The following is a 57,403-nucleotide window of genomic DNA, read 5'->3' as shown; positions in this document are numbered from 1 at the left end:
TGCGCTCGACAACCTGTCGAAAACATTTGGTGGCAACCGCGCACTGAGCGATATCTCGCTGACCCTGCTGGCCGGCGAAGTGCACTGTCTCGCTGGCACCAACGGCTGTGGCAAGAGCACCTTAATTAAAGTCATTTCCGGGGTGCACGCCCCGGACAGTGGCAGCCGCATCACCCTCGGCGACGCCCAGAGTTTCCCGCGTCTGACCACCCGTCAGGCGCGCGACTTCGGTATCCAGGTGATTTACCAGGATCTGTCGCTGTTCCCCAATTTGAGCGTGGCGGAGAACATCGCCTTTGAGCATAACCTCAATGGGTTGCTCGGCTGGCACCGTCAGGCCCGGCTGCGTGACACCGCGCGCGGCATTATTGATGAGCTGAAGTTTGACCTTGATCTGAATGAGAAAGTTGCCGCGCTGTCGATTGCCCAGCGCCAGCAGGTGGCGATTTGCCGCGCGCTGGTGGCCGATGCACGACTGGTGATCATGGACGAACCCACCGCGTCGCTGACGCGTACCGAGGTCAATCAGCTGCTGCGTACCGTGCGCTATCTGAAAGACAAAAACATCTGCGTGGTGTTTGTCAGTCACCGGCTGGATGAAGTGCTGGAGATTTCGGATCGCGTGACGGTGATCCGCGACGGCCGCAAGATGGGCTGCTGGCCAGCCAGAGAGATGACGCCGCATCACCTGACCGAACTGATGACCGGCCTGAAGCTCGACTACCAGTTAAAAGCGCCAACGCGCAACGCCGATCGGGCGATTCTCGAGGTGGAGAAGCTGACGCGCGCCGGTCAGTATCATGACGTCAATTTCAAACTCTACGCCGGTGAAGTGCTGGGCCTGTGCGGCCTGCTCGGCTCCGGCCGCACCGAACTGGCGCTGTCGCTGTTTGGCATGACCAAACCGGACAGCGGCAAAATCTGGCTCGACAGCAAGCCGGTGCGTTTTCGCGGGCACGAAGACGCCATCAAAGCCGGCATCGGCTACGTTTCGGAAGATCGTCTGACGCTCGGCCTGGTGCAGCAGCAGTCGGTGGCCGACAACATGGTGCTGCCGATCCTTGATAAGCTGCAAAACCGTTTCCACCTGATCGACGAATACCGCAAGAACAAGCTGATCCTGCAGTGGATTCAGCAGCTCGGCGTGCGCGTGGCCGATCCCAACCTGGCGATCTCTACCCTGTCCGGCGGCAACCAGCAAAAAATCGTGCTGGCGAAATGGGTGCTGACCCAGCCGCGCATTCTGATCCTCGACTCGCCGACCGTCGGCGTGGATGTCGGCGCCAAGGCCAGCATCTATCAGCTGATCCACGAGCTGGCGAAAGAGGGACTGTCGATCATCCTGATTTCCGACGAAGTGCCGGAGGTCTGGTACAACTGCGACCGCATTCTGCACTTCCGCGACGGCACCATCCATGCCGAATACCAACCCGATACCGTGGCGCAGGAACAGCTGGCGGAGGTGATTAATGCCTGATTTCTCTCGTTTACGTCCGCACTCCAGCCAGGGCTGGCTCGCCTGGGTGCTGCTGGCTTTCATGGTGTTCTTCTCGCTGGCCAGCGATCAGTTCCTGACGGTGCAGAACCTGCTGGATCTGGCGGAAAGCTATGCCGTTACCGGCATTTTCGCCCTCGGCCTGTTTGTGGTGCTGGTGACCGGCGGTATCGATATCTCCTTCGCCGCCGTGGCGTCAGTGGTGCAATACCTGATCGCCTCGCTGTTTGTGCAGTTCCAGTTTGATAACGCGCTGCTCAGCATTCTGCTGGCTATCGTCTGCGGCACGCTGTTTGGCGTGATCAACGCCCTGCTGATCACCTCGCTGCGCGTGGTGTCGATCATCATCACCATCAGCATGCAGTCGCTGCTGTTTGGTCTGCTGATGTGGGTTACCGGCGGCAAAAGCCTCTACTCACTGCCGGACTGGTGGATCACCCTGCGCAGCGTGCTGCCGTTTAGCGTACAGGGCAACAGTTTTCAGATTGGCTTACCGCTGGCGATCATGCTGGTGATTGCCGCCCTCACCGCGCTGCTGCTCAACAAAACCAATCTGGGCCGTCAGCTGTATGCGGTGGGCGGCGATGCGGAATCGGCGCGGCGCATTGGCATCCGCGTGGGATTGATTCACGTGTTTGCCTACGGCTGGCTCGGGGCGATGGCGGCGATTGGCGGGCTGGTGCAGGTGTACCGCATGGGTGAAGTAGTGCCGAGCGCGCTGGTCGGCGGTGAGCTGGATGTGCTGGCTGCGACGGTGCTGGGCGGTGCCAGCCTGATGGGCGGCAAAGGCACGGTCAGCGGCACGCTGATGGGCGTATTCCTGATCGCCATCCTGAAAAACGGCCTCAATCTGATCGGCGTCTCCAACTACTTCATGAACATTGTGGTCGGCGGCACGATTATGGTGGCGATTGCCGTCACCCACTACAAAAAACGTAAAGAAACCGACGTCAGTTTCGTCTGACGGGAGGAGCCATCATCATGAAATCTCTCTCTGCGCTGCGGCCGGACGGCACCAACATCGGCCTGATGCTGTTGATTGCGCTGGCGCTGGCCACCTTCAGCGTCATGCTGCCAGGCCGCTTTCTCACCGACTCGACCTTTATGAGCATGGCGTTTCAGCTGCCGGAGCTCGGCCTGTTAACGCTGGCGATGTTTATCGCCATCCTTAGCGGCGGCCTGAACCTCGCCATCATCGCCACCGCTAACCTGACCGCGCTGTTCATCGCCTGGACCCTGATGAGCGCCCTGCCGGCTGATGCCGGTACCGGTCAGCAGCTGCTGTGGCTGTTTATCGCTATCGTCGGCGCGATGGTGATTGCCGCCGTGATTGGCGTGATCACCGGCGTGATGGTAACGCGCATCGGCGCACACCCGATTCTGGTGACGCTGGCCACCATGATGACGCTCAACGGCATCGGCATCTGGCTGACCAAAGGTGCGGCGGTGAGCGGTATGCCGCCGGTGGTGCAGTCGCTCGGCTCAGACACGCTGCTGGGCATGCCGCTGCCGCTGTGGGTATTCCTGGTTGCCGCCGCGCTGCTGGCGCTGTTCCTCGGCAAAACCCGCGCCGGCAAATGCATCTACATGGGCGGCAGCAACATCAACGCCACCTGGTTCAGCGGCATCAATACCCACCGTATGGTGATGCTGGTGTACGTCATCTCCAGTCTGCTGTGCGTGCTGGCCGGTCTGATCATGATGGCGCGCTTTAACTCGGCGCGCATGGGTTACGGCGATGCCTACCTGCTGCTGACCGTGCTGGCCATCATTCTCGGCGGCACCGATCCCAACGGCGGTTTTGGCCGCGTGACCGGCGTGGTGCTGGCGCTGATTGCGCTGCAGGTGCTCTCCACCGGCTTCAACCTGATGAACATCAGCCAGCACGTCAGCCTGGCGATGTGGGGTGCCGTGCTGGTGGTGGTGCTGGCCTTCAAACAACTCAAAGCACGCTTTAACGATCACCGTGCCGTCAGGCTCAGCAAACTGGCCGCGGCGCTTAATCCTCTGACCGAAAAAAAGGAAGTATGATGCGTATTCAAGTCTCCCCGTCGTTGATGTGTATGAATCTGATGGAGATCAAGCACCAGCTGGCCGTGCTGGACTCCCGCGCTGACTTCCTGCATATCGACATCATGGACGGTCACTACGTTAAAAACATCACCCTGTCGCCGTTCTTTATTGAGCAGATCCGCCCGCATACCCAGGTGGCGATCGATGTGCATCTGATGGTGGAAGAGCCGACCGACTTTATTGAAGCGGTGGCCAACGCCGGCGCCGATTACATTTGCCCGCATGCTGAAACCATCAATCGTGATGCGTTCCGCGTTATCAATCTGATTCGCAGCTACGGCAAAAAAGTGGGCGTGGTGCTCAACCCGGCCACGCCGGTCTCCTTTATCCATCATTACATTCATCTGCTGGATAAAATCACCGTGATGACGGTGGATCCTGGCTATGCCGGTCAGCCGTTTATTCCGGAGATGGTGCAGAAGGTGCAGGAGCTGAAGGCGCTGAAACAGGCGCACGGCCACCGCTACCTGATTGAGATTGACGGTTCCTGTAATACGCGCACCTACAACACGCTGGTCGGTGCCGGTGCCGAAGTGCTGATTGTTGGCACCTCCGGCCTGTTTAACATTCACGAAGATCTCGCCACCGCGTGGAACATGATGCGTGAGAGCATTGATGAAGCGCAGGGCCTGGCGCAGGTGTCGGCATGACAACACGCTGGCTCGGTATCGACATTGGCGGCACCGGCACTCGTCTGCAGTTGATGGAGTCAGGCCGCATCTGGAGCAGCTTTCGTAAAGTGCCCACCGCCAGCTGGGCGCAACAGCCCGATGCGCTGGCCGCACTCGGGCAGCTGATTGCGGAAACGCTGGAGCAGCAGCCAGTCAGCGGTGTGATGCTCGGCCTGCCGGGTATTCTCAGCCGCGATCGCCAGCAGGTGATTTCCCTGCCGTTCATTCAGGCGCTCGATCATCAGTCGGTAGCGGCGCTGCTGAGTGAACGACTGGGCGTGCCGGTGGCGATGGATAAAGACGTTAACCATCTGATGCTGTGGGATTTAATGCAGCTGGAGCAGCTGCCGGAAAATGCGGTAGGTCTGTATCCTGGCACCGGCATGGGCAACAGCCTGTGGATCAACGGCCGCTTCTACCATGGTCAGCATGGCGGAGCTGGTGAACTCGGCCACGTGCCGGTGGCCGGTAACGCGCTGCCCTGCCCGTGCGGCAACCACGGCTGCGCGGAAACCGTGACCTCCGGCCACTGGTTGAGCCACTGGGCGCAGGCCAATGCGGCGCAAACGCCGATGTCGGCGCTGTTTACCCATCATGGTTCTGACCCGGCGCTGCAGGCGTTTGTGCAGCGGCTGGCACAGCTGATCGCCACCGAGATGAACATTCTCGATCCGGAGTACCTGATTCTGGGCGGCGGCGTGCTGGCGATGGCAGATTTCCCGCTGGCGCAGCTGCGCAGCCAGATTCAGCAGCATTTACGGCCGCCGGCCACGCGGGATGGTTTGAAAATCATCTTCAGTCAATCCACCGATCACACCGGCTGTCGCGGCGCCTGCCTGGCCGCAGAACGGCTGTTCAGGAGCGCGCAATGAAAGGAAAAGTGTGTGTGTTTGGCTCGTTCAACCTCGACGTGGTCGCGGTGATGAACCGTTTCCCTCTGCCGGGCGAATCGCTCACGGCGCACAACAGCATGATGGGGCCCGGCGGCAAAGGAGCCAACCAGGCCACCGCCGCGCTGCGCGCCGGGGCGCGCGTGCACTATATCGGCAAGGTGGGTAATGACGATTTTGGCACGTTTGCCCGCCGCCATCTGGAGAAGACCGGTTTCGATGCCATTACGCTGTTCACCTGTAAAGAGAAACCCACCGGCAACGCGCTGATTTACGTGGCGGGCGATGATGCCGAGAACATGATATCGGTCTATCCCGGCGCAAATACCACCGTGACCGCGGCCGAAGTGGCGCGCTGTCAGCCCACCGTGGCTGCCGCCGATATTCTGCTGGTGCAGCTGGAGAACAACCTCAGCGCCATTCAGCGCATGATCGACAACGCGCGTGCCGGCGGCACGTTTGTCATTCTGAATCCGGCACCGTGGCAGAAAGTCAGCGATGCGCTGCTGGCTAAGGTGGATCTGTTAACGCCCAACAGCACCGAAGCGATGCAGCTGAGCGGGATAAAAGTGACCGATTTTGCCAGCGCGCAGCGCGCCGCCGAAGTGCTGCACCGTAAGGGCGCGCGTCAGGTGATTATTACGCTTGGCACCGCGGGCGCCCTGCTTTCCAGCGCGGAGCAGCAGCTGCGTATTCCGCTGTTTCCTGCCCAGCCGCTCGACACCACCGGTGCCGGCGACGCCTTCAACGGCGCACTGGCGGCGCGCCTGGCGTCCGGCGATGCGTTACCGCAGGCGGCGCTGTTTGCGGCGGCGTTTGCCTCGCTGTGCGTCGAGCGTTCCGGCGCGGCCAATTCCATGCCCTCCTACGCCGAAGCGCTGGCGCGCCTGCAGGCCCATCCGGAGTGTGAAGTGACGCCGTTAAATGCCCCGGAAATCACGCACATGGCATAGTGGCGCAATGCATTGCGCCCCGGCATCGGCATAGTCGGCATTCGTGCCGGCCCTGTGAATTACCGCCGCGGTTATGCCTGCAACCAGCCCATCAGCTGCGCATAGTGCAGTAACATAATGGTTTTGCCGTCGCGAATGCGCCCCTCTTTCACCATCGCCAGCGCCTGAGGAAACGGCAGCTCGAGTACGGTGATCTCTTCATCTTCCACGCCACCGCCGTCGTTAGCGCGCTGCGCATCGCTGTATTCAGCGGCGAAAAAGTGCAGCAATTCGGTCACGCCGCCCGGCGACATGTAGGCCTCAAACAGCTTTTCGACCTTACCAACCTGATAGCCGGTCTCTTCCACCGCTTCTTTACGGATGCAATCTTCCGGCGTGTCGTTATCCAGCAGCCCGGCGCAGGTTTCAATCAGCTCACCGCTGGTGTTGTCATTAACATAGGTCGCGATGCGGAACTGACGAATCAGCACCACGCTGTTTTTTTCACGGTTGTAGAGCAGGATGGTGGCGCCGTTGCCGCGATCGTAGACTTCACGTTTGTGACGTACCACGTCGCCGTTGCTGCGGGTGAGTTCGTAGGTGTAGTTGCGCAGAATGAAATAATTATCAGACAGCAACTTATCTTTGATGATGTTGATCTTTAACGACATAGCCGCTCCACTGCGTAGCTGAGGGAGCCTGAGATAATAGGCCGAAGCCGCGGGGAAAACTATCTGAATTGTGGAGCAGGTTGCCCGCGATGGCGTGAGGCTGTCAGTTGAGCATTACGCCTCTTCAACGCTCATGGCACGTGTCGTAGCGGCGCAATTCATTGCGCATCCGGGCAGCTGTGCAGTGATTAACTTAGCGCGATAAATCGCGCCGCTACAATGTGTGCAGGATGATGGTGCAGAAATAAAATGCCGCACGAATCGTAGCGGCGCAATTTATTGCGCATCCGGACAGCTGTGCAGTGATTAACTTAGCGCGATAAATCGCGCCACTACAATGTGTGCAGGATGATGGTGCAGAAATAAAAAGCCGCACGAATCGTAGCGGCGCAATTTATTGCGCATCCGGGCAGCTGTGCAGTGATTAACTTAGCGCGATAAATCGCGCCGCTACGATGTGTGCAGGATGATGGTGCAGAAATAAAATGCCGCACGAATCGTAGCGGCGCAATTTATTGCTCATCCGGGCAGCTGTGCAGTGATTAACTGAGCGCGATAAATCGCGCCGCTACAATGTGTGCAGGATGAAGGTGCAGAAATAAAATGCCGCACGAATCGTAGCGGCGCAATTTATTGCGCATCCGGGCAGCTGTGCAGTGATTAACTTAGCGCGATAAATCGCGCCGCTACGATGTTGTGTGGTTTGCGGCTGCCTCAACCGGTCGGCACGAAAACCCTGATACCGCACCGGCAGGCGCGGCCAGGGTCGCGATCAAAAACCGTTTGGCTGGTCTTTCATATCCGGCAGATGGTGGGCAATGCCTTTGTGACAGTCGATACAGGTCTGTCCGTCCTGCACCGCTTTGCTGTGCATTTTGGCGGCGACCGTTTTCTGCGCGGTGAAGTCCATATAATCGAAGTTGTGGCAGTTACGACACTCCTGCGAATTGTTGTTCTTCATCCGGCGCCACTCGTTCTGCGCCAGCTCGATACGCGTCTCTTCAAACTTCTGCGGCGTATCAATCAGGCCAAAGATCTTGGCGTAAACCTCTTTACTCGCCTGGATCTTACGAATCATCTTCGGCCCCCACTCGTGCGGCACGTGACAATCCGGACAGGTGGCGCGCACGCCGCTGCGGTTGTTGTAGTGCACCGTCTGCATATATTCCTGATAGACGTTGTTGCGCATTTCGTGACAGCCAATACAGAACTGCTCGCGGTTAGTCATCTCCATCGCGGTGTTAAAACCACCCCAGAAGATGATGCCGCCAGCAAAGCCAAGAATCAGCAGCGTGCCGAGCGCCAGACGGCTGGGGCGTCGCCACCAGCGCCAGATACGTATAAGTTTCTGTTTCATCGCCACCTCACTGCCCAAAGCCGTCAGCCGGCTTAAAGGTGTTTTCCACCACCGGTTTGGCATCGGTCTGCGGCACGTGACACTGCAGGCAGAAGTAGCGACGCGGCGATACCGTGCTGCTCACCACGCCGTCGCGGTCGGTAAAGTGCGTCGGACTGACGCGCGGCGCGCCGGTGGTCAGATAGCTCTGGGTGCCGTGACACTGCAGGCAGCGGTTCACGTTCTTCGTCACCTGGTAGCCCTCCACGCTGTGCGGGATCACCGGCGGCTGATTAACATAGTTCAGCGGCTTGCGGCTCTGCTCTTTGGGCTGATGAATGGTGCCCTGCTGCGTTGCCGTCACCTCCGGTGACTGATTGAGATCGACGCCGTTATTAGCGTACACCACGCCGCCCAGCATCAGGGCGGCAACGGTTACAAGAGTGATAAAAGGTTTCATTGCATCCTGCCTCAGATTTTCACCAGCTTAACGGCGCATTTTTTGTAATCGGTCTGCTTCGACAGCGGATCGGTGGCGTCCAGCGTGATGTTGTTGGCCAGCACGCCGGCATCAAAGAACGGCATAAATACCAGCCCCTGCGGCGGCTGATTACGCCCGCGCGTTTCCACGGTGGCGAGGGTTTCGCCACGACGCGATACCACGCGCACCTTCTCACCGCGACGGAAACCGCGATCTTTGGCGTCCAGCGGATGGATATACAGCAGCGCCTGCGGCACCGCGCGGTGCAGTTCCGGCACGCGGCGCGTCATGGTGCCGGTGTGCCAGTGCTCCAGCACGCGACCGGTGCAGAACCACAGGTCATATTCGGCATCCGGCGCTTCCGCTGGCGGCTCGTACGGCAGGGCAAAAATGGTGGCTTTGCCGTCCGGCTTACCGTAAAAACGTACCCCCTCACCGGCTTTCACGTAGCTGTCGAAACCTTCACGATAGCGCCAGCGCGTCTCTTTGCCGTCCACTACCGGCCAGCGCAGACCGCGCGCCTCGTGATAGGTATCGAACGGTGCGAGATCGTGACCGTGACCGCGGCCAAAGCTGGCATACTCCTCGAACAGGCCTTTCTGAATATAGAAGCCGAACTCACGCGCTTCATCGTTGAGGCGGTCGTCGGCCACTTCGCTCAGCGGGAACTGATTCACCTGGCCGTTGGCATACAGCACGTCGTACAGGGTTTTCCCTTTCAGCTCAGGCTGCTGAGCAATCAGCGCCTCTGGCCACACGTCCTCAACGCGGAAGCGTTTGGCAAAGGTCACCAGCTGCCACAGATCCGATTTTGCCTCGCCCGGCGCTTTCACCTGCTGATGCCAGAACTGGGTACGGCGCTCGGCGTTGCCGTAGGCGCCCTCTTTCTCTACCCACATCGCCGTCGGCAGAATCAGGTCGGCAGACAGAGCGCTGACGGTCGGATACGGGTCAGATACCACCACAAAGTTGCGGGCATCGCGCCAGCCCGGCATGCGCTCCTGCGTCAGGTTCGGCCCGGCCTGCATGTTGTTGTTACACATCACCCAGTAAGCATTCAGCTTGCCGTCTTTCAGCGCGCGATCCTGCGCCACGGCGTGCAGACCGACTTTGGCTGGCACCGTGCCCTGCGGCAGCTTCCACAGTTTTTCAGCTAAAGCGCGGTGTTTATCATTGTTCACCACCATGTCGGCTGGCAGACGGTGCGCAAACGTGCCCACTTCACGCGCGGTGCCACAGGCCGATGGCTGGCCGGTGAGCGAGAACGGTCCGGTGCCCGGACGGGAAATTTTGCCGGTCAGCAGGTGGATGTTGTAGCACAGGTTGTTCGCCCACACGCCGCGCGTATGCTGGTTGAAGCCCATGGTCCAGTAAGAGACCACCTTCACATTCGGATCGGCGTACAGCTCCGCCAGCGCGATCAGCTGATCCTGCTCTACGCCGCTCATGGCGCTGGCTTTTTCCACCGTATATTCCGCGACAAATTGCGCATACTCATCGAAGCTGATTGGCGTCGACTCGCCGTTGTCCGGATTTTTCGCCGCCGCCTGCAGCGGATTGGTCGGGCGCAAACCGTAGCCGATATCCGTCACGCCTTTACGCAGCGTGACGTGATTCTGCAGGAAGGTTTTATCGACTTTGTTGTTCTGAATAATGTAGTTAGCGATGAAGTTGAGGATCGCCAGATCGCTCTGCGGCGTGAAGACGATGGCGTTATCGGCCAGCTCGAAGCTGCGGTGGCGATAGGTCGACAGCACCGCCACTTTGACGTTGTCATTGCTGAGACGACGCGCGGTCAGGCGTGACCAGAGAATCGGGTGCATCTCGGCCATGTTCGATCCCCACAGCACAAACGCATCGGCCTGCTCGATATCATCGTAGCAGCCCATTGGTTCGTCCATGCCGAAGGTGCGCATAAAGCCCACCACCGCAGACGCCATGCAGTGGCGCGCGTTCGGATCGAGGTTGTTGGTGCGGAAGCCGGCTTTCATCAGCTTTGATGCAGCGTAACCTTCCCATACGGTCCACTGGCCGGAGCCAAACATGCCGACCGATTCCGGGCCGTTGGCTTTCAGCGCCGCCTTAAACTTCGCTTCCATGATGTCGAACGCCTGATCCCAGCTTACCGGGGTAAACTCGCCGTTCTTATCAAATTTGCCGTCGGTCATGCGCAGCAGCGGCTGGGTCAGACGATCTTTGCCGTACATGATCTTCGGCAGGAAGTAGCCTTTGATGCAGTTCAGACCGCGATTAACCTCCGCCTGCGGATCGCCCTGCGAGGCGACCACGCGGCCATTCTGCGTGCCGACCAGCACGCCACAGCCGGTGCCGCAAAACCGGCACGGCGCTTTTTCCCAGCGAATCGGCTCCGCCAGGCTGGTGGCCGCTTTGGTCACGGTCGGAATGGTGAGACCGGCAGCCGTTGCAGCAGCAGCCGCCGCATTGGCCTTCATAAAATCACGACGACTCAGGTTCATGATGCTTCCTTACAGGGTTCTTCAATTTCGTCTTGCTGGTGATAAACCAGCGATACCGCCAGCACATCCGGGATGTTGCGGGTGGCTTCAATGTTGCTCAGCAGCGTGGCGCTGTCGGCCGCGCCCAGCGTTAGCGCCAGCGTGCCGCGTGCGGCATCTTCCGCCGCGATGTCGCTGTCGGCAAAGTTCAGTAGCGCCTGCCGCACCGCCGCGATCGCGGTCGGACGTGCCTGAATCACCAGGCCACATACGTGCCAGCTGTCGTTATTCGTCATGATGCAGTCCTGTGGCTGAGACCGGACACGGCGCGATACAGGCGCCACAGCCGGTGCAGTGTTGCGGAAGGATTTCCGGCTGGCCGATGCCGTTGGGCATCAGGCGAAAACGGATCGCCTGCTGCTCACAACTCTCCTGGCAGCTGCGACAGTTAACGCCGAGAAAAGCGATACAGCGGCTGTCGATGCGGATGCGCCGGCTAAAAGGTTCAGTGTCGCGCGGCTGAAACAGCGGCTGCGGGCAGACGTCGGCACAGGCAGCGCAAAAGGTGCATTCCCCCTGCAGAAAGTCGAGCTGCGGCGCTTCGCCAGCGGCGATGCGGATAATGCCGCTCTCGCAGGCTTCTACGCAGCGTCCACAGCCGTCACAGCCGCTCTCTCCCCGCCACCACGGCAACGCGATACCGCCGGCAGGCATGACGCGCTGCCCGGTAAAGAGTTCACGTCGCGACAGCGCCATCGGCTCACCTCAATGCGGGGATGTAGAGATGGTGCGTAAAATAACCTGAGGTTATGAAGGGCTATATCACCCGAAAGGTGTAATTCCCGATGCGGGATCAAGAGAAGGAGAATTGAAATAAAAACGGGGGCCGACTGGCCCCCGCAGGTGAGCATCGCTGCGATTAACGCGCGTTGTCTTCCGCCAGTTTAGGCGCCGCATCATCCTGATCGTCATGATGATGCTCGTGCTCTTTCATCGCTTCCGCCTGCACGCGCTTACGCACGCCAAACCAGCCGAGCACCAGCAGCACGGCAATCAGCGGAATTGAAGCAATGGTGTAAGTGCCGTTCGGGTAGTCAAACGCCATCAGCACCAGCACGCTCACCAGGAACAGCAGCGTCAGCCACGAGGTAACCGGCGCCCACGGCAGCTTGAAGCTGACATCTTCCGCTTTGCCCTCTTTGATGGCTTTGCGCAGACGCATCTGGCACACCACGATGAACGCCCACGAGGAGATAATCCCCAGCGACGCCACGTTCAGGACGATCTCAAACACCTGCGACGGAACGTAGTAGTTGAGCACTACGCCGATCACGTACACGCCGATGGTCACCAGGATACCGGCGTACGGCACCTGCTGCTTACTCATCTTCGACATGAACTGCGGCGCCGAGCCGCCCATCGACATTGAACGCAGAATACGTCCGGTAGAGTACAGGCCCGAGTTCAGGCTCGACAGCGCCGCGCTCAGCACCACGATATTCATCACGCTGCCAATGTAAGGCACGCCCAGTTTGGAGAAGAAGGTGACGAACGGGCTTTGTCCGGCCTGATAGGCGTTCCACGGCAGCAGCAGTACCAGCAGCACCACGGAGCCCACATAGAACAGGCCGATACGCCAGATCACGCTGTTAATGGCTTTCGGCAGCATGGTTTTCGGGTCTTTACACTCGCCCGCCGCCGTGCCCACCAGCTCAATCGAGGCGAAGGCAAACACCACGCCCTGTACCAGCACCAGCGCCGGCAGCAGACCGTGCGGGAATAGCCCGCCGTTGTCGGTGATCAGGTGGAAGCCGGTGGTGTTGCCGTCCAGCGGTTTACCGCTGCCGAGGAACACCACGCCGACAATCAGGAACACCACGATGGCCAGCACTTTCACCAGCGCGAACCAGAATTCCATCTCGGCGAACCACTTCACGCCGATCATGTTCATGGTGCCGACAATCGCCAGCGCGCCCAGCGCAAATACCCACTGCGGCACATCACCAAACGCGCCCCAGTAATGCATGTAAAGCGCCACCGCGGTGATATCGACGATACCGGTCATCGCCCAGTTAACGAAATACATCCAGCCCGCGACGTAGGACGCTTTTTCCCCGAGGAATTCACGCGCGTACGAAACAAAGCTGCCGCTGGAAGGGCGATGCAACACCAGCTCGCCCAACGCACGGAGAATAAAGAAGGAGAAGATACCGCACACCAGATACACCAGTGCCAGTGCCGGACCGGCCATCTGCAGACGCGCGCCGGCACCGAGGAACAGACCGGTACCGATAGCGCCGCCAATGGCGATCATTTGTACCTGACGGTTACCCATTGCTTTGTGGTAACCCGTGTCGTGAGAGTTAAGCCAGCGCCTTCTCGCAGCACGCTGTTCGGCTGGCGTTTTTTTAGTAGATTTCATAGCTTTCCTGTTTGTCCTGTCCATCAATCACCGCGTAACCAATCGATTGCGCCGGGCAGTGCGAAATGGGGTAAAACCGGCCCCTGAGCGGCGGAACGATGCCGCGCGGCGAGCCGGGAAATTACGGCGATGAATCCTACCCGTTCTGCATGAACGAAGCAAAATATACTGGCTGACTGCACGGGTTGATTTGTAATAATCCGTCGCGACGCACAAAAAAACCGGCCAGTGGGGTGGCCGGTAATCGGTGGCTACAGGAAAAAACTACCAGAGGGGAATAATGAAGGGCATTAACGGTAAATCTCGGCGCTGCCGCTCCACATGCTGGAATCGCCCGGATTCTGCATGCCGATGACGCGATAGTGGCTGGCGCCCATCTCTTCCGCTTTCTGCGACAGCTGACGGGTGGCGTCATCCAGCGAACCGCGCACGCCGCTCACCGAAACGGTGCCGCTGCTTTGCAGGTCCTGGGTTTGTGCCTCGCTCAACGGCGAGGCGGCAAAGGTAGTAAACGATGCGCTGGCAAGCAGTGCAGCAGTCATTACGGCATAACGTGTCTTCATGAGGTGCTCCTGTTGTCGTGCGGGAAAAGGGTTACGCGTCAAAGTATCGGCGAGCCATTGCAAACCAGGCTGCGCGGGCGGTAAAAGCGTTCAATATTTCGCCAGCCAAACGCCGGTAATCCAGGGAAACGTAAACCGCGGTGAGTTTCTCTGGTAAAAGTAACCAGATGTGTCAATTCCGCGCTCGCACACGCGCTGCGGCTGACTTATAATCCCCCGCTCTTACAAGGGTTATTATTGTGATAGTGAAACGTCCCGTTACCCGCACCATTGCCCGCGCGCTCAGCGCGATTGTGCTGCTGTCGCTGTTAACCACTGGCCTGGCGCTGATGACGCTCTCCAGCAGTTTGCGCGATGCTGAAGCGGTGAATGTCGCCGGCTCGCTGCGCATGCAAATCTACCGGCTGGCGTGGGACAGCACGCGCGATCCGCAGCAGCTGGCGCACCATATGCAGCAATATCAGCAGACGCTGGAGTCACCGGCGCTGCAGCATCTGGAGCGTCCGTGGGTGCCGATTGAGGTCAGCAGCCGCTATCGCTATCTGCGCGACAGCTGGCCGGTACTGCAAGAGACGCTGCAGCCGGCGCGGGCGCAGGTGTACCAGCAGCGCGTGGCGGGCTACGTCAGTGAGATTGACCGCTTCGTGCTGGCGGTGCAGCACTATGCCGAGCTGAAAATGCATCTGGTGGCCGCCAGCAGCCTGTTCGGCTTTCTGGCGATTGTCGCGCTGGCGCTGTGGAGCATTGGCTTTATTCGCCGCAACGTGGTGCGTCCGCTCGATTCGCTGGTCACCGCCAGTCAATACGTCGAGCAGGCCAACTTCAGTTTTCCGCCGCTTTCCGTGCATCAGCCCAACGAGCTGGGCGTGCTGGCGCAGGCGTTTACCACCATGGCGGAGCGGCTGCATTCGCACTATCGCCTGCTGGAGTGCGCGGTGCGCAATAAAACCGAAGATTTAACCCAGGCCAACCGCACGCTGTCGCTGCTGTATGAAAGCTCGCAGATTCTCACCGGCAGCCCGCTCAATCCCGAGCTGTTCCAGGGCCTGCTGCGGCTGGTGCAGCGACGGGAAGCGCTGGAGGTGCTGCAAATCGCCAGCGAGGATATCGCCTTCCAGGCCGGCGTGCCCGCCGACGATCTCAGCTGGCAGCGGCTGCCGCTGCAGCAGGAGGAGCAGCGCCTCGGCGAACTGTGCTGGCAAACCCGCCGCGCGCCGCCGGCCGATGAGCTGATGCACAGTCTGGCCAACATGCTGGCGCGTGCACTGTGGATCTGGCAGACGCAGAAGCAGTATCAGCAGATGCTGCTGATTGAAGAGCGCGCCACCATTGCGCGCGAGCTGCACGATTCGCTGGCGCAGTCGCTCTCTTTTCTGCGTATCCAGCTGACGCTGCTGCGGCGTAATGTCGATAGCAGCCAGCCGCAGGCACAGGCGATCATCGCCGATTTTGATCGCGCGCTGGCCGAGGCCTATCAGCAGCTGCGCGAGCTGCTCACCACCTTCCGCCTGAGCATTGAACAGGCCGATTTAGTGCAGGCGATGCAGGCGATGATCGCCCCGCTGCAGGAGCAGTCGCAGGCGGCGATTACCTTTGACTATCAGCCTGGCCTGCAAACGCTGGATGCCCAGCAGCAGGTGCACGTGCTGCAGATTGCGCGCGAGGCGCTGCTCAATGCAATTCGTCACGCGCAGGCGCAGCAGATTCAGATTCGCTATCAGCGTGTCGCTGATGATGAGCACCTGCTGACCATCGAAGATGACGGTTGCGGTATCAACAGCGTGGAAGAGCCGCCGGGCCACTACGGGCTGACCATCATGGCCGAGCGCGCGGCGCGTCTCGCCGGCAGCTTACTGATTACCCCGCAGGCGCAGGGCACCTGCGTCACGCTGCGTTTTCCCGCCCGCCCCGCGCACCGGCTGGCTTAACGCATTACACTTAGCAAATGGATTGAAACTCAGGAGAACCTATGGCTCACCCTTCCCTGTCTATTATGATCGTTGACGATCATCCGCTGATGCGTCGCGGTATCCGCCAGTTGCTGGCGCTGGAACCGCGTCTGGAAGTGGTGGCTGAGGCGAATAACGGTACCGAAGCACTGGCCGAAGCGCGCCGTCTGGCACCGGATGTGATTCTGCTCGATCTGAATATGAAGGGCATGTCCGGGCTGGATACGCTGAAAGCGCTGCGCCACGAGGGCGTCGCGGCACGCATTCTGGTACTGACAGTGTCCGACGCGCGCAGCGATATTTACGCCATGGTGGATGCCGGTGCCGATGGCTATCTGCTTAAAGACAGCGAACCGGAACTGCTGCTGGCGCAGGTAATGCGCGGCGCACAGGGCGAGAACGTGTTCAGCGAGGTGGTGGCAGAATATCTGGCGACCCGCCAGCCCAGCGCTAATCCGTTCAGACAGCTGACCGAGCGCGAGCTGGATGTGTTGCAGGAAGTGGCGCGCGGCTTATCCAACAAAGAGATTGCCGCCACGCTGCATATTTCGGAAGAAACGGTAAAGGTGCACATCCGCAACCTGCTGCGTAAGCTCGACGTCCGTTCCCGCGTTGCGGCAACGGTGCTGTGGCTGGAGAGTCGCAATGTGTGAGTGCGCACATAAAGCTGCTGCGACTTTTACACTTTCTCCATAATTTATCCACGATTCCCTAATTTGCCCCGCGTACAGTAAGCAGCAGCCGGAGTTTTCAGGATCGCCCTTGCACTCCGCCAGCGTGAAGCGCAGCGTGCGACACGCTTTTACTAATAACAAGTACAAAGTACGCAGCTGAGGAGTGTCGGTTTCATGTCGAACTTTTTTATCGACCGCCCCATTTTTGCCTGGGTGCTGGCTATTTTGCTGTGCCTGTGTGGCACGCTGGCCATTATCTCGCTGCCGGTGGAACAGTATCCGGATCTCGCGCCGCCTAACGTGCGCATCACCGCCAACTATCCCGGCGCATCCGCGCAGACGCTGGAAAACACCGTCACCCAGGTTATCGAGCAGAATATGACGGGGATCGATAACCTGATGTACATGTCCTCGAACAGCAGCAACACCGGCCAGGCGCAGATCACCCTCACCTTTACCGCCGGCACTAACCCGGATGAAGCGCGGCAACAGGTACAGAATCAGCTGCAGAGCGCGCTGCGCAAACTGCCGGCGGCGGTGCAGTCGCAGGGCGTCACGGTAAACAAAACCGGCGACAGCAACATTCTGATGATCGCCTTTGTCTCCACCGACGGCAGCATGGATAAACAGGATATTGCCGATTACGTTGCCAGTAACATTCAGGATCCGCTCAGCCGCATCGACGGCGTCGGCCAGGTCGATGCCTACGGCTCGCAATACGCCATGCGCATCTGGCTCGATCCCAACAAGCTGATTAACTACGCGCTAACCACCGACGATGTGGTCAGCGCCATCGAATCGCAGAACACCCAGGTGGCGGTCGGCCAGGTCGGCGGGTTGCCGTCGGTGGACAAACAGGCGCTGAACGCTACGGTTAACGCCCAGTCAATGCTACAGACGCCCGCGCAGTTTCGCGCCATTACGCTGAAAACCAACACCGACGGTTCAGTGGTGACGCTCGGCGACGTGGCCACCATTGCCATGGGCGCCGAAAAGTATGACTTTCTGAGCCGCTATAACGGCCAGCCGGCCTCCGGTCTCGGCATCAAGCTGGCCTCCGGCGCTAACGAGATGAACACCGACAAGCTGGTGCGCGCCCGTATTGCCGAACTGGCGCAATACTTCCCGCACGGGCTGGAAGCCAAAGTGGCGTTTGAAACCACGCCGTTCGTCAAAGCCTCCATTAAGGACGTGGTGAAAACGCTGCTGGAAGCGATCCTGCTGGTGTTTCTGGTGATGTACCTGTTCCTGCAAAACTTCCGCGCCACGTTGATCCCCACCATTGCTGTGCCGGTGGTGCTGCTCGGTACCTTTGCGGTGCTGTACGCCTGCGGCTTCAGTATTAACACCCTGACCATGTTCGCCATGGTGCTGGCCATCGGGCTGCTGGTGGATGATGCTATCGTGGTGGTGGAAAACGTTGAGCGCATCATGAGCGAAGAGGGATTATCGCCGCGGGCCGCCACGCGTAAATCGATGGGGCAGATTCAGGGTGCGCTGGTGGGCATCGCGCTGGTGCTGTCCGCGGTGTTTGTGCCGATGGCGTTCTTTGGCGGCACCGTGGGCGCTATCTATCGCCAGTTCTCCATCACCATTGTCTCGGCGATGGTGCTGTCGGTGCTGGTGGCGATGATTCTGACGCCCGCGCTGTGCTCCACGCTGCTCAAACCGCTGGCGCAGGGCCAGCACCATGGCCGGCGCGGATTTTTCGGCTGGTTTAACCGTCACTTCAATGCCAGCGCCGAACGCTACGAGCGCGGCGTGGCGCGCATTCTGCTGAAGAGCGGCCGCTGGCTGCTGCTCTACCTGGCGATTATCGGCGTGATGGCATTCCTGTTTATTCGTCTGCCTACCTCCTTCCTGCCGCTGGAAGATCGCGGCGTATTTCTTACTCAGGTACAACTGCCGCCGGGCTCGACGCTGCAGCAAACCTCGCAGGTGGTGGCAAAGGTTGAGGATTATTACCTGACTGCCGAAAAGGACAATGTGCTGTCGGTGTTCTCCACCATCGGTGCCGGTCCGGGCGGTAACGGACAAAACGTGGCGCGCCTGTTTGTGCGTCTGAAGGACTGGGAGCAGCGGCCAGGTCGCGATCGCACCTCGTTTGCCATCATCGATCGCGCCACCGCAGCCTTCAAAAAGATCAAAGAGGCACGCGTCATCGCCAGCAGTCCACCGGCGATCACCGGCATGGGCAGCTCCTCCGGCTTTGATATGGAGTTGCAGGATCACGGCGGCATCGGGCATACCGAGCTGATGGCGATGCGCGATCGGCTGCTGGCGCTGGCCGACAACAATCCGGCGCTGTCGCGCGTGCGCCACAACGGGCTCGACGACAGCCCGCAGCTGCAGATTGATGTCGACCAGCGCAAAGCGCAGGCGCTCGGCGTGTCGCTGGATACCATCAACGACACCCTGACCACCGCCTGGGGCTCAACCTACGTGAATGATTTTCTCGATCGCGGCCGCGTGAAGAAGGTCTACGTCCAGGCCGCACCGGAATTCCGCATGCTGCCAGGCGACATTAACAAATGGTATGTGCGCAACAACAGTGGCGGCATGGTGCCGTTCTCCGCTTTCGCCACCAGCCACTGGGAGACCGGTTCACCGCGTCTTGAACGCTATAACGGCTATTCGTCGCTGGAGATTGTCGGCGAGGCGGCTAACGGCGTCAGCAGCGGCACGGCGATGGATGAGATGGAGAAACTGGTGGCGCAGCTGCCGCTCGGCGTTGGCTTCCAGTGGACCGGTGCCTCCTATCAGGAGCGTCTCTCCGGCTCGCAGGCACCGGCGCTGTATGCAATTTCGCTGCTGGTAGTGTTCCTGTGCCTCGCGGCGCTGTACGAGAGCTGGTCGATTCCGTTCTCGGTGATGCTGGTGGTGCCGCTGGGCGTGGTGGGCGCGCTGGTCGCCACCTGGCTGCGCGGACTGGAGAATGACGTCTACTTTCAGGTCGGGCTGCTGACGGTGATTGGTCTGTCGGCCAAGAATGCGATCCTGATCGTCGAGTTCGCCAATGAGATCAACAGCAAAGGGCGTGAACTGCTGGAGTCGACGCTGGAGGCATCGCGACAGCGCCTGCGGCCGATTCTGATGACCTCGCTGGCCTTTATTTTCGGCGTGCTGCCGATGGCGATCAGCAGCGGTGCCGGTTCCGGCAGCCAGCATGCGGTCGGTACTGGCGTGATGGGCGGCATGATCTCCGCCACGGTACTGGCGATCTTCTTTGTGCCGCTGTTCTTTGTGCTGGTGCGCCGCCGCTTCCCGCTGCGGGCAAAGCCGCACGACTGAGGCTAACTCCGGGCAAATAAAAAGCCGCCATGATGAATGGCGGCTTTATTGATGTGTGCGGTAAGAATAACAGCAAGTTGGGAAGTGCCCTGCTTTTCTCTTCACGAATTACTTACGTAACATCGCTTCGATAAATTCTTTCCAGTTCCCCAGTTCGTGTTCAACCATAATACCCTCTCTTCTTGTAGTGGCGATTTTACGCCGTTTTTTTCTACAGGTGAATACGTTTCCACCTCTCATCACTATCGGCAACTACCACAGAAAGCTTGAATTTGCCGAAACTGCGGACTGACGCACATTTCAGCAACCTGTTAATGCGACTCATAAAAGCGCGGACTTAATCCGTCAGGCCCGTTTTTGCCGCCTAAGATAATTCTTAGATCGCTAATGATGCCGCAGGCGACAATTTCGCAGGTAAGTGAAAGCGTTTACTGGCCCTGATTAGCGGCGTTTATTGGCGTCGCGGCGAGATGAAAAACAGCGCTGCTGCGCGTCTGACCTCACAGCCCACGGCGCGCTATGATAAACTCGCGCTTTATTTAACACAGGACGGGAATACGCGATGACAGCGCAGTGGGTGATGTACGGAATTAAGAATTGCGACACCATAAAAAAAGCACGCAACTATTTGAGCACTTCCGGCATCGACTTTCATTTTCATGATTATCGCGCTGACGGGCTGGATGCGGCACTGCTGCAATCCTTTATCGACCAGCTGGGGTATGACGTGCTGCTGAACACGCGCGGCACCACCTGGCGTCAGTTGCCGGAAGCGGAACGCGATGCCATCCGCGATGCGGCCAGCGCCAAAGCGCTGATGCTGGCGCACCCGGCGCTGATCAAACGTCCGGTGCTGGCGGCGCCAGACGGTACATTGCTGGTGGGTTTCAAAGAACCCGTTTATCACGCCTTTTTTCAGGAGAAGTCATAACATGTTCTGTCCGGTTATTGAGCTGGCTCAGCAGCTTATTCGTCGCCCCTCGCTTAGTCCGGATGACGCCGGTTGCCAGGCCATGTTAATTGCGCGCCTGGAGGCGATTGGTTTCCACGTCGAGCCGATGCACATTGGCGATACGCTTAACTTCTGGGCCACGCGCGGCCAGGGCGAAACGCTGGCCTTTGCCGGGCACACCGATGTGGTGCCGCCGGGCGATGCCAACCGCTGGATCAGCCCGCCGTTTGAACCGTCGATTCGCGACGGCATGCTGTTTGGCCGTGGCGCCGCGGACATGAAAGGCTCGCTGGCGGCGATGGTGGTGGCGGCTGAGCGCTTCGTTGCTGCTCATCCCAATCATGCTGGCCGGCTGGCGTTTCTCATCACTTCCGATGAAGAAGCCAGCGCCGTCAACGGTACGGTAAAAGTGGTTGAGCGCCTGATGGCGCGCAACGAACGTATGGATTACTGCCTCGTCGGCGAACCGTCGAGCACCGAAGTGGTCGGCGACGTGGTGAAGAATGGCCGTCGCGGCTCCATGACCGCCAATCTGACCATTCACGGCGTGCAGGGCCACGTGGCGTATCCGCATCTGGCTGATAACCCGGTACATCGCGCAATGCCGGCGCTCAACGAGCTGGTGGCGACCGAGTGGGATCAGGGCAATGAGTTCTTCCCGCCGACCAGCATGCAGATCGCCAACATGCAGGCGGGAACCGGCAGTAACAATGTGATCCCCGGCGAGTTTTTCGTGCAGTTTAACTTCCGCTTCAGCACCGAACTGACCGATCAGATGATCAAAGATCGCGTGGCGGCGCTGCTCGATCGCCACCAGCTGCGCTACACGCTGGAGTGGAATGTGTCCGGTCAGCCATTCCTGACTTCACGCGGCAAGCTGGTGGATGCGGTCGTCAACGCCGTGGCGCACTATAATGAGATCAAGCCGCAGCTGTTAACCACCGGCGGCACCTCTGACGGGCGCTTTATTGCCCGCATGGGCGCGCAGGTGGTGGAGCTCGGCCCGGTGAATGCCACTATTCATAAGATCAATGAGTGCGTGAAAGCCTCGGATTTGCAGCTGCTGAGCCGGATGTATCAGCGCATTATGGAACAGCTGATCGCCTGATGGCACCTTGAAGGAGAAACCTCATGGAATGGTTAAAAGAGTACTGGTGGGTGATTGTGATTCTGCTGATGGTGGGCGTGCTGATGAACGTCTATAAAGACCTGAAGCGCATCGATCATAAAAAATATATGGATAACAAACCGGATCTGCCACCGCATCGCGATTTCAACGATAAGTGGGACGATGACGACGACTGGCCGAAGAAGAAGTAGTCGCCGCTGATCGTTTAAAGTACAAGGTCGCCCCGCACGGCGACCTTTGTTTTATGGCGCGCCGGTCTCACACCATCATCACCACATCGTCGTCGCCCGGCTTCGCCCCGCTCAGCGCCTCATCAAAATAGCGGCGCGGCACGGTATAGCGCAGGTGATTCAGCGCCAGCTGCATGCTGCGTTCATCAATTGCGTGCGGCAGATCGTCAACGATATCCAGCGTCACATCGCCGCCCAACGCGGTTAAGCGCTGCATCGCCGCTTCTGCATGCTGCATCGGCACCTGCTCGTCATAATCGCCGTGAATCAGGTGGATAGTGTTGCGCGTGCTGGCCTGCTCCGGCAGTGTGACGTAGCGGCCGCTAAAGGCCACCACGCGTCCCGCCAGATCCGGCTGGGCTTTTACGCCTTCCAGCACCATGGTGCCGCCCTGCGAAAAACCGACCAGCGCGGTGGCTTCCGGCCGCACGCCGCTCTGCTGCTGCCAGTGACGCACCGACTCGACAAAGGACGGCATCACCGCATCCACGCCCTGCTGCTGCGAGCGGTCGTGTTCCGGTATCTCGGCATACCACTGGCGGCCCTGCGGCGCGCTGGCCGGATAAGGTGCGCCCACCGACACCACCTGCGCCTGCGGAAACGCCTGCGCGAACCAGCTGCCAATCTGCGCCATCGAATCGGGGTTGTCGTTCACGCCGTGATACAGCAAAAACAGCTGCGCGGCGTTATCCGGTTGCTGAACAATTACATATCGTAGTGCCATAACGTCCTCCTCAAATCACTATACGCCGCTGACGGCAAAGTGATATTGGGAAAATTTGAACGAGATAATGGATTTATTGCAATGTGCCGAGGCGCTGCTGCCAGTGCTGCGCGGCAGCGGCATCCAGCATGATGAGTGCGTCAGCCGCCTCCGCGCGCAGCCTGAGCATCAGCGCTTTACGCCCGCTCACGCCGGCCAGCCGTGCCGCTTCACTCAGCGTTTGTTTTTGTTGCAGTATGGCACACAGCAACGGTGGCGATGCGACACCCGCCAGCCGCTGCAGCACCGGATAGCTGGCTTCATAGGGCCGCTGCGCCCAGGCAAACGCGGCCAGCAGCGGCCAGTCGTCGGCGCTGAGGGATTGATGGTCGGCGGACGACAGGGTCAGCGGCACCGCGATCAGCTTTTGCAGCCACGGCCAGTCGCGCGCCAGACGCTGCGCGGCGCGCTGCTGCAGGGCTTCACCGGCTGGCGTCAGCGCACAAATCGCCATCGCCGCATAGCAACCGCTGCTGGCTTCGCGCTGTGAACCGATACGCACCAGGGTAAAGCCGCAGGCGCGCCAGAACTGCCACAGCGCTGCGGTGTAGCCAAAGCTCACCGACAGATAGTCCGCGCCCTGCGCCTGCTGCCGCGCCGTCGCCACCAGCGCACCACCAATACCGCGCTGGCGCTGTGCGGCCTGCACGGCAATGCGGCTGATGCGCAGCGAACGTAACGTCGCCGCTTCAGTAAAACCGGCATGTGCCGCTAATGACTGCGCCACCAGATTGCCGCGCGGACGACGTAAGCCGGCCCACACCGCCTGCGCCAGCGCGGCATCCAGCCCGCCCTCTTCCACCAGCCACAGCGCGCCGGTGACCTGCTGTGGCTGCCCGGCCAGCCAGAAATGCATGCCGGGTGCATCCAGCATACGTCGCAGATCGAGCGGCGAGGTGCGATAGTGGGCGCTCGCCAGCAGACGATAGCCGGCCTGTAAGGCGTCGGCGTGCTGCGCGGGCGTGGCGGCAAAAATCGTTGTCTGCGCGGGTGCTTCGCAGGCTTCGGCCTCAGCAAACAGCAGCGCCGCGCTCAGCCACTGCTCCAGCGGATCCTGCGCCGACCAGCGCAGCGGCTCATCCAGCGGGAAGTAGCGCACCTGCGGCAGCGTGGCGCAGAAACGCAGCATGAAACCGCGCCCGGTACCTTCGTAGCCCTGCACCGTGGTGGTCAGCAAAACGCGCGGAAAACGCTGCACCAGCTGCTGTAACAGCGGCGCGGGGATGGCCGCGGCCTCATCCACAATCAGCCATTCCGCCAGCGGCTGAGCCTCCTGCGGCTGAGCGAGAATCGCATCCGGGGCCATAAAGCTAAACTGCTCAGCGGCGAACTGCGCCAGCACGTCCGTCGCGGCTTTGGCCGGCGCCGTCACCAGCGCGCTTTGCGTCTGGCGCGCCAGCATCCCCGCCAGCGCCGATTTACCGCGACCGCGCGGGGCGATGATCACCGCGACACCGGGCGGCATGGCGCACAGCTGGCGGACAATCTGCGCCTGCTGCTCGGGGGCGCGACATTGCCACGGCGCGAAGGGCTGCGGCGCCGGCAGGCGCGGCGTCTGGTGCTGACGCAGCAGCATCACCTGCGCATCCAGCAGGATATGCTGTTGCAGATGGTGGATGAAATGCGGCGTGGCGATGGGCTGGTCGACATCGGCCCAGCGCAGGCTGTCGCGATCGGGCTGCGCCGGCCAGGCGTTCCAGTCTGGCGTCAGTAACAGCAGCCAGCTGCCGGCCCGCAGCGTCCCGGCCAGCGCGGCGAACGCTTCCGCGTGAAAGCCGTGGCGCGCATCGAAAATGGCATGCCGGAATTCCCGGCCCAGCAGGGTACGCAGCGCCGCAGGCGCGACGCGCTGCGGGAAGTCATCGCTGTCGCTGACAGTTAACCAGTCACCGGGCAGTGCGGCCTGCCATGTGGCCGCCTCATGGCGCGCCCAGCCAGCTTCACCGGCTATTACGCACAGACGGCGGATACCGGCTTGCTGCATCGCCGCCGTCAGTTCAGCGTGCAACATCAGTTACTGGCGAAGGTGTTGCACTGGCCCGGATTGCCGCTGTCAAAACCGCGTTTGAACCAGGTGTAGCGCTGCTGTGAGGTGCCGTGAGTGAAGCTGTCCGGCACTACGCGCCCCTGACTTTGCTGCTGCAGACGATCGTCGCCAATCGCCTCGGCGGCGTTCAGCGCTTCCTGCAAATCGCCCACCTCAAGAATGTTCTCCTGCTGCATATAGTGACCCCAGACGCCAGCAAAGCAGTCCGCCTGCAGCTCCATCTTCACCGACAGTTGATTCACCTGCGCCTGCGTAGCGCCCTGCTGCATCTGGCGCACTTTGGGTTCGATACCCAGCAGTTTCTGCACGTGATGCCCTACTTCGTGAGCGATGACATAACCCTGGGCAAAATCCCCCCCGGCTCCGAGTTTGGTTTTCATGTCGTCATAGAAGGAGAGATCGATATATACCGTCTGATCGGCCGGGCAGTAGAACGGCCCCATTGCCGACTGGCCGGTACCGCAGTTAGTGCGCGTTGCACCGCGATACATCACCAGCTTTGGCGGTGCGTATTGTTTGCCCATCTGCTGGAACAGTTTGCCCCAGGTATCTTCGGTGGTGGCGAGGATTACCGAGGTGAATTTGGCCGCCTCGTTATCCTGCGCCGAATTGACCTGACGCTGCTGCTGTTGCGACACCGGCGCGCCGCCTTCCAGCAGCGCGGTGAGGTCGTAGCCGTAATAGCCAGCGACCGCGACCACAATCAGCAGAATAATGCCGCCCTTGCCGCGCGGCAGACGAATCTGGCGTCCGCCAGAAGCTAAAACCCGGCGAATCGCCGCGACGATCTTCCACATTGTCGCTTTCACGACGCCCTTGCCAGCGCATGGCCTGCTCCTGTTATCAATGACTTTTGCATGATTTTAGTTGGCGGCAGAGGTTAGTACCAGCAATGCGATGCCAGCGGAGCGAGATTGCGCGCAGGGCGCAGCGTGAAGGCCGTAAACAGACAATAAAAAAGGCCGCCAGCCAGGGCGACCTTCATGCGCTGAGAGGTTTGCGTCCGAACTACCTTGACGCACACCGGCAGAGGCTTAGTCCAGTTTGACACCCAGACGGTGTGCCACTTCTTCGTACGCTTCGATCAGGCCGCCGAGGCTCTGACGGAAACGGTCTTTGTCCATCTTGTCCATGGTCTCTTTGTCCCACAGACGCGCGCCGTCTGGCGAGAATTCGTCGCCCAGCGTCACTTCACCTTTGAACAGACCGAACTCCAGCTTGAAGTCCACCAGAATCAGGCCGGCATCATCAAACAGTTTGCTCAGCACTTCGTTGGCTTTGAAGGTCAGCTCCTGCATGCGCGCCAGGTTAGCCTTGCTCACCCAGCCAAAGGTTTCGCAGTACGATTCGTTGACCATCGGGTCGTGTTTGGCGTCATCTTTCAGGAAGAGATCAAACAGCGGTGGATTGAGCAGCATGCCCTCTTCCACGCCCAGACGTTTCACCAGCGATCCGGCCGCCCGGTTGCGCACCACGCACTCTACCGGCACCATCTCCAGCTTTTTCACCAGCGCTTCGTTATCAGAAAGCAGCGCTTCCATCTGGGTCGGAATGCCCGCTTCCTGCAGTTTGGTCATGATGAAATGGTTGAACTTGTTGTTCACCATCCCTTTGCGATCAAACTGCTCGATTCGTGCACCGTCTCCTGCTGACGTATCGTTGCGGAATTCAAGTACCAGCAGATCCGGATTGTCGGTGCTGTATACGGTTTTCGCTTTACCGCGATACAACTCAGCTCGCTTTTGCATCTTGTTAACTCCAAACATGAAAGAACCCGTGTTCAGCGGTGTTTCACCGCGCGATGACTGCCTGACGCAATCGTTTACCTCGCCGGGCGCTATTATGCCAAAACCAAAACAAAAAGGCCGGAGAATCTCCGGCCTTTATTGCATTTATTTGTTCAGTGCGCCCTGCAGGACCGCCACCAGCGCATCATTCTGCGCCTGGGTGAGTACGTGTCCTTTCGGATCGATGAACTGCAGGCTGCTGCGGTTATCGAGATCGCCCACCTGCAACTTGTAGTCGCCGTTTGGCAGTTCCGGATCTTTCGCGTCGATGGCGTCAAACGCGCTGCTGCCCGGCTGCTTGTAGGTCACTTTCAGACTGCCCTGCGAGCGGTTGTCATCGGTAACTTCCATGCCCATACGCTTCAGCGCCGCCGGCAGGCGCTGCCAGGTGACGTTAAACGGTGAGCGCAGCACCAGCAGTGGCAGGCCGGTGTCGTCCGCGCCGCTCTGGACATCAATCTGTCCGCTGGCACGTCCGGCAGCCGCATCCTGGCTGGCGGTATCGATCTTATCCAGACCGGTGCTGATGTCATTCAGCATCTGACCGGTATAGCGCTGAACCTGGACCGGCGTGGTGACCGTCTGGCCCTGCTGCTGCAGTTCCAGCAGACGTACGGTCAGCACCTGCTGATATCCCTGGTTCTGCACGCTGATCTGGTAACGGCCGCGATACTGGTTATCTTCGTCAGCACGGTTCCACTGTACCCAGTCGGTGGTGAGCTGCTGCGCCGCATCATCACGCTGGGCAACCGGGAATTTGTACGACTGCACCACGTTCACCACCTGCGACCAGATGGAGCCACGGCTGCTGTCAACCGCCAGCACGCCGGTATTACCGGTGAACTGCGCGCGGGTGCCGTTCATCAGCGCCAGCGGCTGCGCCGGCGGACGGATGTCGAGCTCTTTACCCAGCGCGCCTTTCGCCACGCTGTGCGGCACATCGTAATCACCATTCTGCAGCGGCAGAATCATGCCCGCCGGGGCTTTTAAATCATGCAGTTCAGGCGCCTGCAGGTAAGATTCATCACCGCTGACCTGGCGCTTATAACGCTGATCGCTGGAACAAGCTGTTAGCAGCATCAGGGTGGAGAGGCCCACCACGGTTGCCAGCGTCGAGCGCTTAACTGAATAACTCATTGATTCTCCCTAAATTATCGCAGACCCGCCTGGATCAGCGCCTGCGCGGTTTTCGCCTGACCGGCTTCGGTCAGCGGCGTCATCGGCAAGCGCAGCGTGTCATCGGCGATTAATCCTAGCTGTTTCGCGGCCCATTTCACCGGGATAGGATTCGGTTCACAGAAAAGCGTCTGGTGCAGGTGCATCAGACGCTGATTCAGGCGACGCGCTTCGGCAAATTTGCCCTCTTGTGCCAGCGCACAGAGTTCAACCATTTCACGTGCTGCAATGTTAGCCGTGACCGAAATAACGCCTTTGCCGCCCAGTTGCATGGAGTCCAGCGCTGTCGCGTCATCACCGCTGACAATAATGAACTCATCTCCAACCAGCTGTTGGATCTGCGAAATACGCGATAAGTTCCCGGTGGCCTCTTTGATTCCGATAATATTTTTGATTTCAGCCAGGCGGGCAACGGTTTCCGGCAGCATGTCACAGCCGGTGCGTGACGGGACGTTATACAGCATCTGGGGCAGATCGGTGCTTTCGGCGATCGCTTTGAAGTGCTGGTACAGACCTTCCTGCGTCGGACGGTTGTAGTACGGGGTCACGGTGAGGCAGCCGACTACGCCGGTGCCGGTAAAGCGTTTTGTCAGAGAGATCCCTTCGGCGGTGGCATTCGCGCCGGTCCCGGCAATCACGGGAATGCGGCCATCGGCCAGCTCCAGGGTTTGCATCACCACATCGCCATGCTCTTCATGGCTGAGGGTCGCGGATTCGCCGGTGGTGCCAACAGAAACAATCGCCGCCGTACCGCTGGCGACATGATAATCAATCAGTTTTTTCAGACTTGCGCGGCAGACATCACCTTTTTCATTCAAAGGCGTAATGAGCGCAACAATACTTCCGGTGAACATGGGCTATCCCCTCGACAAACAAGTGCCTCATGTTACGTTTTCCGCCGAAAGAAAAGCAAGCGAGCCACGCCATTACCGCGCTTGTCAGCAGTTTTTTTTATGTTTACCTTATGGTTATTAGCGAACGTACAGGAAACGCCATTTTGCCGCAGTCACAGCCGCACCATCTGGTGATCACCGCTCTGGGCGTTGATCGTCCGGGTATCGTCAATACCATTACCCGCCACGTCAGCAGCTGCGGTTGCAATATTGAAGACAGCCGCCTGGCGATGCTGGGCGACGAGTTCACCTTTATTATGCTGCTCTCCGGCAGCTGGAACGCCATTACCCTGATTGAATCGACCCTGCCGATGAAGGGTGCCGAGCTGGAGCTGCTGATCGTGATGAAGCGCACCAATGCGCGCGTCACGCCGCCGATGCCCGCCACCGTCTGGGTACAGGTGGAAGTGCCGGACTCACCGCATATCATCGAACGCTTCACCGATCTGTTCGATAAACATCAGATGAACATCGCCGAGCTGGTGTCGCGCATTACGCCCGCCCAGGACGACGAGCCGCCGGTGCTCTATATTCAGATGACCGCGCACAGCCCGGCGAATCATGCCAGCGCGCCGTTTGAGCAGGCTTTCCATCGGCTGTGCGAAGAACTGCATGCACAAGGTTCAATTCGCCTCTATAGTGTCACCGACGACGCGCACAGCGCCGTCTGAATCAGGCTCCGGGTTATTCCGCCACACACTCTGCCGCGCCGGCATACCGTGTAGTGAAATAACCCTGAGGTAAACTCCACCTGGCGCTTTTGCCGCTGATGGTGTATTACCCACAGCATGAAGAAAAAAATGGAGAGTTGTGATGAATCCACTGAAAGCCGGTGACACCGCACCGAAATTTAGCTTGCCCGATCAGGATGGCGAACAAGTAAATTTGGCCGACTTCCAGGGACAGCGCGTTCTGGTCTATTTCTACCCGAAAGCCATGACGCCGGGCTGCACCACGCAGGCATGTGGTCTGCGCGATAACATGGATGATTTAAAGAAGGCGGGCGTGGAAGTGCTGGGCATCAGCACCGACAAGCCGGAAAAACTGTCTCGCTTTGTCGAGAAAGAACTACTCAACTTCACCCTGCTGTCGGATGAAGATCATCAGGTTTGCGAGCAGTTTGGCGTCTGGGGTGAGAAGACCTTTATGGGGAAAACCTACGACGGCATTCACCGCATCAGCTTCCTGATTGGCGGCGATGGCAAAGTGGAGAAGGTGTTCGACGATTTTAAAACCTCGAACCACCACGATATCGTGCTTGATTACCTGAAATCAGCCTGATTACCAACGGGTGCCCGCCAGGCACCCGTTTTTTTATCCTGCTGTGACGCTGCCCGGTTAATAACGCGAAACCGTGCTGGCCAGCGCTTCCTGCCCGGCGATCACCACGCAGTTACGTCCGGCGTTTTTCGCCTGATACAGCGCATCATCGGCCTGCTTCAGAATCTGTTCCTGACTGCCGTGCGTCGGCTGCCAGCTGGCGATACCAATCGAAATCGTGATCTGCCCGACCGGATCAATCCAGCCGCCGGCAATGCTGGTGCGCACGCGCTCCGCAATCACCCGCGCTTCATCAGGGGCGGTGGCGGGTAGCAGCATCAGAAACTCTTCGCCGCCGTTGCGGCACACCACGTCGGTCTGACGCGCGCTCTGGCGCAGCGTGCGCGCCACCTGTTTGATCACCTCGTCGCCAACATCATGCCCGAAGTTATCATTCACCCGCTTGAAGTGGTCAATATCCAGCGCCAGCACGGCAAACGGCTGCTGCATGGTATCGAAATAGTCGAGCACCGCGCTCAGGCCGCGGCGATTGAGCAGGCTGGTCATGGGATCGCTCTGCACCTCTGACTTAAGCCGGCCGATTTTATCCTGCACCAGACCAATGCCGGTGAGCAGCGCGCGCTTCACCTGCGCCGCTTCAAAGTACCAGGCGCGGATCACGCCAATTTCCCCGGAAACGCCCTGGGTATCCATCTGGCTGGCTTTACGCGCCAGCTGCCACAGCGGCAAGGCGATCAGCCGGGCCAGAATCACCGCCACCAGCAGCGTCAGCAGCGCAAACGGCACCGAATTCTTCAGCACCTGGAGCAGCAGCCCGGAGAGCGGCGCCAGCGTGACGTTTGTCGGTTTAAGCGCCACCACCATCCAGCCGGTGGTGGGCACCACAGCGTAGCCCGCCAGCTTCGCGGTACCCTCTTCCGTCAGCTGAACTTCGCCATTGCTGTGCTCCTGGCGCTGACGATCGCTGACGATGCCCGGCACGTTTTTGCCAATCAGCTGATTGTTCTGGTGATACAGCACGCGGTTTTCGCGATCCAGCACGTAAACATGGGTGCCGTCACGATAGTACTGCTCGCCGAGCAGCACGTTAAGAATGCTTTTTTTCTTCAGATAAATAGTGCCGCCGACGTAGCCAAGATAGCGCCCATCGGTGCTCCACACCGGCCAGGAAACAAACACCAGCAGGTTATTGGTGGCAGAAATGGTGGGCCGGCTGACCATCGGCTGGCGCTGCGCCAGCGCTTCGCGCGAAGACTGGCTGGTGAGCTGCATGCCTTTCAGCATCAGCGATTCCGGCGAAATGGCTTTAATCACGCCGTTGCTGTCGACAATCGCCACCGAGTTAAAGCTGCTGGTCTGTTCGCGCAGTCGGTTCACTTCCTGCTGCAGCAGTTCGGGATTGTCGAAATCTTTACCCAGTTGATTGGCGCTGTAGTGCAGCTGCGACTGCGCCAGCTGGAAAAACACTTCGGTGGTGGCCGCCAGTTTGGTGGCGTAAGCGCGATTGGCTTCAAGGGTGCTTTCGATCAGCACCATGCGCTGTACGCGCCAGGTGGCGTACAGCGTATTAGCCAGTGTAATGACGATACTGGTGATCGCCAGCAGCGCAATCAGCGTGCGCAGATCAGTTTTTGGCCGGATGCGCGTTAACATGGCGCAACCGCCCTGGTGAGTAGCTTCATAAGTTAGCGTGCCTGACTATCTTGTTATAATTGGAGGTGTTTACCCTGGTGAGGTAACAGACAATTGTACACCTCTGAGCCAAATTGACTACGACGCAGCCCCTCAGGAACGCTTTTTTATTGTGCTATTACTGGTGCTAATCAATTAAACCCTGCGCATCGTAAAACGGCCACGGTCCTGGATAATCGCCGATCGCGCACAGATGCGTACTCATCCCCTGCTGCGGCTGCCAGCGATGCAGCAGAAAACCGGGCGGTTCCAGCACAAAGTTCGCCGGACCGTGGTCACGCAAATCCAGTGCCACCTGATGCGACACACCGGGCGCCACGCAGGCCAGCGTGCCGGCAAAACGCGCCTGCACCGAGCGGTGCAGGTGACCGCTCAACACCCGTTCCACCTGGGGATGCTGACCAACGATGGCAGCCAGCGCCGCCGGATTGCGCAGCGGCTGCCGATCCATATGGCCAATGCCGCTCAGGAACGGCGGATGATGCAGCAGCACCAGCGTCGGCAAATCCGGTTCACGCGCCAGCTGCTCTGCCAGCCATTGCAGCTGTGCGTCATCGACGTAGCCCCATGGCTGATGCGGTACGCTGGAGTCGAGCGCCAGCAGCTGCAGATGATTCACACGCATCTGCCAGTTGAGCGTTTCGCCGTGCTGCAGGTAGTGATGCTCCGGAAACGCGGCGCGCAGCTGCTGGCGATCGTCGTGATTGCCCGGCATCAGCAGGAACGGCAGCTGCAGATGGCGCAGCGCCTCGCGCAGCGTCTGGTACTCTTCCGCAGTGCCAAAATCCACCAGGTCGCCGGTAATCACCACCGTATCCGGTCGCGGCACCAGCTGATTCAGCGTGTCGATCACCCGCAGCAGCGCAGCGTGCGTATCCACTTTTTTATAGGAGAGACGGCCATGGGCCTTGATGTGTAAATCGCTGATTTGCGCAATCAGCGTCATTGCGTCAGTCACAACAGCTCCTTATCAGGCAGAAAAGTGCAGCGCGGCATCCTGCGCCAGCGTCCAGCTTACCGGCTGGCCGGCGTGCCAGGCTTCGCGCGCGTGGCGATCAACCTGGATCGGCGCCGCCAGCCCGATATCAATACTCAGCCGCTGCGCAGCGCCGAGAAAGGTGGTGCCGAGGATGAAACCGGGGCGTGCGTAGCGCTGGTCCGCCGCCAGCAGCACATCCTCAGGGCGGCAGAAATGCTGCGGATTGCCACGCGCATCGACCCCGACACAGTTAATCGCGCCGACAAAATCCGCGACAAACTGTGACGCCGGGCGCTGGTAAATATTTTGCGGCGTATCAATTTGCACCAGACGCCCCTGCTCCATCACCGCAATGCGATCGCCCAGCGCCATCGCTTCCTGCTGATCGTGCGTGACGTACACGGCGGTGATCGCCAGCTGTTTCAGCAGCGCGCCAATCTCCAGCCGCAGCCGGTCGCGCAGGCGCGCATCGAGCGCCGCCAGCGGCTCATCAAACAGCAGCACCTTCGGACGCGCCGCCAGCGCACGAGCCAGCGCTACGCGCTGCTTTTGACCGCCCGACAGCTTGTCGATGCTGCGCTGCGCCAGCGCGCTGAGATCCACCAGGGCCAGCATCTCCTGCACGCGCGCGTCGCGTTCGGCGCGCGCCACGCCCTGCACTTTCAGGCCGTAGGCGACGTTTTGCGCCACGTTGAGATGGGGAAACAGCGCGTAGTTCTGGAACACCATGCCCACGTTGCGTTTCTCAATCGGCAGGGAGGTCACGTTACGATCGTCAAACCACACTTCGCCGCCGTCGTCACAGCGCTCCAGGCCACTGATGATGCGCAGCGTGGTGGTTTTGCCACAGCCGGACGGACCGAGCAGCACCAGGGTTTCGCCAGGCTGCACCGTCAGATCGAGCGGCTGCAGCGCCAGCTGGTGATTAAAGTGCCGCGCACAGTGGCGCAGCGTAACGGTTACGGCCGCAGGGTTCATGCCGCCTCCTTATTAGCACGCGTGAGCGTACGGTTGAGCCAGTGATTGACCGCGTTGAGCATCAGCAGCAGCGGCAGAATCAGCAAAATAAAGATCAGCGTGTAGGCCGAGCCCACTTCCAGTCGCATTGAGGCATAGCTGTCTGCCAGCCCCACCGGCAGCGTTTTTGTCAGCGGCGTATGCAGCATCCAGGTGATGTTGAACTCACCCACCGACAGGGTGATCACCATAAACGCCCCGGCGAGAATGCCGTTGCGACAGTTGGGCACCACCACGGTAAAAAAGCGCTGCCACAGGCTGGCACCCAGACTGGCCGCCGCCTCTTCCAGCCGCGGCATCTCCACCGCCTGCATCACCGCCAGTACCGGGCGCAGCATAAACGGCAAGGTAAACAGCACGTGACCGATCAGAATGAACAGCCAGCTATCGCGCAGGCCGGAGAACTGGCCGTACAGCAGGATGATGCCCAGCGCGGTGGCGAGGCCCGGCAGCGCGACCGGCAGCATCAGGCACTCTTCGATGCGCGCCGCCCAGCGCCGCGGCGCTTTTAGCAATCCCCACGCTGCCGGCACGCCGATCAGCAGCGTGCTCAGCAGGCAGGCCAGCGCAATCAGCAGTGACAGCCAGAAGGTGTCGGCGTAAAGCTGCCATACCTGCGTCACCCACTTCAGCGTCAGGCCGCTGCGCAGGCCGGTAAAGTAGTTGTTGGTCACGCCGGCCAGCATCGACAGCACCACCGGCACGATCATGAACAGCGCGGTGAGCACGGTGACCAGCAGTTGCAGGCTGAACAGGCCGCGACGTCTCATGTCACCTCCTGGTGAGCCAGTCGGCGCGCCAGCATCAGTGCCAGCCAGGCGACGCCGCCCATCACCACCGACAGTGCGGCGGCGGTGGCGAAATTGGCGTAGTTGGTGAATTCGCCGTAAATGGTCAGCGGCAGCACCGCCAGATCGGTGCCCAGGGTAAACGCGGTACCGAACGCACCCATGCTGGTGGCAAAACAGAGCGCGCCGGTGGAGAGCAGCGCCGGCTGCAGCCCCGGCACAATCACATCCCAGGTGATGCGCCATTGACTGGCGCCCAGCGAACGCGCCGCCTCTTCGAGAGAACGGTCGAGTTTTTCACTCGCCGCCACCAGCGTGATGATGGCGCGCGGCAGTGAAAAATAGAGATAGCCAATAAACAGGCCGGTAAACGAATAGGCCAGCATCCAGCGCTCGTGGAACAGCGCGAGGCTGATTTGCGCCAGCAGTCCCTGACGGCCCGCCAGCATCACCACCAGAAATCCCACCACCACGCCCGGAAAGGCCAGCGGAAACGTCAGCAGCGCCAGCAGCGTGCTGCGTCCGCTGAAGCGCTGGCGTGCCAGAAAGCAGCCGACTGTCGCGGCGATGGCCAGCGTCACCAGCGTGACGGCGAGCGACAGCAGCACGGTGTTCAGCAGGCTGAGCAGGTAGTGTGGCTGGGTCAGTACCGTCCAGTAGCCGCTGTGCCGGGTGCTGCGGTCGTCCTGCATTGCCATCTGCAGCAGCCGGACAAACGGCAGCAGCCAGAAGGCGCAGAAGAACAGCAGCGCCGGCAGCGTCAGCCATAGCCAGCGGCTGCCGGCCAGGCGCGGTGTCCGGCGGCACGAAGCCGCCAGGGTATCGGTCATCGCCATCAGCGAATCTCACTCAGATAGCGCGCCGAGAACGCTTTCTGCGCTGCCGCCATCTGCTGATAGTCAACGGTGTGCGCACGCGCATAGTCGCTGTCCGGCAGGAAATATTTCTTCGCTTCTGCGCTCATGGCGCCGGTGCGCACCGGGCGCAGGAACGCGCTGGCCCAGATAGCCTGCCCCTTGTCAGACAGCACATAGTCGATCACTTTTTTGCCGTTCGCCGCGTGCGGTGCATTCTTCACCAGGCTAATGACGTACGGCACCGTTACCGTGCCCTCTTTGGGAATAACAAAGGCGACGTTAGCGTGATCTTTGTAGCGGGCGCGGTAAGCATTGAAGTCATAGTCGAGCAGAATCGGGATCTCGCCGGAAATAAGCCGCGCATACGCGGTCTGCTTAGGCACGATGGGCTGATTCGCCTGCAGCTTTTTGAACCAGTTCAGCGCCGGCGTGAAGTCCTGCATGTTGCCGCCCTTCGCCTGGTTGACCGCCACCGCCGCCACGTAACCGACAAAGGCGCTGGCCGGATCGAGATAACCAATCATGCCTTTGTATTCCGGCTTCAGCAGGTCGTCCCACGATTGCGGCACCGGCGCGCCGCCCAGCGCATCGACATTGACCATAAAGCCCATGGTGCCCGAGTGCAGCGCCACCCATTTGCCGTTGCTGTCTTTCATGCCGGCAGGGATGTCATCCCAGTGCGCCGGTTTGTAACTGGCGACCACGCCGGCGCTGTCGGCCTGAATGCCGAAGCTGACGCCGTAATAGACCACGTCGGCCACCGGATTGCCCTGCTCCGCCACCAGCTGCGCCAGCGCCTGGCCGGAGTTTTTGTTGTCCTGCGGCACCTGAATGCCGGTGTCTCTGGCAATCGCTTTGAGCTGAGTGCCCCAGTCGGCCCACTCGGGCGGACAGTTGTAACAGATGGCGGTTTCCGCCGCCTGCGTCAGGCTGGTAAACAACGCGCTGGCGCTGAGCGCGATGGCACCGGCGTAAATTTTCACTTTTTTATGCAGCATCATGAGGTTCCCTGGTGGTGGCAATAAACGCGGGGGCAGCAACACTCTCACCGCTCCGCAACTGATGTGGCAGCACGCGGGTGCCGCGGCTGACGTTATGCAACAACATATCGATGGCGCAGGCGCCGAGCCGTTCAGCGGGCTGCGCTACGCTGGCCAGCGACGGGGCCATTTGTGCCCCCATCGCAATCCCGTCAAAGCCCATCACCGCCAGTTGCTGTGGCACAGGCACGCCCGCGCGCGCCGCCGCGCCAATCAGGCTGATGGCCAGCAGGTCGTTGGTGCAGATCACGGCGCTGAGCGGGGTGGCACCGCTGAGCATCGGGGCCAGCAGCGTAAAGTCTGATTGGGTGTGGCTGGCCATCTCAATCACCGGCAGCGCCGTCAGGCCCGCGTGCTGCATGGCGTCGCAATAGCCCTGATAGCGCAGGCGCGCACGATCTGACTGCAGCATCGGTCCGGCGACCATGGCAATGCGGCGATGACCAAGCGCCAGCAGCTGTGCGGTGGCTTCGCGCATCGCCTGGCGGTTATCCACGCACACCGTCGGCCAGTGGCTGTGCTGCGGCACGTTATGCGCCAGCACAAACGGCAGGCCAGCCGCCTGCAGCGTGCTGAGCACCGCGCTGTTATCCGCGTCGGCCACCGTCAGGACCAGGCCCGCCACGCGCTGGCGCAGCATATGTTCAACGATGGCGGCTTCGCGCTCGGGCTGGTAATCGCTGGTGGCCACCAGCAGGCCATAGCCGGCGTCGCGCGCCTGGCGCTCCATCGCCTGTAACTGGCAGGAGAAGATCGGGTTAAGCAGCGAGGGCAGCAGCACGCCGAAGGTGGTGGAGTGCTGCGTGCGCAGCTGGCGCGCGATGTGGTTAGGACGAAAGCCGAGCTGCTCCGACGCCGCCAGCACTCTCTCCAGCGTGTCGCGCCGCAGCAGATGGGGATCGGAAAAGGCGCGCGCGGCCGTGGCGCGTGAAACGCCTGCCAGCTTTGCCACCGTGAGTAAGTCGGACATGTTCGCCTCGTAAAGTGCCGATGAGATCGATCTCATTGGCGCCTAAACTAACGGCGAACTGTGACAGTGACATCGCGAAGGGATGACGAAAAGATGACAGCAGCCTGCACTGCTGTCGGCAGGATTACAGCATCAGGAAGGCGTACCCTTCATTTTGCAGCGACGCGACGGTGGTGCCGCTGGAGAGTGTATGGGTGACACGGGTATCGATCCAGTCGCGCTCCAGCTGATGGAAGGCCACTGACTGGTCGCAAATGGTCACTTTCACCCCGGCTTTCTTCAGCTCATCAATCAGCTTCAGGTTAGGGTTATCGCTGCCGTACGCTTTACGGAATTGATCGTTATTGAGCGCGGCCGGCACCGCATCGCTGTTAATCGACACCACAAAGTTGAGCTGATTCAGCGGCACGCCGGCCGCGTAATAGAGGTTGGTGACGCGTGCCACGCGCTCAAGGCCGAGGTTTGGCTGATGGATATCCCCTTCGCTGCGGTTGATCTGAAACACAATCTTATTGCTCAGCCCGGGCGTGTTGGCCGGGTTGTAATCCGGCGTGTTAACAAAGTGAATTTTACCGTAACCGGCAATCGCCGGTGTGCTCCAGAAATCCGCCGGTTCGGTTTTCTGGTCAGCGAATTTGCCGCTGACTTTATCCACCAGTTCCGGCAGCTGCAGCACATTTCCGCCGACAAAGCCCGCCAGCGCGGCAATAACAATATAGGATGCTGGACGCATGACACTTCTCCTTAACCAAAGACACGATTACATCTGTAAAAAGGCATAGCCCTGATTTTCCAGCGTCGACACCGTGGTCGGGCTGGACAATGCATGAATCACCGACCGGTCGATCCAGTTGCGCGGATAGTGATGGAACGCCACCGACTGATCGCACACCGAGACTTTGACGCCCAGCTTGTTCAGCGCGCCAATCAGCGCGAGGTTGGGGTTATCGACGCCGTAAAACTGCTTAAAATGCGCGTTATCCAGCGTGGCGGGCGTGGCATCGCCGGTCATCGACACCACAAACTGCAGCTGTTCGGCCGGTACGCCAGCGGCGATGTACAGATTGACCACGCGCGCCACGCGCTCCAGCCCGAGGTTAGGCCGTTTGATATCGCCTTCATTGCGGGTCAGCTGAAATACCACTTTGTTGCTCAGCCCCACCGCCGGTTTAAACGCGGCGTCGGCTTCATAATGAATTTTGCCGTAGCCCGCGACCGCCGGCGTGCTCCAGAACCCGTCCGGATCGGCAGGTTCAGCGGAAAAATGGCCCGCGACACGCTGATACAGGTCATCGCTTTTGATTACGGCGGCACCGACCATCCCACCCACGATGGCAATCAGGGCATAGGAAACAACAGAACGCATATAAACTCTCCGGCATGCACTGCGCGTTAATTCACAGTCCGTTTGAAAAAGTGCTTTATCTATACCACAGCGCGCGGCGGGCAAAACGCCTGTACTGGCGGGCTGTCCGGCGTTTGGCTGCCAGCAGAAATCATTGCGCCAGCTGAATGAATAAGGCTGTTAATTGAGCGGTGCGGGCGAGTTGAAAAATAGCTGGCCGGAAATACCGGCAGTCACCAGGCAGAGGGATGCACAGCAGATGACAGCGCCTCATCGTGCGGGTTAATACTGTCATCACGCGCCGCCAGTTGACCAGTGAGCAAAACCTGACCATTCATTTCTGGGCTGGTGATACACGGCCAGAGCAGCACGATAAAAATCACTGATGGATAAAGCGGGCCAACCGGGGGATTTCAGGCGTGTTTTTCAGAGTAAACCTGGAAAAAACCATGCCAGATTCAATTATTTTGAGCAACTTTACGTAACTTTAATTACATCAGGGCACTGCGCCGTTTTCTTTTGCCTTTTCGCTATTCAATTTTTTGCTACAAATTTCGCGTCAGTCAGCCATTCTTTGCCATCACGTCAATGTGACGGCGGCATTTGCTTGTATCCTCACTGTGGTTAAGATAGAGCCGCGGCAGAAAAGGAAACGCCGCCACAGAACATTGGCATGACTTTCCTGTCCAATGGCAGGAGACTTTTACAGGATCAAGGCATGTTTAACCGGTTGAAAAAATCAGTGCTGGCGGCCCTTATTCCTGCGCTGCTGCTCACGCCTGCGGTCGGTGTCCGCGCCGATCTGAGCGACAATTTGCCCGACATGGGCACCACGGCAGGCTCCACGCTTTCCATTAATCAGGAGCTGCAGATTGGCGACTTCTACGTGCGCCAGCTGCGCGCCAGCGCGCCACTGATCAACGATCCGCTGCTCAATCAGTACATCAATGAACTCGGCCAGCGGCTGGTGGCACACGCCCATTCAGTGCGCACGCCGTTTCACTTTTTCCTGATTCAGAATGACGAGCTCAACGCCTTCGCCTTCTTTGGCGGCAATGTGGTGCTGCACTCGTTGCTGTTCCGCTATACCGATAACGAAAGCCAGCTGGCGTCAGTGATGGCGCACGAAATTTCGCACGTGACGCAGCGTCATCTGGCGCGCGCCATGGAAGAGCAGAAGCGCAGCGCCCCGCTCACCTGGGTCGGCGCGCTGGGTTCAATCCTGCTGGCGCTGGCCAGCCCGCAGGCCGGGATGGCGGCACTGACCGGTACGCTGGCCGGTACGCAGCAGGGGATTATCAGCTTTACCCAGGGCAATGAACAGGAAGCAGATCGCATCGGCATTCAGGTGCTGCAGCGTGCCGGTTTCGATCCGCAGGCGATGCCCGCATTTCTGCAAAAGCTGGCCGATCAAAGCCGCTTCTCGTCAAAACCACCGGAAATTCTGCTGACGCACCCGCTGCCCGATAGCCGCCTGGCCGACGCGCGTAACCGCGCCAACCAGATGCGCCCGGTGGTGGTGCAGTCTTCGCAGGATTTCTATATGGCGAAGGTGCGCGCGCTGGGTATGTACGCCACCGGCCGCAATCAGCTGACTGACGATTTGCTGAATGAGTACGCCAAAGGCAACACGCGGGAACAGCAGGCGGCGCAGTACGGCAAAGCGGTGCAGTTCCTGCAGGCGAAAGATTTTGCCAACGCGAAAAAGATCATCGCGCCGCTGCTGGCGAAGCAGCCGGATAACCTGTGGTTCCTTGATATCATGACCGATATCGACATCGGTCTGAACCAGCCGCAGCAGGCCATCAGTATGCTGAACGCCGCCCGCGGCAGCCAGACCAGTCCGGTGCTGCAGCTTAACCTGGCGAACGCCTACGTCGAGGCGAAGCAGCCGGCCAACGCCAGCCGCATCCTTAACCGCTACACCTTTGCGCACCCTGACGATCTCAACGCATGGGATTTACTGGCGCAGGCTTCAGCCGCGCAGGGGCTGCGCGATGAGGAGCTTTCGGCACGGGCTGAAAGTCTGGCACTGAACGGCCAGCTTGATCAGGCCATCACCACCCTGAGCAGCGCCAGTGCCCAGGTGCCGCTCGGCAGCCTGAAGCAGGCGCGTTACGATGCGCGTATCGACCAGTTCCGCGAGTTACAGCGGCGTTTTAAGCAGTATGCAAAAGGCTAAATAGCCGGTTGCGCGGGTGGATGGCCGGCAGGATTTCGGTGCGCATTCATGCGCACCTGGCAACAATGGATTTCGCAGGATAAAAAACATGGTCCGTATTTATCACAATCCGCGCTGCAGCAAGAGCCGCGAAACCCTCGCGCTACTGCAGCAACAGGGCATTGAACCGCAGGTGGTGCTGTATCTCGACACGCCGCCGGACATCGACACGCTGAAAACGCTGCTGCAACAGCTGGGCATGCACAGCGCGCGCGAGCTGATGCGCCGTGGCGAGGAAATCTATAAAACGCTGGGGTTGGCCAGTAACGAGCTCAGCGAACAACAGCTGTTGCAGGCGATGGTGGAGCATCCAAAACTGATTGAGCGGCCGATTGTGATTCAGGGCGACCGCGCCCGCATTGGTCGTCCGCCGGAAGCGGTGCTGGAGATACTCTAAAGCCCCAGCGCCTCTTTCACGAAGGGAATGGTCAGCTTGCGCTGTGCGCTGATCGAGGCGCGATCAAGACGATCAAGTGTGTCAAACAGCGTGCGCATTTCGCGGTCGAGGCGTTTCAGCAGGAAACGCCCAACGTCTTCCGGCAACTCAAAGCCGCGCAGGCCGGCACGCAGCTGCATCGCCTGCAGTTTGTCCTCGTCGGACAGCGGCTGTAAGCGGTAAATTTGTCCCCAGTCGAGACGTGACGCCAGATCCGGCAGGCCCAGATTGAGCTGACGCGGGGGACGATCGCCGGTGATCAGCAGGCGGGTTTTGCCGGTTTCCAGAATGCGGTTGTAGAGATCAAAGATCGCCATCTCCCACTCGGCTTCGCCAGCGATGCACTCAATATTATCAATGCACACCAGCGCCAGATTCTCCATGCCTTCCAGCACTTCCGGCACGAACCAGGTGCGCTTATCGAGCGGCACATAACCCACCGCTTCGCCGCGCGCGGACATTTCGGCGCAGGCTGCGTGCAGCAAATGGCTGCGGCCACCGCCTTCGCGTGACCAGAAGTAGAGATAGCTGCCGTGCTGTTGCGCCAGCGCGCCCTGCAGCGCCGCCAGCAGTGACGGATTTTCCCCCGGCCAGAAACTGGCAAAGGTTTCATCATCGGGTAGATAGAGTGGCAGTGAAAGCTGTGCCGGCGTGTTCAGAAGTACCTCAACGGATGAGCGGGCAGAAAACCGGGCAAGTTTATCACGATCCTCCGCAGAGATGAACCGGGCTTCCCTGCCCGCAGGCTCCTTTAAAGCTCGCGTTTTTCTTCCGCGTCCAGCACCACTTCTTCCGGACGTAACAGACTGATTACGCGGAAAATCAGCGCCAGGCCAACGCCGACGATGGTGGCCAGTGCCATGCCCTTCAGCTCGGCGGCGCCCACGTGCACTTTCGCGCCGCTGACGCCAATGATCAGGATCACCGAGGTGAGGATCAAATTCTGCGCTTTGTTGTAGTCGACTTTGGATTCAATCAGCACGCGAATACCGGAAGCGCCGATCACGCCATACAGCAGCAGCGACACCCCGCCCATCACCGGTACCGGGATCGCCTGAATCGCGGCCGCCAGTTTACCGACGCAGGAGAGCAGAATGGCGAAGATCGCCGCGCCGCCGATCACCCAGGTGCTGTAAACGCGGGTGATCGCCATGACGCCAATGTTTTCACCGTAGGTGGTATTCGGCGTGGAACCAAAGAAGCCGGAGATCATGGTCGACAGGCCGTTGGCAAACATCGAGCGGTGCAGGCCCGGATCGCGAATCAGATCCTTTTTCACGATGTTAGCCGTCACCACCAAATGGCCCACGTGCTCGGCAATCACCACCAGCGCCGCAGGCAGAATAGTCAGCATCGCGGCCCACTCAAAGCGCGGCGTGTAGAAGGTTGGCAGCGCAAACCACGGCGCGTTTTCCACCGTACTCCAGTCAACGATGCCCATCGCCGACGACAGCGCGTAGCCGACCAGCACGCCAATCAGGATCGGGATAATGGCGAAGAAGCCACGGAACAGCACCGAGCCAAACACCGTCACCGCCAGCGTCACCAGCGAAATAATGATGGTTTTACTGTCCGCTGCGGTGCCGTCAGCGGGCAGCAGCCCGGCCATATTCGCCGCCACGCCAGCCAGTTCGAGACCAATAACCGCCACGATGGCCCCCATCGCCGCCGGTGGGAACATGACATCGAGCCAGCCGGTGCCGGCCTTCTTCACAATCAGCGCCACGATGCAGAACAGCGCGCCGCACAGGATAAAGCCGCCGAGCGCCACTTCATAACCGAGCGGCAGCAGCAGCAACACCGGCGAGATAAAGGCAAAGCTGGAGCCAAGATAGGCCGGGATTTTGCCTTTACAGATAAACAGATACAGCAGCGTGCCGACGCCGTTGAACAGCAGCACGGTCGCCGGGTTGATGTGGAACAGAATCGGCACCAGCACGGTAGCGCCGAACATGGCGAACAGGTGCTGCAGGCTGAGCGGAATGGTTTGAAGAAGCGGTGGGCGTTCGCTAACGCCTATGGCTCTGCGAGTCATCATTTATCCCCTATACGTTTATTTTTATGCTCGTTCGTCAACGCCGCACCTTATCGTAGTGGCGCAATTGATTGCGCCTTGTCCGGATGGGCACCATAGCTTGCCCGGCATCAGCGCGATAAATCGCGCCGCTACAAAATGTGCATCCTGTCGATACGGTGTCTGACTGAACGGTATTTTTGCCAAAAAAAAGCCGACTCTCTGGCCGGCTGGTTTATTTATTTGGTTCCGAAAATCTTGTCGCCGGCATCGCCGAGGCCCGGGATAATGTACCCCTTCTCGTTCAGGCCCTGATCGATTGACGCGGTGTACAGCTCAACGTCCGGATGCGCTTTCTCCAGCGCGGCAATGCCTTCCGGCGCGGCCACCAGCACCAGCACTTTAATGCTGTTGCAGCCGGCTTTCTTCAGCAGATCGATGGTGGCGATCATCGAGCCGCCGGTCGCCAGCATCGGGTCAACCACCAGCGCCATACGCTCTTCGATGTTTGACACCAGCTTCTGGAAGTAAGGCACCGGCTCCAGCGTCTCTTCGTCACGGTAAACGCCCACCACGCTGATGCGCGCGCTCGGTACGTGTTCCAGCACACCTTCCATCATGCCAAGGCCAGCACGCAGAATCGGGACGACGGTAATTTTTTTGCCTTTGATTTGATCGACGTCGACCGGACCGTTCCAGCCTTCAATGGTCACGCGCTCGGTTTCGAGATCGGCGGTGGCTTCATAGGTCAGTAAGCTGCCCACTTCCGAGGCCAGCTCGCGGAAGCGCTTGGTGCTGATATCATGCTCACGCATCAGGCCCAGTTTATGTTTGACCAGCGGGTGTCTGACTTCCACGATCTTCATGATTATTCTCCCGGAATTGAGTTGAGCTAAAAAAAATCGCCGGATTATACCGCCTTTTTACCGCCGCGCCACCGGTGATTGGTCAGGTAACGTGCACAAATCGCCTGAGAATAAGGATTAGCGAAAAATCAGCACGCTGCAAAGGTGCCCTGAGATGGGACTCGCAAACGTTTGCCTGCGCTGGTAGAATTGCCGCGCTTAATTTTTGCCACCAACCGCAATCGCGTGGGGATTCCGCAGTGACCGACAAAACCTCTCTCAGCTACAAAGACGCCGGTGTTGATATTGATGCTGGTAACGATCTGGTTGACCGTATTAAAGGCGTAGTAAAGAAAACCCGCCGCCCGGAAGTGATGGGTGGACTGGGTGGCTTTGGCGCGCTGTGTGCGCTGCCGCAGAAATACCGCGAGCCGGTGCTGGTCTCCGGAACTGATGGCGTCGGCACCAAGCTGCGTCTGGCGATGGATCTCAAACGCCACGACAGCATCGGCATCGATCTGGTCGCGATGTGCGTGAACGATCTGGTGGTACAGGGCGCTGAGCCGCTGTTCTTCCTCGACTATTACGCCACCGGCAAGCTGGATGTGGATACCGCCTCCGCGGTGATCACCGGTATCGCCGAAGGCTGTCTGCAGTCGGGCTGTGCGCTGGTCGGCGGTGAAACCGCTGAGATGCCGGGCATGTATCACGGCGAAGATTACGACGTGGCCGGTTTCTGCGTCGGCGTGGTGGAAAAATCCGAGATCATCGACGGCAGCAAAGTGCAGGATGGCGACGTGCTGATCGCACTGGGCTCCAGCGGTCCGCACTCTAACGGCTACTCGCTGGTGCGTAAAATTCTTGAAGTCAGCCAGACCGATCCCACCACCAAACAGCTGGAAGGCAAACCGCTGGCCGATCACCTGCTGGCGCCGACCCGCATCTACGTGAAAAATATCCTCAGCCTGATTGAGCAGGTGGACGTGCATGCCATTGCTCACCTGACCGGCGGCGGCTTCTGGGAAAACATTCCGCGCGTACTGCCGGATAACACCCAGGCGGTGATTGACGAGAAAAGCTGGCAGTGGCCGGCGGTATTCAGCTGGCTGCAGCAGGCCGGTAACGTCAGCCGTCACGAGATGTACCGCACCTTTAACTGCGGCGTGGGCATGGTGATTGCGCTGAGCCCGGCCGATGCCGACAAAGCGGTACAGCTGATGACCGCGGCTGGCGAGCAGGCGTGGAAAATTGGCGTGATTAACGCGTCTGATGCCGAAGAGCGTGTGGTTATTAACCCATGAAGAAACTGGTTGTACTGATCTCCGGCAACGGCAGCAATCTTCAGTCCATCCTCGACGCCTGCGAGAGCGGGCGTATCAACGGCAGCGTGGCTGCCGTTTTCAGTAATAAAGCCTCGGCCTATGGTCTGACGCGTGCGCAGCAGGCCAGCGTGCCTGCTCACGCGCTGTCCGCGCAGGATTTCGCCGATCGCGACGCCTTTGACCGCCAGCTGATGCAGCAGATCGACGCTTATGCGCCGGATCTGGTGGTGCTGGCCGGTTATATGCGCATTCTGAGCCCGGCGTTTGTCGCGCACTATCACGATCGTCTGCTGAATATTCATCCGTCGCTGCTGCCGAAATATCCCGGTTTGCATACGCATCGCCAGGCGCTGGCGAACGGGGACGCGGAACACGGTACGTCGGTGCATTTTGTGACTGACGAGCTGGACGGTGGACCGATCATTCTGCAGGCGCGCGTGCCGGTATTTGCTGACGATGACGAAGCTGAGATCAGCGCCCGCGTGCAGCATCAGGAGCACGCGATTTATCCGCTGGTGATCAGCTGGTTTGTCGAAGGACGCTTGCAGATGCGCGCGGGAAAAGCGTGGTTAGATGGCGAACTGCTGCCGCCGGAAGGTTATGCGCACGATTGATTGACCTTTACGCCGTGCGCTTGCAGGAATTGCGCAATAAATTGCGCCGCTACGGGGCTGTGCCGGGTTTAATTACTGCATGATTTCTTTGCACATTTCGTAGCGGCGCGATTATTCGCGCTAACCTAACAATACTTACCCAAACCGGCCGGTAATATAATCCTCGGTGCGCCGCGCCTGCGGTGCGGTGAAAATCCGGTCGGTTTCATCAAACTCCACCAGCTGCCCGTTATGCATAAACGCGGTGTAATCGGATACGCGCGCTGCCTGCTGCATGTTGTGCGTCACCAGCACCAGCGTGAAATGTTGCTTCAGCGTGGTCATCAACTCTTCAATCACCAGCGTCGAGATCGGATCCAGCGCCGAGGTGGGTTCATCCAGCAGCAGCACTTCCGGCTCGATGGCGATGGCGCGCGCAATCACCAGACGCTGCTGCTGACCGCTCGACAGCGTCAGCGCATTCTGCCCCAGCTGATCTTTCACTTCGCCCCACAGCGCCGCCGCCCGCAGCGCGCGCTCGCAGGCCTCATTCAGCACGCGACGATCGCGCACGCCCTGCAAACGCAGACCGTAAACCACATTCTCATAGATCGACTTGGGGAACGGATTCGGGCGCTGGAACACCATGCCGATGCGCCGCCGCAGCGCCGGCAGATCCTGGTTCGCCTGCATCACCGCGTGGCTATCGAGCAGAATCTCACCTTCGATGCGGCAGCCATCAATGACGTCGTTCATGCGATTGAAGCAGCGCAGCAGCGTCGATTTACCGCAGCCGGAAGGCCCAATCAGCGCCGTGATGCGATGCTTTGGGATCTGCAAATCAATGTTATTCAGCGCCTGGCGTTCGCCGTACCACAGCGACAGTTGGTTAACGGTGAGCGCAATAGCGTAATCGGGCGTCATGTGTAAACCTTATTAGTGCGTCATAAGCCGGTAGCGCTCGCGCAGCCGATGGCGCAGCACCATCGCCAGCAGGTTAAGCGACAGAATGATCGCCACCAGCAGCAGTGCCGTGGCATACACCAGCGGTCGGTCGGCGTCGATGTTCGGGCTCTGGAAGGCCAGATCGTAAATCTGAAAACCGAGATGCATAAATTTACGGTCAAGATGCAGATAAGGAAACACCGCATCGACCGGCAGCTCTGGCACCATTTTGACCACGCCCACCAGCATCAGCGGTGCGGTTTCGCCGGCGGCGCGCGCCACCGCCAGAATCAGGCCGGTGAGCATTGCCGGTACCGCCAGCGGCAGCACCACGCGCCACAGCGTTTCCGCCTGGGTTGCGCCCAGCGCCAGCGAGCCCTGACGCAGATTGTCCGGAATACGCGACAGCCCCTCTTCGGTGGCGACGATCACCACTGGCAGCGTCAGCAGCGCCAGCGTCAGCGCCGCCCACAGCAGGCCAGGCGTGCCGAAGGTAGGATTGGGCAGCGAGAGGGAGAAGAACAGCTGATCGAGGGTACCGCCAATCAGCCAGACAAAAAAGCCGAGGCCAAACACGCCATACACAATCGACGGCACGCCAGCCAGATTCACCACCGCAATGCGCACCAGCCGGGTGAGCGCGTTGCGCCCGGCGTATTCGTGCAGCCAGACGGCGGCCACCACGCCCAGCGGCATGACAATCACCGACATCAGCAGCACCATCAAAACGGTGCCGAAAATCGCCGGCAGCGCGCCATTTTCACTGCCGCCCGAGGTGGGCGAGTCACTGACAAACTGCCAGATCTGACTGAGGAAATGCCCGATTTTCTGCCCGAGGCTCAGGCTGTTTGGATACCAGGCGGCCACCACCTGCGCCAGCGGAATCAGATGATCGTCGCCCTGCACGTCGCGCAGTACCAGCGTATCGCGCTGGCTTTCATGCTGCAGATGCGCCAGCTGCTGCGCCAGCGCGCCGAAGCGTTTATGCAGCGCCGCGCTGTTGGCATCCAGTTCTGACTGATCCTGCAGGCTGAAGTGACCACCGCGCCGCTGCTCGTCAGCCTGCTGTTGCAGACTCTCCAGCTGGGCGTTAAGGCGCGCCATTTCGATACGCCGGATGTTGCTAGCCTGGCGCAGCTGCTCATGCACCTGCTTCAGCCGCTGCTGCAGCAGTGCATCGCGGTCGCGCGCGGTCAGCACCTCGTTGTCTTCACGCAGCTCCACCAGCCAGCCGTAGGCATTGCCGCCACTGCGTCGCTGTAGCACCAGCACTTCTGCCGGGCGTCGGGTTTGCGCTTCGCCCTGACTGACGATGACGCGGAAATCCGGCGCGGCAAAATCGCGGTTACCGGTTTTCACTACGTAGCGCCAGCGATCGCCCTGCTGCTGGCGATCCAGCGTTTCACCCAGCACCATCAGCGGAGCCCCCTGCGGCGGCTGGAACTGATACTGATCGACCGGCTGCGGCCAGAACGCCCTGACGCCCTGCCAGCCCAGCAGGCCGATTAATAAGGTAAATGCCAGCAGGCAGACGGCGACCGCACCGGCAGTCAGCCAGCGCCAGCGATCGTTTTGACGCAGCGCGCTCATGCCTGCCCCTCATGCTGACTGTAGCGCTGGCGCAGCCGCTGACGAATCAGTTCCGCCACGGTGTTGATCGCCAGCGTGAATATCAGCAGCAGCAACGCACTGAGAAACAGGATGCGATAATGGGCGCTGCCCGCCGCGGCTTCCGGCATTTCAATGGCGATATTGGCTGACAGCGCGCGCAGCCCGGCAAACAGTCCGCCTTCGCTCACCGGCGTGTTGCCGGTGGCCATCAGCACAATCATGGTTTCGCCCACCGCACGACCAAAGCCGATCATCAGCGCAGCAAAAATGCCTGCCGACGCGCCCGGCAGCACCACGCGCGTCAGGGTTTGCCACGGTGTCGCGCCCAGCGCCAGCGAGCCCTGCCCCAGCGCCACCGGCACGCTAAACAACGCATCTTCCGCCAGGGTAAAGATCAGCGGCACCAGCGCGAAGCCCATCGCCAGCGCCGCCACCAGCAGGTTACGCTGCTCATAGTGCGCCAGCTGTTCGCCCATCTGCGGCCACCACAGTGTCGGCAGCCACAGCGTCAGTAACGTCACCAGTAACAGCAGCGGCATCAGCAGCAGCACTTCAAAACCGGGCCGCCGCCAGCGCGCCGGCAAACGCGGACTGAGCACGCCGCACACCAGCAGCGTGGCGGCCAGCACCAGCGGCAGCAGCATCACGCCAGGCAGCGCGCGGCTGATGTGCGGCGCCAGCCACACGCCAGCGATCAGGCCAATCACCACGCTCGGCAGCGCGCCCATCATTTCAATGCCCGGCTTGACCCAGCGGCGCAGGCCCGGCGACATAAACCATGCGGTATACATTGCCGCCGCCAGCGCCAGCGGCGTGGCAAACAGCAGCGCCAGCGACGCTGCTTTCAGCGTGCCGATCACCAGCGGCATCAGGCTGAATTTGGCCTGATAGCTGTCGCCGGCGGCGGTGGACTGCCATACCCAGTCCGGCTGCGGATAGTTTTCATACCAGATTTTCTGCCACAGATTGCGCCAGCTGAAATCGGGCCACGGATTATCCAGCGCGAACTGCTGCCACTGTCCGGCACGCTCGACGATCAGGCTATCGCCGCGCGGAGACAGCGCCAGCGCGCTGATGCCCGCGGCCAGCTGGCGCGTGACAATCGGGCCCGCCTGCTTGCTGGCGAACAGGCGCACCACGCCCTGCGCGTCAAAGCTGGCAAAAACGCGCCGCTGCGCCTCAGGCACGATGCCGAGCACACCCGCGCTGTGCGTGAAGGTGTGAATCTGCTGCAGCCGTGGCCCGTGGTCACCGGTGATGGCAAACCACTGCTGAATGCCACGCGCATCCTGAATCAGTAAGCTGCGCCCGCCCGCCAGCAGTTGCAGGCTGAGCGGTTGCTGAGTCAGCGTCTGGGTTTCCCGCAGCTGCGCGCCCTGCGGCGTAATCTGCCACACCCGCAACAGCCGTCCGGCACTGGTGTACAGCAGCGTGCCGTCCGGCGACAACCGCATCAGGTCGGCCTGCTCACCGGGCAATACAATCTGGTCGACGCGTTTCTGGCCGGCAAAGGTCAGCAGGCTGATACCGGCCGGCGTTTGTGCGGCGATGCGCCACTGATGATCGCCCGGCACTGCCAGCGCCATCTGGCTGACCGCGCCCTGCGGCAGATGCAGCGGCCGATCGCCCAGCGGGAAATACCATTCACCGTGCTGGCGGTGGATGAGCGGTTGCATCAGCAACAGATCGCCCTGCATATTGAGCAATACGCTGCTGCCGTCGCTGCTGGTCACCGCCGCCTGCGGCTGGCCGTTCAGCGCCAGCGCGTCGCCCGCTGGCTGACCGTCGAGCGGAATAAAGCGCGCTTCGTTGCGGCTGATGCGCCAGCCGAGCTGGCCTTCGCTGCCCAGCGCCAGCGCCGGGGCTTTGTCCCACAGCTGCTGACTGAGCGTCGGCTGCATGCCCGGCGCGCTGAACAGCGGCATCACCACCCAGATCAGCCAGAAGAACAGCAGCAGCATCAGCAGTAAAATTCCCACACCGCAGGCCGTGACGATGCGGCGCACGAACTGATCGATGGCGCGTCGACGACGGTCACTAAAGTGGACAGGAATACGATTTATGCTCATGCAGGCCAGAGTTACCCTTGAAGTTATGCCGCTATGTTGCCCGTAGCTGATTGATAAGACAACTGTTGAGGTTGGACAAGGCTGCCATACTCTCGCCATAATGGTGGAGGACACTGAGCGGAACCGCAATTTTGCGTTTATTCCGCCGGACATTCCGTCCAGCAACAGCATCACGGAGTCAGAATGGGTCAGGAAAAGCTGTATATAGAAAAAGAACTAAGCTGGTTAACCTTCAACGAACGCGTGCTGCAGGAAGCCGCTGATAAAAGCAATCCGCTCATTGAGCGCATGCGTTTTCTCGGCATCTATTCCAACAACCTGGAAGAGTTTTACAAAGTGCGCTTTGCCGATCTCAAGCGCCGCATTCTGATTGGCGAAGAACAGGGGACGCCCACCACCCTGCGCCATTTGCTGAAAAAGATTCAGTTGCGGGTACAGAAATCGGATCAGGAGTTCGATGCGCTGTATAACGATCTGCTGCTGGAGATGGCGCGCAACCAGATTTTCCTGATCAACGAGCGCCAGCTGTCACCCAATCAGCAGGAGTGGCTGCGCTACTACTTCAAGCATCAGCTGCGCCAGCACGTCACGCCCATTCTGATCAACCACGACACCGACCTGATTGAGTTCCTGAAAGACGACTACACCTATCTGGCGGTGGAGATTATCCGCGGCGAAGAAATCCGTTACGCCCTGCTGGAGATCCCGTCCGATAAAGTGCCGCGCTTTGTGAATCTGCCGGCAGAATCGCCGCGCCGTCGCAAGCCAATGATTCTGCTGGATAACATTCTGCGCTACTGCCTTGATGAGATTTTCAAAGGCTTCTTTGATTACGACGCGCTGAACGCCTACTCAATGAAAATGACGCGCGACGCCGAGTACGACCTGGTCACGGAGATGGAATCCAGCCTGCTGGAGCTGATGTCCTCCAGCCTGAAACAGCGCCTGACCGCCGAGCCGGTGCGCTTTGTCTATCAGCGCGATATGCCCGATGCGATGGTGGAAATGCTGCGCCATAAGCTGTCGATCTCCAGCTACGACTCGATTGTGCCGGGCGGCCGTTATCATAACTTCAAAGATTTCATCGGCTTCCCGAACGTGGGCAAAGCCAATCTGGAAAATCGCCCGCTGCCGCAGATTCGTCATATCGGTTTTGATGGCTTCCGCAACGGCTTTGATGCCATCCGCAACCGCGATGTGCTGCTTTATTATCCGTACCACACCTTTGAACACGTGCTGGAGCTGCTGCGTCAGGCGTCATTCGACCCGAACGTGCTGGCCATCAAGATCAACATTTACCGCGTGGCCAAGAATTCGCGCATCATGGATGCGATGATCCACGCCGCCTACAACGGTAAAAAGGTCACGGTGGTGGTCGAGCTGCAGGCGCGCTTCGATGAAGAAGCCAACATTCGCTGGGCGAAGCGGCTGACCGAAGCGGGCGTGCACGTGATCTTCTCGGCGCCCGGCCTGAAGATTCACGCCAAGCTGTTCCTGATCTCCCGCCGCGAGGGCGAAGAAGTGGTGCGTTACGCCCACATTGGTACCGGCAACTTCAACGAAAAAACCGCGCGTATTTACACCGACTATTCGCTGCTGACCGCCGATGCGCGCATCACCAACGAAGTGCGACGCGTATTTAACTTTATCGAAAACCCGTATCGCCCGGTAACGTTCGAACACCTGATGGTGTCGCCGCAAAACTCGCGCGCCATGCTGTATCAGCTGATTGATAACGAGATTGCCAACGCGCAGCAGGGCAATCCTTCCGGCATTACGCTGAAAATCAACAACCTGGTGGACAATGGTCTGGTGGATCGGCTGTATGCCGCCTCATCCGCCGGCGTGAAGATCAACCTGCTGGTGCGCGGCATGTGCTCGCTGATCCCCGATTTGCCGGGCATCAGTGAAAATATTCGCATCACCAGTATCGTTGACCGCTACCTCGAGCACGACCGCGTCTATATTTTTGAAAGCGGCGGCGATAAAAAAGTATTCCTGTCGTCGGCGGACTGGATGACGCGCAACATCGATTATCGTATCGAAGTGGCGGTGTCGGTGCTCGATCCGCGCCTGAAACAGCGCATACTGGATATCATTGCCATTCTGTTAAGTGATACGGTAAAAGCCCGCATCGTAGACAAAGAATTGAGTAACCGTTATGTTCCGCGCGGCAATCGCAAGAAGGTGCGCTCGCAGCTGGCGATTTACGATTACATCAAGAAACTGGAACAACCCGAATAACGCCTATGCCAATCTCCCATAAAAGTACGCCGAAACCGCAGGAATTCGCCGCCATCGATCTCGGCTCGAACAGCTTCCACATGGTGATTGCCCGTGTGGTGGATGGCGCCATGCAGGTGCTGGGACGCCTGAAACAGCGCGTGCACCTCGCCGACGGGCTGGATGCGCAAAATCGCCTGAGCGAAGAAGCGATGGAGCGCGGCCTGAGCTGCCTGGCGCTGTTTGCCGAGCGCCTGCAGGGGTTCAGCGCCGCCAACGTCACCATCGTCGGTACGCACACGCTGCGCATCGCATCCAACGCGGAAGAGTTTCTGCAGCGCGCCGCGGAGGTCATCCCGTATCCGATTGAGGTGATTTCCGGCAATGAAGAAGCGCGCCTGATCTTTATGGGCGTTGAGCACACGCAGCCGGAGAAAGGCCGCAAGCTGGTGATTGATATCGGTGGCGGTTCAACCGAGCTGGTGATCGGCGAAGATTTTGAGCCGCAACTGGTGGAGAGTCGCCGCATGGGTTGCGTCAGCTTCGCCAACCTCTACTTCCCGAAAGGCGAGATTAGCCAGGAGAATTTCCGTCGCGCCCGGCTTGCCGCCGCGCAAAAGCTGGAAACGCTGGCGTGGCAGTATCGTCTGCAGGGCTGGCAATATGCGCTGGGCGCGTCCGGCAGTATCAAAGCGGCCTGTGAAGTGCTGCTGGCGATGGGCGAGAAAGAGAAGCGCGTGACGCCGGAAAACCTCGACATGCTGGTGAGCGAAGTGCTGAAGCACAAATCCTTTGCTGCCCTGAGCCTGCCCGGGCTGTCGGACGAGCGCAAGGCAGTGTTTGTACCGGGGCTGGCGATTCTGTGTGGCGTGTTTGACGCGCTGGCCATTCGCGAGCTGCGCCTGTCGGATGGCGCGCTGCGTGAGGGCGTGCTGTATGAGATGGAGGGCCGCTTCCGCCATCAGGATATTCGCAGCCGCACCGCGCAGAGCCTGGCGAATCATTACGCCATCGACAGCGACCAGGCACGCCGCGTGCTGGAAACCACCGAACAGCTGTACAGCCAGTGGCTGGAGCAGAACCCGAAGCTGGCCAATCCCCAGCTGACGGCGCTGATGAAGTGGGCAGCGCTGCTGCATGAAGTCGGGCTGACCATCAACCACAGCGGTATGCAGCGCCATTCGGCCTACATCCTGCAGAACTCCAATATGCCGGGCTTTAATCAGGATCAACAGATGCTGCTGGCCACGCTGGTACGCTTCCACCGTAAAGCGGTGAAGCAGGATGAGATGCCGCGTTTCACCTTGTTTAAAAAGAAACAGTTCCTGCCGATGATCTTCCTGCTGCGGCTCGGCACCCTGCTGAACAATCAGCGTCAGGCCACCACGCGCCCCGACACGCTGAAGCTGAGCACCGACGATGGTCACTGGACGCTGACCTTCCCGGCCGGTTTCCTCAGCCAGAACACGCTGGTTCAGCTGGATCTGGAGCGGGAGCAGGCTTACTGGAATGACGTCACCGGCTGGAAACTGATGCTGGAAGAGGAGTAACGCGGGCTTCAGGCCCGCAATAGCACTATGACAACACGCCCCGATAACTATTTTGCGGAGAAATACGGCCTGACGCCGCCCCACTCCGAAGTGCTGGCCGCGCTGCCAAAACTGGCAGTGGGTAACGCGCTGGACCTCGGCTGCGGCCAGGGCCGCAACAGCCTGCTGCTTAATCAGCACGGTTTTACGGTGACCGCCTGGGACAACAATCCGCAGAGCCTGGAGCGCCTTAACAGCATCATCGCGGAAGAGCAGCTACAGCAGATACATACCGAACAGTGCGACCTGAATCAGGTGCGTTTCAACGGTGATTATCAGTTTGTGTTTTCCACCGTGGTGATGATGTTCCTGCAGCCGGCGACCATTCCGCAGCTGATCGCCGATATGCAGGCCAGCACGCGCAAGTACGGTTACAACCTGATTGTGGCGGCGATGAGCACCGACGATTATCCCAACACGCAAAACTTCCCGTTTACCTTTAAATCGGGCGAGCTGAGCCATTATTACCGTAACTGGCACATCGTGAAGTACAACGAAGAGGTCGGTGAACTGCATCGCCGCGATGAACACGGTCAGCGCATTAAGTATCGCTTCGCTACCCTGCTGGCGCAGAAAGCCAGTTACTGATGTCTGGCAACAAGATGGTCCGGTCGCCATCAATGGCGACCCTACAACGGATTAGTGCGGTTGGTGAAAGTATGCGGCTTTCGGTCGTCATCAATGGCGCCCCTGCAGAGTCGATGACGCACGCTTCGCCCGGCGGCTGATATCGATCAAAGCAATCTTAACCTTTTCTGCTCATTTTTCACGCAGCGGTTGACCTCCCGGTCGGGTTGTGACTAAATGTTGCCACCGCCCAGCCGGGCTTTTACAGGAACCACCCCGCGTGAATAGCGCCATCTCTGCACGAAGACGTCCCAAAACCGGTACCATGACCCGCATTGTTTTGCTGATCAGTTTCTTTATTTTGGTTGGCCGTCTGATTTTCATTATTCCCGGTGCCATCGAGCATCATCAGCAAAAGAAAGCCGCTCCTGAACCGGTCACACTGAGCACCAGCGAGACGCGCTAAGGAATTTGCGGGTCATCGTCGCTCTGCCATCACATTGTCCGCCGCGGCAATGCTGCTTGTTACGCCCACTTTACCCGCAACGCGCTACACTTTGACCTGACTTTACAGACACAAAGGACGCGTTATGTCTGCTTCGCACGCACAACAACTATCAGAAACCCGCCAGCGAATTCTGCACCTTCTGCTCAGCGAGCACGATTTAGTCGATGTGCTGCTGGATAAATCCGTCGACCTCAATGCCGCCGAACTGCGCAAAATCACCGGCTGGCGTCAGCAGCTGGAGCATGAACTGCCGCAGCTGCACGCCGCCGACCTCGCGGACATTCTCGAAGCGCTGCCGGAAGAGGAGCGTCTGGCACTGTGGCGGCTGGTGCCCTACGAGCAGCGCGGTCGCGTGCTGGTGGAGGCCTCCGAAACCGTATGGGCCAGCCTGACGGAAGAGATGACCGACCGCGAAATCCTGCGCGCCATCGAGCCGCTGGATATTGACGATCAGGTCTATCTGGCGCGTTATCTGCCGCGCGATCTCACCGGCCGCCTGCTCACCACGCTCGATCCCAGTCTGCGCGCCCGGCTGCTGGATGTGATTGAGCTGGATCGCGATCGCGTCGGCCAGGTGATGGACTTCAATATCCTCACCGTGCGCTCAGACGTGACGCTGGCGACGGTGCAACGCTTTCTGCGCAAGCGCAAAAGCATGCCGGACGGCACCGATAAAATCTTCATCACCGACGAACACAATCAGCTGCTGGGTGAACTGGCGCTGACCGATATCCTGCTCAACAAACCTAAAACGCTGGTGGCTGAGGTGATGAACGCGCGCCCCACCACTTTCCAGCTGGATGACAAAGCGGAAGAGGCCGCCAGCGCCTTCGAACGCTATAACCTGATTTCTGCTGCGGTAACCGATGCCAAAGGCAAGCTGATTGGTCGTATCACCGTGGAAGATGTCATTGACCTGGTGAACGAAGAGAACGAAAGCAACATCCGTAAGATGGGCGGGATCAGCCAGGGTGAAGACGTGTTTGCACCGGTGCGCAAGGCAGTAAGAAAGCGCTGGACCTGGCTGGCCGTCAACCTGTGTACGGCGTTTATCGCCTCGCGCGTCATTGGCCTATTTGAGGACACCATTTCGCAGCTGGTGGCGCTGGCCACGCTGATGCCGATTGTCGCCGGCATTGGCGGTAACACCGGCAATCAGACCATCACCATGATCGTGCGCGCGCTGGCGCTGCATCAGGTTGAACCCGGCAACTTTTCGTTTCTGATTGCGCGCGAACTGGGCGTGGCGCTGCTTAACGGCCTGTTCTGGGGCGGCATCATGGGTGGCGTGACCTGGCTGATGTACGACAACCTGCAACTGGGCGGCGTGATGATGCTGGCGATGGTGCTGAATCTGCTGCTGGCGGCGCTGATGGGCGTGCTGATTCCGCTCATCATGACCAAACTCAAACGCGACCCGGCGGTCGGCTCCAGCGTGCTGATCACCGCCATCACCGATACCGGCGGCTTCTTTATCTTCCTCGGTCTGGCCACGCTGTTTCTGCTGCACGGCCACTAAAGCGCAGCTACAATCAGCGTTGATCCCTAATCAGCTGGAGAGCAGTGATGTTTAACGTGGATGATTTTGTGCAGGCGAAAACTGGTGGGCC

53 protein-coding genes and 1 pseudogene (2 of these 54 cut by a window edge) are annotated in these 57,403 nt (G+C 59.7%); 24 read left to right on the top strand and 30 right to left on the bottom strand.

Features of this window, described 5'->3' with window-relative positions; genetic code table 11:
• The 6 genes in view from ABVR31_RS05760 to rbsK are tightly spaced (at most 17 nt apart) and all read left to right on the top strand, a layout consistent with a single transcriptional unit that may run on beyond the window.
• Positions 1-1,477, top strand: partial view of a sugar ABC transporter ATP-binding protein gene (locus tag ABVR31_RS05760; RefSeq protein ID WP_288422190.1) — the 3' portion only. The gene continues 29 nt to the left of window position 1, outside the view; only the last 1,477 of its 1,506 coding nucleotides appear in the window; its start codon lies beyond the left edge, outside the window; its stop codon occupies positions 1,475-1,477.
• A complete protein-coding gene (locus tag ABVR31_RS05755; RefSeq protein ID WP_372772067.1) occupies positions 1,470-2,459 on the top strand; it encodes an ABC transporter permease in 990 nt (329 codons plus the stop codon). The genes ABVR31_RS05760 and ABVR31_RS05755 overlap by 8 nt, the downstream gene beginning before the upstream one ends.
• A 17-nt stretch (positions 2,460-2,476) precedes the next feature.
• Positions 2,477-3,526 (top strand): ABC transporter permease, encoded by a 1,050-nt coding sequence (locus ABVR31_RS05750; RefSeq protein ID WP_021508059.1) that lies wholly within the window; start codon positions 2,477-2,479, stop codon positions 3,524-3,526.
• A complete protein-coding gene (gene alsE, locus ABVR31_RS05745) occupies positions 3,526-4,218 on the top strand; it encodes a D-allulose 6-phosphate 3-epimerase (protein WP_031279804.1) in 693 nt (230 codons plus the stop codon). Before ABVR31_RS05750 ends, alsE begins: the two co-directional genes overlap by 1 nt.
• The gene (gene alsK / locus ABVR31_RS05740) at positions 4,215-5,111 is read left to right on the top strand and encodes an allose kinase (protein ID WP_372772065.1); all 897 of its coding nucleotides are present in this window, start codon (positions 4,215-4,217) and stop codon (positions 5,109-5,111) included. Before alsE ends, alsK begins: the two co-directional genes overlap by 4 nt.
• The gene (rbsK, locus tag ABVR31_RS05735; RefSeq protein ID WP_288422195.1) at positions 5,108-6,082 is read left to right on the top strand and encodes a ribokinase; all 975 of its coding nucleotides are present in this window, start codon (positions 5,108-5,110) and stop codon (positions 6,080-6,082) included. The genes alsK and rbsK overlap by 4 nt, the downstream gene beginning before the upstream one ends.
• A gap of 71 nt (positions 6,083-6,153) precedes the next feature.
• Here rbsK and nudK read toward each other — a convergent pair whose 3' ends face one another.
• The 8 genes from nudK to ABVR31_RS05695 form a co-directional block, all read right to left on the bottom strand.
• The gene (nudK, locus tag ABVR31_RS05730; RefSeq protein WP_058781763.1) at positions 6,154-6,732 is read right to left on the bottom strand and encodes a GDP-mannose pyrophosphatase NudK; all 579 of its coding nucleotides are present in this window, start codon (positions 6,730-6,732) and stop codon (positions 6,154-6,156) included.
• Between the two features lie 772 nt (positions 6,733-7,504).
• On the bottom strand, positions 7,505-8,089 hold the full coding sequence (gene napC, locus ABVR31_RS05725) for a cytochrome c-type protein NapC (RefSeq protein WP_031279803.1): 585 nt from the start codon (positions 8,087-8,089) through the stop codon (positions 7,505-7,507).
• 7 nt (positions 8,090-8,096) lie between these two features.
• Positions 8,097-8,528, bottom strand: a complete 432-nt coding sequence (gene napB / locus ABVR31_RS05720; RefSeq protein ID WP_058758336.1) for a nitrate reductase cytochrome c-type subunit — start codon at positions 8,526-8,528, stop codon at positions 8,097-8,099.
• An 11-nt stretch (positions 8,529-8,539) separates the two neighbouring features.
• Positions 8,540-11,026 (bottom strand): nitrate reductase catalytic subunit NapA, encoded by a 2,487-nt coding sequence (gene napA / locus ABVR31_RS05715; RefSeq protein WP_059011691.1) that lies wholly within the window; start codon positions 11,024-11,026, stop codon positions 8,540-8,542.
• The gene (locus ABVR31_RS05710; RefSeq protein WP_021508051.1) at positions 11,023-11,301 is read right to left on the bottom strand and encodes a chaperone NapD; all 279 of its coding nucleotides are present in this window, start codon (positions 11,299-11,301) and stop codon (positions 11,023-11,025) included. Before ABVR31_RS05710 ends, napA begins: the two co-directional genes overlap by 4 nt.
• The gene (napF, locus tag ABVR31_RS05705) at positions 11,291-11,761 is read right to left on the bottom strand and encodes a ferredoxin-type protein NapF (protein WP_058775675.1); all 471 of its coding nucleotides are present in this window, start codon (positions 11,759-11,761) and stop codon (positions 11,291-11,293) included. The genes ABVR31_RS05710 and napF overlap by 11 nt, the downstream gene beginning before the upstream one ends.
• A 163-nt stretch (positions 11,762-11,924) precedes the next feature.
• The gene (gene ansP / locus ABVR31_RS05700) at positions 11,925-13,427 is read right to left on the bottom strand and encodes an L-asparagine permease (protein WP_031279802.1); all 1,503 of its coding nucleotides are present in this window, start codon (positions 13,425-13,427) and stop codon (positions 11,925-11,927) included.
• A gap of 290 nt (positions 13,428-13,717) precedes the next feature.
• A complete protein-coding gene (locus ABVR31_RS05695) occupies positions 13,718-13,990 on the bottom strand; it encodes a DUF1471 domain-containing protein (RefSeq protein ID WP_058770823.1) in 273 nt (90 codons plus the stop codon).
• A gap of 239 nt (positions 13,991-14,229) precedes the next feature.
• Between ABVR31_RS05695 and narQ the strand changes: the two genes are divergently transcribed.
• The 3 genes from narQ to acrD all read left to right on the top strand — a co-directional run bounded on the left by narQ (position 14,230) and on the right by acrD (position 19,904).
• Positions 14,230-15,918 carry a nitrate/nitrite two-component system sensor histidine kinase NarQ gene (gene narQ, locus ABVR31_RS05690; protein ID WP_058758332.1) on the top strand — a complete coding sequence of 563 codons (1,689 nt, stop codon included), beginning with the start codon at positions 14,230-14,232 and terminating at the stop codon, positions 15,916-15,918.
• A gap of 41 nt (positions 15,919-15,959) precedes the next feature.
• Positions 15,960-16,592 (top strand): response regulator, encoded by a 633-nt coding sequence (locus ABVR31_RS05685; protein ID WP_058758331.1) that lies wholly within the window; start codon positions 15,960-15,962, stop codon positions 16,590-16,592.
• Positions 16,593-16,787: 195 nt separating this feature from the next.
• Positions 16,788-19,904 carry a multidrug efflux RND transporter permease AcrD gene (gene acrD, locus ABVR31_RS05680; RefSeq protein WP_215800764.1) on the top strand — a complete coding sequence of 1,039 codons (3,117 nt, stop codon included), beginning with the start codon at positions 16,788-16,790 and terminating at the stop codon, positions 19,902-19,904.
• Positions 19,905-20,012: 108 nt separating this feature from the next.
• On the opposite strand, the gene ypfM is transcribed toward acrD, so the two are convergent.
• Positions 20,013-20,072 (bottom strand): protein YpfM, encoded by a 60-nt coding sequence (ypfM, locus tag ABVR31_RS05675; protein WP_104085366.1) that lies wholly within the window; start codon positions 20,070-20,072, stop codon positions 20,013-20,015.
• 394 nt (positions 20,073-20,466) lie between these two features.
• On the opposite strand from ypfM, the gene ABVR31_RS05670 reads away from it, so the two are divergent.
• From ABVR31_RS05670 to ABVR31_RS05660, 3 genes are read left to right on the top strand one after another with little or no spacing between them, the layout of a single operon-like run.
• Positions 20,467-20,835 carry an ArsC family reductase gene (locus tag ABVR31_RS05670; RefSeq protein ID WP_372772060.1) on the top strand — a complete coding sequence of 123 codons (369 nt, stop codon included), beginning with the start codon at positions 20,467-20,469 and terminating at the stop codon, positions 20,833-20,835.
• Between the two features lies 1 nt (position 20,836).
• The gene (dapE, locus tag ABVR31_RS05665; RefSeq protein WP_372772058.1) at positions 20,837-21,964 is read left to right on the top strand and encodes a succinyl-diaminopimelate desuccinylase; all 1,128 of its coding nucleotides are present in this window, start codon (positions 20,837-20,839) and stop codon (positions 21,962-21,964) included.
• Positions 21,965-21,987: 23 nt separating this feature from the next.
• Entirely contained in the window at positions 21,988-22,176 is a 189-nt protein-coding gene (locus ABVR31_RS05660) for a YpfN family protein (protein WP_021508042.1), read from the top strand.
• Between the two features lie 67 nt (positions 22,177-22,243).
• Here the strand turns inward: ABVR31_RS05660 and ypfH are convergent, their stop codons facing one another.
• The 6 genes and pseudogenes from ypfH to dapA all read right to left on the bottom strand — a co-directional run bounded on the left by ypfH (position 22,244) and on the right by dapA (position 28,842).
• Entirely contained in the window at positions 22,244-22,939 is a 696-nt protein-coding gene (ypfH, locus tag ABVR31_RS05655; RefSeq protein ID WP_021508041.1) for an esterase, read from the bottom strand.
• A gap of 73 nt (positions 22,940-23,012) precedes the next feature.
• Positions 23,013-24,989 (bottom strand): tRNA(Met) cytidine acetyltransferase TmcA, encoded by a 1,977-nt coding sequence (locus ABVR31_RS05650; RefSeq protein WP_372772055.1) that lies wholly within the window; start codon positions 24,987-24,989, stop codon positions 23,013-23,015.
• Positions 24,989-25,853: pseudogene (locus ABVR31_RS05645) on the bottom strand (neutral zinc metallopeptidase). The gene ABVR31_RS05650 and the pseudogene ABVR31_RS05645 overlap by 1 nt, the downstream one beginning before the upstream one ends.
• Positions 25,854-26,059: 206 nt before the next feature.
• Positions 26,060-26,773 (bottom strand): phosphoribosylaminoimidazolesuccinocarboxamide synthase, encoded by a 714-nt coding sequence (gene purC, locus ABVR31_RS05640; protein ID WP_031279423.1) that lies wholly within the window; start codon positions 26,771-26,773, stop codon positions 26,060-26,062.
• A gap of 144 nt (positions 26,774-26,917) precedes the next feature.
• A complete protein-coding gene (gene bamC, locus ABVR31_RS05635; protein WP_372772053.1) occupies positions 26,918-27,949 on the bottom strand; it encodes an outer membrane protein assembly factor BamC in 1,032 nt (343 codons plus the stop codon).
• Between the two features lie 14 nt (positions 27,950-27,963).
• On the bottom strand, positions 27,964-28,842 hold the full coding sequence (gene dapA / locus ABVR31_RS05630) for a 4-hydroxy-tetrahydrodipicolinate synthase (RefSeq protein WP_021506604.1): 879 nt from the start codon (positions 28,840-28,842) through the stop codon (positions 27,964-27,966).
• 143 nt (positions 28,843-28,985) lie between these two features.
• Between dapA and ABVR31_RS05625 the strand changes: the two genes are divergently transcribed.
• Positions 28,986-29,552, top strand: a complete 567-nt coding sequence (locus tag ABVR31_RS05625) for a glycine cleavage system transcriptional repressor (protein WP_081049393.1) — start codon at positions 28,986-28,988, stop codon at positions 29,550-29,552.
• Positions 29,553-29,694: 142 nt separating this feature from the next.
• Positions 29,695-30,162: a thioredoxin-dependent thiol peroxidase gene (gene bcp / locus ABVR31_RS05620; protein WP_021506602.1), complete on the top strand. Its 468-nt coding sequence runs from the start codon at positions 29,695-29,697 to the stop codon at positions 30,160-30,162.
• 57 nt (positions 30,163-30,219) lie between these two features.
• On the opposite strand, the gene ABVR31_RS05615 is transcribed toward bcp, so the two are convergent.
• The 9 genes from ABVR31_RS05615 to ABVR31_RS05575 all read right to left on the bottom strand — a co-directional run bounded on the left by ABVR31_RS05615 (position 30,220) and on the right by ABVR31_RS05575 (position 38,871).
• Positions 30,220-31,815 carry a sensor domain-containing diguanylate cyclase gene (locus tag ABVR31_RS05615; RefSeq protein WP_021506601.1) on the bottom strand — a complete coding sequence of 532 codons (1,596 nt, stop codon included), beginning with the start codon at positions 31,813-31,815 and terminating at the stop codon, positions 30,220-30,222.
• Positions 31,816-31,981: 166 nt separating this feature from the next.
• On the bottom strand, positions 31,982-32,800 hold the full coding sequence (locus ABVR31_RS05610; protein ID WP_372773982.1) for a phosphodiesterase: 819 nt from the start codon (positions 32,798-32,800) through the stop codon (positions 31,982-31,984).
• 24 nt (positions 32,801-32,824) lie between these two features.
• On the bottom strand, positions 32,825-33,811 hold the full coding sequence (locus ABVR31_RS05605; protein ID WP_372772050.1) for an ABC transporter ATP-binding protein: 987 nt from the start codon (positions 33,809-33,811) through the stop codon (positions 32,825-32,827).
• The gene (locus tag ABVR31_RS05600; RefSeq protein ID WP_372772048.1) at positions 33,808-34,620 is read right to left on the bottom strand and encodes an ABC transporter permease; all 813 of its coding nucleotides are present in this window, start codon (positions 34,618-34,620) and stop codon (positions 33,808-33,810) included. Before ABVR31_RS05600 ends, ABVR31_RS05605 begins: the two co-directional genes overlap by 4 nt.
• Positions 34,617-35,474, bottom strand: a complete 858-nt coding sequence (locus tag ABVR31_RS05595; RefSeq protein WP_021506597.1) for an ABC transporter permease — start codon at positions 35,472-35,474, stop codon at positions 34,617-34,619. Before ABVR31_RS05595 ends, ABVR31_RS05600 begins: the two co-directional genes overlap by 4 nt.
• Positions 35,474-36,496 carry an ABC transporter substrate-binding protein gene (locus ABVR31_RS05590; protein WP_058758325.1) on the bottom strand — a complete coding sequence of 341 codons (1,023 nt, stop codon included), beginning with the start codon at positions 36,494-36,496 and terminating at the stop codon, positions 35,474-35,476. The genes ABVR31_RS05595 and ABVR31_RS05590 overlap by 1 nt, the downstream gene beginning before the upstream one ends.
• Positions 36,483-37,505 (bottom strand): substrate-binding domain-containing protein, encoded by a 1,023-nt coding sequence (locus tag ABVR31_RS05585; protein WP_372772046.1) that lies wholly within the window; start codon positions 37,503-37,505, stop codon positions 36,483-36,485. Before ABVR31_RS05585 ends, ABVR31_RS05590 begins: the two co-directional genes overlap by 14 nt.
• A 124-nt stretch (positions 37,506-37,629) precedes the next feature.
• Positions 37,630-38,238, bottom strand: a complete 609-nt coding sequence (locus ABVR31_RS05580; protein WP_021506594.1) for a DsrE family protein — start codon at positions 38,236-38,238, stop codon at positions 37,630-37,632.
• Between the two features lie 27 nt (positions 38,239-38,265).
• Positions 38,266-38,871, bottom strand: coding sequence for a DsrE family protein (locus ABVR31_RS05575; protein ID WP_288424200.1), 606 nt, complete (start codon positions 38,869-38,871; stop codon positions 38,266-38,268).
• Positions 38,872-39,568: 697 nt separating this feature from the next.
• On the opposite strand from ABVR31_RS05575, the gene ABVR31_RS05570 reads away from it, so the two are divergent.
• Both ABVR31_RS05570 and arsC read left to right on the top strand, forming a co-directional pair.
• Complete coding sequence (locus ABVR31_RS05570) at positions 39,569-41,032, top strand: M48 family metalloprotease (RefSeq protein WP_372772044.1); 1,464 nt, start codon at positions 39,569-39,571, stop codon at positions 41,030-41,032.
• A gap of 88 nt (positions 41,033-41,120) precedes the next feature.
• Positions 41,121-41,468 carry an arsenate reductase (glutaredoxin) gene (arsC, locus tag ABVR31_RS05565; RefSeq protein ID WP_325923984.1) on the top strand — a complete coding sequence of 116 codons (348 nt, stop codon included), beginning with the start codon at positions 41,121-41,123 and terminating at the stop codon, positions 41,466-41,468.
• On the opposite strand, the gene hda is transcribed toward arsC, so the two are convergent.
• From hda to upp, 3 genes are all read right to left on the bottom strand, one after another.
• A complete protein-coding gene (gene hda / locus ABVR31_RS05560; RefSeq protein WP_031279417.1) occupies positions 41,465-42,166 on the bottom strand; it encodes a DnaA inactivator Hda in 702 nt (233 codons plus the stop codon). The two genes, arsC and hda, sit on opposite strands and share 4 nt — an antisense overlap.
• Before the next feature lie 92 nt (positions 42,167-42,258).
• Positions 42,259-43,542, bottom strand: a complete 1,284-nt coding sequence (uraA, locus tag ABVR31_RS05555; RefSeq protein WP_275029010.1) for a uracil permease — start codon at positions 43,540-43,542, stop codon at positions 42,259-42,261.
• 218 nt (positions 43,543-43,760) lie between these two features.
• A complete protein-coding gene (gene upp / locus ABVR31_RS05550; protein ID WP_010617600.1) occupies positions 43,761-44,387 on the bottom strand; it encodes a uracil phosphoribosyltransferase in 627 nt (208 codons plus the stop codon).
• Positions 44,388-44,626: 239 nt separating this feature from the next.
• Between upp and purM the strand changes: the two genes are divergently transcribed.
• The gene (gene purM / locus ABVR31_RS05545) at positions 44,627-45,667 is read left to right on the top strand and encodes a phosphoribosylformylglycinamidine cyclo-ligase (protein ID WP_021506588.1); all 1,041 of its coding nucleotides are present in this window, start codon (positions 44,627-44,629) and stop codon (positions 45,665-45,667) included.
• Positions 45,664-46,302, top strand: a complete 639-nt coding sequence (gene purN, locus ABVR31_RS05540; RefSeq protein WP_372772041.1) for a phosphoribosylglycinamide formyltransferase — start codon at positions 45,664-45,666, stop codon at positions 46,300-46,302. Before purM ends, purN begins: the two co-directional genes overlap by 4 nt.
• A gap of 135 nt (positions 46,303-46,437) precedes the next feature.
• On the opposite strand, the gene pstB is transcribed toward purN, so the two are convergent.
• From pstB to ABVR31_RS05525, 3 genes are read right to left on the bottom strand one after another with little or no spacing between them, the layout of a single operon-like run.
• Complete coding sequence (gene pstB / locus ABVR31_RS05535; RefSeq protein WP_021506586.1) at positions 46,438-47,205, bottom strand: phosphate ABC transporter ATP-binding protein PstB; 768 nt, start codon at positions 47,203-47,205, stop codon at positions 46,438-46,440.
• A 12-nt stretch (positions 47,206-47,217) separates the two neighbouring features.
• A complete protein-coding gene (gene pstA / locus ABVR31_RS05530; RefSeq protein WP_372772039.1) occupies positions 47,218-48,816 on the bottom strand; it encodes a phosphate ABC transporter permease PstA in 1,599 nt (532 codons plus the stop codon).
• Positions 48,813-50,906 carry an ABC transporter permease subunit gene (locus tag ABVR31_RS05525; protein ID WP_372772037.1) on the bottom strand — a complete coding sequence of 698 codons (2,094 nt, stop codon included), beginning with the start codon at positions 50,904-50,906 and terminating at the stop codon, positions 48,813-48,815. The genes pstA and ABVR31_RS05525 overlap by 4 nt, the downstream gene beginning before the upstream one ends.
• Before the next feature lie 183 nt (positions 50,907-51,089).
• Between ABVR31_RS05525 and ppk1 the strand changes: the two genes are divergently transcribed.
• The 6 genes from ppk1 to ABVR31_RS05495 form a co-directional block, all read left to right on the top strand.
• Positions 51,090-53,150 (top strand): polyphosphate kinase 1, encoded by a 2,061-nt coding sequence (gene ppk1, locus ABVR31_RS05520; RefSeq protein WP_021506583.1) that lies wholly within the window; start codon positions 51,090-51,092, stop codon positions 53,148-53,150.
• Between the two features lie 5 nt (positions 53,151-53,155).
• A complete protein-coding gene (ppx, locus tag ABVR31_RS05515) occupies positions 53,156-54,679 on the top strand; it encodes an exopolyphosphatase (RefSeq protein ID WP_021506582.1) in 1,524 nt (507 codons plus the stop codon).
• Positions 54,680-54,706: 27 nt separating this feature from the next.
• Positions 54,707-55,306: a tellurite resistance methyltransferase TehB gene (gene tehB, locus ABVR31_RS05510; RefSeq protein ID WP_021506581.1), complete on the top strand. Its 600-nt coding sequence runs from the start codon at positions 54,707-54,709 to the stop codon at positions 55,304-55,306.
• A 259-nt stretch (positions 55,307-55,565) separates the two neighbouring features.
• The gene (locus ABVR31_RS05505) at positions 55,566-55,751 is read left to right on the top strand and encodes a YfgG family protein (protein ID WP_022548292.1); all 186 of its coding nucleotides are present in this window, start codon (positions 55,566-55,568) and stop codon (positions 55,749-55,751) included.
• Between the two features lie 124 nt (positions 55,752-55,875).
• Complete coding sequence (mgtE, locus tag ABVR31_RS05500) at positions 55,876-57,312, top strand: magnesium transporter (RefSeq protein ID WP_021506579.1); 1,437 nt, start codon at positions 55,876-55,878, stop codon at positions 57,310-57,312.
• A 47-nt stretch (positions 57,313-57,359) separates the two neighbouring features.
• Positions 57,360-57,403, top strand: partial view of a hypothetical protein gene (locus ABVR31_RS05495; protein WP_010617609.1) — the 5' end (the start) only. 136 nt of this gene lie beyond the right edge of the window; only the first 44 of its 180 coding nucleotides appear in the window; its start codon is at positions 57,360-57,362; its stop codon lies beyond the right edge, outside the window.

This window comes from Pantoea sp. WEP (genome assembly GCF_041678305.1).
Lineage (GTDB): Bacteria > Pseudomonadota > Gammaproteobacteria > Enterobacterales > Enterobacteriaceae > Pantoea > Pantoea dispersa.
Note: the sequence above shows the minus strand (reverse complement) of the source record. Positions and strands in the feature narration are given on the sequence as shown.

Coding starts and splice junctions, on each gene's coding strand:
- ABVR31_RS05570 (WP_372772044.1), top strand. CDS start 39,569: ATGTTTAACCGGTTGAAAAAATCAGTGCTGGCGGCCCTTATTCCTGCG.
- napB (WP_058758336.1), bottom strand. CDS start 8,528: ATGAAACCTTTTATCACTCTTGTAACCGTTGCCGCCCTGATGCTGGGC.
- ABVR31_RS05755 (WP_372772067.1), top strand. CDS start 1,470: ATGCCTGATTTCTCTCGTTTACGTCCGCACTCCAGCCAGGGCTGGCTC.
- ABVR31_RS05590 (WP_058758325.1), bottom strand. CDS start 36,496: ATGATGCTGCATAAAAAAGTGAAAATTTACGCCGGTGCCATCGCGCTC.
- ABVR31_RS05650 (WP_372772055.1), bottom strand. CDS start 24,989: ATGTTGCACGCTGAACTGACGGCGGCGATGCAGCAAGCCGGTATCCGC.
- alsK (WP_372772065.1), top strand. CDS start 4,215: ATGACAACACGCTGGCTCGGTATCGACATTGGCGGCACCGGCACTCGT.
- arsC (WP_325923984.1), top strand. CDS start 41,121: ATGGTCCGTATTTATCACAATCCGCGCTGCAGCAAGAGCCGCGAAACC.
- purC (WP_031279423.1), bottom strand. CDS start 26,773: ATGCAAAAGCGAGCTGAGTTGTATCGCGGTAAAGCGAAAACCGTATAC.
- acrD (WP_215800764.1), top strand. CDS start 16,788: ATGTCGAACTTTTTTATCGACCGCCCCATTTTTGCCTGGGTGCTGGCT.
- napC (WP_031279803.1), bottom strand. CDS start 8,089: ATGAAACAGAAACTTATACGTATCTGGCGCTGGTGGCGACGCCCCAGC.
- ABVR31_RS05750 (WP_021508059.1), top strand. CDS start 2,477: ATGAAATCTCTCTCTGCGCTGCGGCCGGACGGCACCAACATCGGCCTG.
- ABVR31_RS05605 (WP_372772050.1), bottom strand. CDS start 33,811: ATGAACCCTGCGGCCGTAACCGTTACGCTGCGCCACTGTGCGCGGCAC.
- ABVR31_RS05580 (WP_021506594.1), bottom strand. CDS start 38,238: ATGCGTCCAGCATCCTATATTGTTATTGCCGCGCTGGCGGGCTTTGTC.
- ppx (WP_021506582.1), top strand. CDS start 53,156: ATGCCAATCTCCCATAAAAGTACGCCGAAACCGCAGGAATTCGCCGCC.
- purN (WP_372772041.1), top strand. CDS start 45,664: ATGAAGAAACTGGTTGTACTGATCTCCGGCAACGGCAGCAATCTTCAG.
- alsE (WP_031279804.1), top strand. CDS start 3,526: ATGCGTATTCAAGTCTCCCCGTCGTTGATGTGTATGAATCTGATGGAG.
- upp (WP_010617600.1), bottom strand. CDS start 44,387: ATGAAGATCGTGGAAGTCAGACACCCGCTGGTCAAACATAAACTGGGC.
- ypfH (WP_021508041.1), bottom strand. CDS start 22,939: ATGGCACTACGATATGTAATTGTTCAGCAACCGGATAACGCCGCGCAG.
- bcp (WP_021506602.1), top strand. CDS start 29,695: ATGAATCCACTGAAAGCCGGTGACACCGCACCGAAATTTAGCTTGCCC.
- rbsK (WP_288422195.1), top strand. CDS start 5,108: ATGAAAGGAAAAGTGTGTGTGTTTGGCTCGTTCAACCTCGACGTGGTC.
- napA (WP_059011691.1), bottom strand. CDS start 11,026: ATGAACCTGAGTCGTCGTGATTTTATGAAGGCCAATGCGGCGGCTGCT.
- ABVR31_RS05585 (WP_372772046.1), bottom strand. CDS start 37,505: ATGTCCGACTTACTCACGGTGGCAAAGCTGGCAGGCGTTTCACGCGCC.
- pstA (WP_372772039.1), bottom strand. CDS start 48,816: ATGAGCGCGCTGCGTCAAAACGATCGCTGGCGCTGGCTGACTGCCGGT.
- mgtE (WP_021506579.1), top strand. CDS start 55,876: ATGTCTGCTTCGCACGCACAACAACTATCAGAAACCCGCCAGCGAATT.
- napF (WP_058775675.1), bottom strand. CDS start 11,761: ATGGCGCTGTCGCGACGTGAACTCTTTACCGGGCAGCGCGTCATGCCT.
- ABVR31_RS05615 (WP_021506601.1), bottom strand. CDS start 31,815: ATGTTAACGCGCATCCGGCCAAAAACTGATCTGCGCACGCTGATTGCG.
- uraA (WP_275029010.1), bottom strand. CDS start 43,542: ATGACTCGCAGAGCCATAGGCGTTAGCGAACGCCCACCGCTTCTTCAA.
- dapE (WP_372772058.1), top strand. CDS start 20,837: ATGTTCTGTCCGGTTATTGAGCTGGCTCAGCAGCTTATTCGTCGCCCC.
- ppk1 (WP_021506583.1), top strand. CDS start 51,090: ATGGGTCAGGAAAAGCTGTATATAGAAAAAGAACTAAGCTGGTTAACC.
- ABVR31_RS05525 (WP_372772037.1), bottom strand. CDS start 50,906: ATGAGCATAAATCGTATTCCTGTCCACTTTAGTGACCGTCGTCGACGC.
- ABVR31_RS05610 (WP_372773982.1), bottom strand. CDS start 32,800: ATGACGCTGATTGCGCAAATCAGCGATTTACACATCAAGGCCCATGGC.
- nudK (WP_058781763.1), bottom strand. CDS start 6,732: ATGTCGTTAAAGATCAACATCATCAAAGATAAGTTGCTGTCTGATAAT.
- ABVR31_RS05595 (WP_021506597.1), bottom strand. CDS start 35,474: ATGGCGATGACCGATACCCTGGCGGCTTCGTGCCGCCGGACACCGCGC.
- ABVR31_RS05670 (WP_372772060.1), top strand. CDS start 20,467: ATGACAGCGCAGTGGGTGATGTACGGAATTAAGAATTGCGACACCATA.
- ABVR31_RS05695 (WP_058770823.1), bottom strand. CDS start 13,990: ATGAAGACACGTTATGCCGTAATGACTGCTGCACTGCTTGCCAGCGCA.
- ABVR31_RS05685 (WP_058758331.1), top strand. CDS start 15,960: ATGGCTCACCCTTCCCTGTCTATTATGATCGTTGACGATCATCCGCTG.
- pstB (WP_021506586.1), bottom strand. CDS start 47,205: ATGACGCCCGATTACGCTATTGCGCTCACCGTTAACCAACTGTCGCTG.
- dapA (WP_021506604.1), bottom strand. CDS start 28,842: ATGTTCACCGGAAGTATTGTTGCGCTCATTACGCCTTTGAATGAAAAA.
- bamC (WP_372772053.1), bottom strand. CDS start 27,949: ATGAGTTATTCAGTTAAGCGCTCGACGCTGGCAACCGTGGTGGGCCTC.
- ansP (WP_031279802.1), bottom strand. CDS start 13,427: ATGAAATCTACTAAAAAAACGCCAGCCGAACAGCGTGCTGCGAGAAGG.
- tehB (WP_021506581.1), top strand. CDS start 54,707: ATGACAACACGCCCCGATAACTATTTTGCGGAGAAATACGGCCTGACG.
- ABVR31_RS05710 (WP_021508051.1), bottom strand. CDS start 11,301: ATGACGAATAACGACAGCTGGCACGTATGTGGCCTGGTGATTCAGGCA.
- ABVR31_RS05660 (WP_021508042.1), top strand. CDS start 21,988: ATGGAATGGTTAAAAGAGTACTGGTGGGTGATTGTGATTCTGCTGATG.
- ABVR31_RS05575 (WP_288424200.1), bottom strand. CDS start 38,871: ATGCGTTCTGTTGTTTCCTATGCCCTGATTGCCATCGTGGGTGGGATG.
- ABVR31_RS05600 (WP_372772048.1), bottom strand. CDS start 34,620: ATGAGACGTCGCGGCCTGTTCAGCCTGCAACTGCTGGTCACCGTGCTC.